This is a genomic window from Enorma timonensis (genome assembly GCF_000321165.1).
Lineage (GTDB): Bacteria > Actinomycetota > Coriobacteriia > Coriobacteriales > Coriobacteriaceae > Enorma.
The window spans coordinates 1-56,802 of sequence record NZ_CAPF01000050.1; the positions used below are offsets into that span (position 1 = coordinate 1).

51 protein-coding genes and 2 tRNA genes (1 of these 53 only partly in view) are annotated in these 56,802 nt (G+C 66.2%); 26 read left to right on the forward strand and 27 right to left on the reverse strand.

Going from position 1 to position 56,802, the window contains the following annotated elements; translation table 11 throughout:
* Positions 1–183: 183 nt before the first annotated feature.
* Positions 184–1,143 carry an undecaprenyl-diphosphate phosphatase gene (locus BN423_RS05570; RefSeq protein ID WP_019239278.1) on the reverse strand — a complete coding sequence of 320 codons (960 nt, stop codon included), beginning with the start codon at positions 1,141–1,143 and terminating at the stop codon, positions 184–186.
* Between the two features lie 219 nt (positions 1,144–1,362).
* On the opposite strand from BN423_RS05570, the gene BN423_RS05575 reads away from it, so the two are divergent.
* A complete protein-coding gene (locus BN423_RS05575) occupies positions 1,363–1,803 on the forward strand; it encodes a universal stress protein (RefSeq protein ID WP_019239279.1) in 441 nt (146 codons plus the stop codon).
* Positions 1,804–2,057: 254 nt separating this feature from the next.
* Here BN423_RS05575 and BN423_RS05580 read toward each other — a convergent pair whose 3' ends face one another.
* The 5 genes from BN423_RS05580 to BN423_RS05600 form a co-directional block, all read right to left on the reverse strand.
* Complete coding sequence (locus BN423_RS05580) at positions 2,058–3,134, reverse strand: sensor histidine kinase (protein ID WP_019239280.1); 1,077 nt, start codon at positions 3,132–3,134, stop codon at positions 2,058–2,060.
* Positions 3,135–3,143: 9 nt separating this feature from the next.
* Entirely contained in the window at positions 3,144–3,809 is a 666-nt protein-coding gene (locus BN423_RS05585; RefSeq protein ID WP_019239281.1) for a response regulator transcription factor, read from the reverse strand.
* A gap of 168 nt (positions 3,810–3,977) precedes the next feature.
* Positions 3,978–5,189: a M20 metallopeptidase family protein gene (locus BN423_RS05590; protein ID WP_019239282.1), complete on the reverse strand. Its 1,212-nt coding sequence runs from the start codon at positions 5,187–5,189 to the stop codon at positions 3,978–3,980.
* A 15-nt stretch (positions 5,190–5,204) separates the two neighbouring features.
* On the reverse strand, positions 5,205–6,335 hold the full coding sequence (locus BN423_RS05595) for an aminotransferase (RefSeq protein WP_019239283.1): 1,131 nt from the start codon (positions 6,333–6,335) through the stop codon (positions 5,205–5,207).
* 86 nt (positions 6,336–6,421) lie between these two features.
* Positions 6,422–7,453, reverse strand: a complete 1,032-nt coding sequence (locus BN423_RS05600) for an ornithine cyclodeaminase family protein (RefSeq protein ID WP_019239284.1) — start codon at positions 7,451–7,453, stop codon at positions 6,422–6,424.
* A 292-nt stretch (positions 7,454–7,745) separates the two neighbouring features.
* Between BN423_RS05600 and BN423_RS05605 the strand changes: the two genes are divergently transcribed.
* A complete protein-coding gene (locus BN423_RS05605) occupies positions 7,746–8,939 on the forward strand; it encodes a PucR family transcriptional regulator (RefSeq protein WP_019239285.1) in 1,194 nt (397 codons plus the stop codon).
* Between the two features lie 9 nt (positions 8,940–8,948).
* On the opposite strand, the gene BN423_RS05610 is transcribed toward BN423_RS05605, so the two are convergent.
* Positions 8,949–9,611: a hypothetical protein gene (locus tag BN423_RS05610; protein WP_019239286.1), complete on the reverse strand. Its 663-nt coding sequence runs from the start codon at positions 9,609–9,611 to the stop codon at positions 8,949–8,951.
* Positions 9,612–9,919: 308 nt separating this feature from the next.
* Complete coding sequence (purH, locus tag BN423_RS05615) at positions 9,920–11,554, reverse strand: bifunctional phosphoribosylaminoimidazolecarboxamide formyltransferase/IMP cyclohydrolase (protein ID WP_019239287.1); 1,635 nt, start codon at positions 11,552–11,554, stop codon at positions 9,920–9,922.
* A 280-nt stretch (positions 11,555–11,834) separates the two neighbouring features.
* Between purH and BN423_RS05620 the strand changes: the two genes are divergently transcribed.
* From BN423_RS05620 to BN423_RS05630, 3 genes are all read left to right on the forward strand, one after another.
* A complete protein-coding gene (locus tag BN423_RS05620; protein ID WP_019239288.1) occupies positions 11,835–12,353 on the forward strand; it encodes a ferritin in 519 nt (172 codons plus the stop codon).
* A 442-nt stretch (positions 12,354–12,795) separates the two neighbouring features.
* Entirely contained in the window at positions 12,796–13,803 is a 1,008-nt protein-coding gene (gene gluQRS / locus BN423_RS05625) for a tRNA glutamyl-Q(34) synthetase GluQRS (protein WP_019239289.1), read from the forward strand.
* Positions 13,804–13,868: 65 nt separating this feature from the next.
* Positions 13,869–13,959 (forward strand) — tRNA-Ser (locus BN423_RS05630).
* A gap of 115 nt (positions 13,960–14,074) precedes the next feature.
* Here BN423_RS05630 and BN423_RS05635 read toward each other — a convergent pair.
* The 4 genes from BN423_RS05635 to serS form a co-directional block, all read right to left on the reverse strand.
* Positions 14,075–16,195 (reverse strand): hypothetical protein, encoded by a 2,121-nt coding sequence (locus tag BN423_RS05635; protein ID WP_019239290.1) that lies wholly within the window; start codon positions 16,193–16,195, stop codon positions 14,075–14,077.
* A 253-nt stretch (positions 16,196–16,448) separates the two neighbouring features.
* A tRNA-Arg gene (locus tag BN423_RS05640) sits at positions 16,449–16,525 on the reverse strand.
* 37 nt (positions 16,526–16,562) lie between these two features.
* Positions 16,563–16,907, reverse strand: a complete 345-nt coding sequence (locus BN423_RS11010; protein ID WP_019239291.1) for a hypothetical protein — start codon at positions 16,905–16,907, stop codon at positions 16,563–16,565.
* Positions 16,908–17,244: 337 nt separating this feature from the next.
* Positions 17,245–18,528, reverse strand: a complete 1,284-nt coding sequence (gene serS / locus BN423_RS05650) for a serine--tRNA ligase (protein WP_019239292.1) — start codon at positions 18,526–18,528, stop codon at positions 17,245–17,247.
* A gap of 205 nt (positions 18,529–18,733) precedes the next feature.
* On the opposite strand from serS, the gene BN423_RS05655 reads away from it, so the two are divergent.
* Positions 18,734–18,916 (forward strand): DUF6724 family protein, encoded by a 183-nt coding sequence (locus BN423_RS05655; protein ID WP_019239293.1) that lies wholly within the window; start codon positions 18,734–18,736, stop codon positions 18,914–18,916.
* 106 nt (positions 18,917–19,022) lie between these two features.
* Positions 19,023–20,105 carry a hypothetical protein gene (locus tag BN423_RS05660; protein ID WP_019239294.1) on the forward strand — a complete coding sequence of 361 codons (1,083 nt, stop codon included), beginning with the start codon at positions 19,023–19,025 and terminating at the stop codon, positions 20,103–20,105.
* A gap of 91 nt (positions 20,106–20,196) precedes the next feature.
* Here BN423_RS05660 and BN423_RS05665 read toward each other — a convergent pair whose 3' ends face one another.
* The 4 genes from BN423_RS05665 to BN423_RS05680 form a co-directional block, all read right to left on the reverse strand.
* On the reverse strand, positions 20,197–21,129 hold the full coding sequence (locus BN423_RS05665; protein WP_019239295.1) for an SPFH domain-containing protein: 933 nt from the start codon (positions 21,127–21,129) through the stop codon (positions 20,197–20,199).
* 90 nt (positions 21,130–21,219) lie between these two features.
* On the reverse strand, positions 21,220–22,008 hold the full coding sequence (gene proC / locus BN423_RS05670; RefSeq protein WP_019239296.1) for a pyrroline-5-carboxylate reductase: 789 nt from the start codon (positions 22,006–22,008) through the stop codon (positions 21,220–21,222).
* Between the two features lie 94 nt (positions 22,009–22,102).
* Positions 22,103–22,438 (reverse strand): cysteine-rich small domain-containing protein, encoded by a 336-nt coding sequence (locus BN423_RS05675; RefSeq protein ID WP_019239297.1) that lies wholly within the window; start codon positions 22,436–22,438, stop codon positions 22,103–22,105.
* Entirely contained in the window at positions 22,438–23,016 is a 579-nt protein-coding gene (locus BN423_RS05680) for a xanthine phosphoribosyltransferase (protein WP_019239298.1), read from the reverse strand. Before BN423_RS05680 ends, BN423_RS05675 begins: the two co-directional genes overlap by 1 nt.
* A gap of 154 nt (positions 23,017–23,170) precedes the next feature.
* Here BN423_RS05680 and BN423_RS05685 point away from each other — a divergent pair, with 154 nt between their 5' ends.
* The 5 genes from BN423_RS05685 to BN423_RS05705 all read left to right on the forward strand — a co-directional run bounded on the left by BN423_RS05685 (position 23,171) and on the right by BN423_RS05705 (position 29,185).
* Positions 23,171–23,911, forward strand: a complete 741-nt coding sequence (locus BN423_RS05685; RefSeq protein ID WP_019239299.1) for a response regulator transcription factor — start codon at positions 23,171–23,173, stop codon at positions 23,909–23,911.
* Positions 23,912–24,124: 213 nt separating this feature from the next.
* Positions 24,125–25,153 carry an ABC transporter ATP-binding protein gene (locus BN423_RS05690; protein ID WP_019239300.1) on the forward strand — a complete coding sequence of 343 codons (1,029 nt, stop codon included), beginning with the start codon at positions 24,125–24,127 and terminating at the stop codon, positions 25,151–25,153.
* A 168-nt stretch (positions 25,154–25,321) separates the two neighbouring features.
* A complete protein-coding gene (locus BN423_RS05695) occupies positions 25,322–26,182 on the forward strand; it encodes a hypothetical protein (protein WP_019239301.1) in 861 nt (286 codons plus the stop codon).
* Positions 26,183–26,254: 72 nt separating this feature from the next.
* The gene (locus BN423_RS05700; protein ID WP_019239302.1) at positions 26,255–27,145 is read left to right on the forward strand and encodes a sensor histidine kinase; all 891 of its coding nucleotides are present in this window, start codon (positions 26,255–26,257) and stop codon (positions 27,143–27,145) included.
* Positions 27,146–27,406: 261 nt separating this feature from the next.
* Positions 27,407–29,185: a 1-deoxy-D-xylulose-5-phosphate synthase gene (locus BN423_RS05705; RefSeq protein ID WP_019239303.1), complete on the forward strand. Its 1,779-nt coding sequence runs from the start codon at positions 27,407–27,409 to the stop codon at positions 29,183–29,185.
* 165 nt (positions 29,186–29,350) lie between these two features.
* Here BN423_RS05705 and BN423_RS05710 read toward each other — a convergent pair whose 3' ends face one another.
* Together BN423_RS05710 and BN423_RS05715 are read right to left on the reverse strand one after the other, a co-directional pair.
* The gene (locus BN423_RS05710; RefSeq protein WP_019239304.1) at positions 29,351–30,469 is read right to left on the reverse strand and encodes an aminotransferase; all 1,119 of its coding nucleotides are present in this window, start codon (positions 30,467–30,469) and stop codon (positions 29,351–29,353) included.
* 15 nt (positions 30,470–30,484) lie between these two features.
* Positions 30,485–31,942: a basic amino acid/polyamine antiporter gene (locus BN423_RS05715; protein ID WP_019239305.1), complete on the reverse strand. Its 1,458-nt coding sequence runs from the start codon at positions 31,940–31,942 to the stop codon at positions 30,485–30,487.
* A gap of 491 nt (positions 31,943–32,433) precedes the next feature.
* Between BN423_RS05715 and BN423_RS05720 the strand changes: the two genes are divergently transcribed.
* Together BN423_RS05720 and BN423_RS05725 are read left to right on the forward strand one after the other, a co-directional pair.
* Positions 32,434–33,399, forward strand: a complete 966-nt coding sequence (locus BN423_RS05720; RefSeq protein ID WP_019239306.1) for a helix-turn-helix transcriptional regulator — start codon at positions 32,434–32,436, stop codon at positions 33,397–33,399.
* A 205-nt stretch (positions 33,400–33,604) separates the two neighbouring features.
* The gene (locus BN423_RS05725) at positions 33,605–34,684 is read left to right on the forward strand and encodes a 6-phosphofructokinase (RefSeq protein ID WP_019239307.1); all 1,080 of its coding nucleotides are present in this window, start codon (positions 33,605–33,607) and stop codon (positions 34,682–34,684) included.
* A 378-nt stretch (positions 34,685–35,062) separates the two neighbouring features.
* Here the strand turns inward: BN423_RS05725 and BN423_RS10765 are convergent, their stop codons facing one another.
* The gene (locus tag BN423_RS10765) at positions 35,063–35,623 is read right to left on the reverse strand and encodes a TetR/AcrR family transcriptional regulator (protein ID WP_019239308.1); all 561 of its coding nucleotides are present in this window, start codon (positions 35,621–35,623) and stop codon (positions 35,063–35,065) included.
* A 195-nt stretch (positions 35,624–35,818) separates the two neighbouring features.
* Here BN423_RS10765 and BN423_RS05735 point away from each other — a divergent pair, with 195 nt between their 5' ends.
* The 3 genes from BN423_RS05735 to BN423_RS05745 all read left to right on the forward strand — a co-directional run bounded on the left by BN423_RS05735 (position 35,819) and on the right by BN423_RS05745 (position 41,356).
* A complete protein-coding gene (locus tag BN423_RS05735; protein WP_019239309.1) occupies positions 35,819–36,520 on the forward strand; it encodes an ABC transporter ATP-binding protein in 702 nt (233 codons plus the stop codon).
* 10 nt (positions 36,521–36,530) lie between these two features.
* Entirely contained in the window at positions 36,531–40,382 is a 3,852-nt protein-coding gene (locus tag BN423_RS05740; RefSeq protein ID WP_019239310.1) for an FtsX-like permease family protein, read from the forward strand.
* 281 nt (positions 40,383–40,663) lie between these two features.
* A complete protein-coding gene (locus BN423_RS05745) occupies positions 40,664–41,356 on the forward strand; it encodes a helix-turn-helix domain-containing protein (protein WP_019239311.1) in 693 nt (230 codons plus the stop codon).
* Positions 41,357–41,419: 63 nt separating this feature from the next.
* Here BN423_RS05745 and BN423_RS05750 read toward each other — a convergent pair whose 3' ends face one another.
* Both BN423_RS05750 and BN423_RS05755 read right to left on the reverse strand, forming a co-directional pair.
* The gene (locus BN423_RS05750; protein WP_019239312.1) at positions 41,420–42,445 is read right to left on the reverse strand and encodes an aspartate-semialdehyde dehydrogenase; all 1,026 of its coding nucleotides are present in this window, start codon (positions 42,443–42,445) and stop codon (positions 41,420–41,422) included.
* A gap of 52 nt (positions 42,446–42,497) precedes the next feature.
* Complete coding sequence (locus tag BN423_RS05755) at positions 42,498–43,898, reverse strand: aspartate kinase (RefSeq protein ID WP_019239313.1); 1,401 nt, start codon at positions 43,896–43,898, stop codon at positions 42,498–42,500.
* Positions 43,899–43,996: 98 nt separating this feature from the next.
* On the opposite strand from BN423_RS05755, the gene thrC reads away from it, so the two are divergent.
* From thrC to BN423_RS05775, 4 genes are all read left to right on the forward strand, one after another.
* On the forward strand, positions 43,997–45,505 hold the full coding sequence (thrC, locus tag BN423_RS05760) for a threonine synthase (protein WP_019247015.1): 1,509 nt from the start codon (positions 43,997–43,999) through the stop codon (positions 45,503–45,505).
* 69 nt (positions 45,506–45,574) lie between these two features.
* Positions 45,575–46,456 (forward strand): homoserine kinase, encoded by an 882-nt coding sequence (gene thrB / locus BN423_RS05765; RefSeq protein WP_019239315.1) that lies wholly within the window; start codon positions 45,575–45,577, stop codon positions 46,454–46,456.
* A gap of 161 nt (positions 46,457–46,617) precedes the next feature.
* Positions 46,618–46,887, forward strand: coding sequence for a type II toxin-antitoxin system prevent-host-death family antitoxin (locus BN423_RS05770; RefSeq protein ID WP_019239316.1), 270 nt, complete (start codon positions 46,618–46,620; stop codon positions 46,885–46,887).
* A complete protein-coding gene (locus BN423_RS05775; protein ID WP_019239317.1) occupies positions 46,877–47,206 on the forward strand; it encodes a type II toxin-antitoxin system RelE/ParE family toxin in 330 nt (109 codons plus the stop codon). Before BN423_RS05770 ends, BN423_RS05775 begins: the two co-directional genes overlap by 11 nt.
* Before the next feature lie 384 nt (positions 47,207–47,590).
* Here BN423_RS05775 and BN423_RS05780 read toward each other — a convergent pair whose 3' ends face one another.
* On the reverse strand, positions 47,591–48,760 hold the full coding sequence (locus BN423_RS05780) for an NAD(P)-dependent malic enzyme (protein ID WP_019239318.1): 1,170 nt from the start codon (positions 48,758–48,760) through the stop codon (positions 47,591–47,593).
* A gap of 189 nt (positions 48,761–48,949) precedes the next feature.
* A complete protein-coding gene (locus BN423_RS05785) occupies positions 48,950–49,273 on the reverse strand; it encodes a DMT family transporter (RefSeq protein ID WP_019239319.1) in 324 nt (107 codons plus the stop codon).
* A gap of 289 nt (positions 49,274–49,562) precedes the next feature.
* Between BN423_RS05785 and abiEi the strand changes: the two genes are divergently transcribed.
* The 3 genes from abiEi to BN423_RS05800 all read left to right on the forward strand — a co-directional run bounded on the left by abiEi (position 49,563) and on the right by BN423_RS05800 (position 53,219).
* Positions 49,563–50,099, forward strand: coding sequence for a type IV toxin-antitoxin system AbiEi family antitoxin (gene abiEi / locus BN423_RS05790; protein ID WP_019239320.1), 537 nt, complete (start codon positions 49,563–49,565; stop codon positions 50,097–50,099).
* Positions 50,089–50,982 carry a nucleotidyl transferase AbiEii/AbiGii toxin family protein gene (locus tag BN423_RS05795; RefSeq protein WP_019239321.1) on the forward strand — a complete coding sequence of 298 codons (894 nt, stop codon included), beginning with the start codon at positions 50,089–50,091 and terminating at the stop codon, positions 50,980–50,982. The genes abiEi and BN423_RS05795 overlap by 11 nt, the downstream gene beginning before the upstream one ends.
* A 134-nt stretch (positions 50,983–51,116) precedes the next feature.
* Positions 51,117–53,219 (forward strand): YgiQ family radical SAM protein, encoded by a 2,103-nt coding sequence (locus BN423_RS05800; protein ID WP_019239322.1) that lies wholly within the window; start codon positions 51,117–51,119, stop codon positions 53,217–53,219.
* A 36-nt stretch (positions 53,220–53,255) separates the two neighbouring features.
* On the opposite strand, the gene BN423_RS05805 is transcribed toward BN423_RS05800, so the two are convergent.
* The gene (locus BN423_RS05805; protein WP_019239323.1) at positions 53,256–53,756 is read right to left on the reverse strand and encodes a type II toxin-antitoxin system VapC family toxin; all 501 of its coding nucleotides are present in this window, start codon (positions 53,754–53,756) and stop codon (positions 53,256–53,258) included.
* The gene (locus BN423_RS05810; protein WP_019239324.1) at positions 53,740–54,066 is read right to left on the reverse strand and encodes a type II toxin-antitoxin system RelB/DinJ family antitoxin; all 327 of its coding nucleotides are present in this window, start codon (positions 54,064–54,066) and stop codon (positions 53,740–53,742) included. The genes BN423_RS05805 and BN423_RS05810 overlap by 17 nt, the downstream gene beginning before the upstream one ends.
* 340 nt (positions 54,067–54,406) lie before the next feature.
* Here BN423_RS05810 and BN423_RS11935 point away from each other — a divergent pair, with 340 nt between their 5' ends.
* Positions 54,407–54,658: a hypothetical protein gene (locus tag BN423_RS11935; RefSeq protein WP_071784281.1), complete on the forward strand. Its 252-nt coding sequence runs from the start codon at positions 54,407–54,409 to the stop codon at positions 54,656–54,658.
* A complete protein-coding gene (locus BN423_RS05820) occupies positions 54,625–54,795 on the forward strand; it encodes a hypothetical protein (RefSeq protein ID WP_232385513.1) in 171 nt (56 codons plus the stop codon). The genes BN423_RS11935 and BN423_RS05820 overlap by 34 nt, the downstream gene beginning before the upstream one ends.
* A 124-nt stretch (positions 54,796–54,919) precedes the next feature.
* Here the strand turns inward: BN423_RS05820 and BN423_RS05825 are convergent, their stop codons facing one another.
* Together BN423_RS05825 and BN423_RS05830 are read right to left on the reverse strand one after the other, a co-directional pair.
* Positions 54,920–56,395 carry a family 1 glycosylhydrolase gene (locus tag BN423_RS05825; RefSeq protein ID WP_019239327.1) on the reverse strand — a complete coding sequence of 492 codons (1,476 nt, stop codon included), beginning with the start codon at positions 56,393–56,395 and terminating at the stop codon, positions 54,920–54,922.
* Positions 56,396–56,464: 69 nt separating this feature from the next.
* Positions 56,465–56,802: the 3' portion of a PTS sugar transporter subunit IIC gene (locus BN423_RS05830; RefSeq protein ID WP_019239328.1), read on the reverse strand. It continues 967 nt past the right edge of the window; only the last 338 of its 1,305 coding nucleotides appear in the window; the start codon falls outside the window, past its right edge — the gene reads right to left on this strand; it ends in the stop codon at positions 56,465–56,467.

Sequence of the window (56,802 nt, forward strand, 5' to 3'; positions counted from 1 at the left end):
CCGGAAGTAGCAAGGGGTTCTTCGCCAACAAAAGCGCAGGTAGCCGAGTTGCCCTTTTGGCGGCTACTCGGCTACCCCCTCATAAAACGCTCGTTTCGCGTCATCTGTGCTCCGCGTGCCCGGAATCGCGCGCCGGAACGCGCATCGAGCGCCGAATCCGCGCCGCCAAACCGGGCGAGACCGCTACGCCAGACCGAACGCCGGCTTGATCACGAAGAAATACGCGAGCACGAGCACGCCGAGCACGATGCGGTAGATGCCGAACACCGTGAACGTGTGCCGCCGCACGAAGCCCATGAGCCATTTGATGGCGAGCATCGACACCACGAAGGCAACCACGCAGCCCACCACCATGATGGAGATCTCGTTCACGCCGAACGTCCCCCCGTCGAGGAAGACGTACTTCACGAGCTTGAGCGCGCTCGCGCCGAACATGACGGGAATCGCCAGGAAGAACGTGAACTCCGCCGCGACGGAGCGCGTGGTCCCCAGCAGCAGCCCGCCGATGATCGTGGAACCCGAGCGCGACGTGCCCGGGATGAGCGAGAGCACCTGGAAGCAGCCGATGCCGAGCGCCGTGCTCCAGGGCAGGTCCTCGAGGCGCGTGATGGAACCGAAGTCCCCGCCGTCCGTGGGCTCGGAGGCTTGAGCGGGCTGCGCAAAGTGCGCGCCCGCCGGACGCGAGCCCGGCTGGCGCCCCTCGATGGCGACCCGGACGGCGAGGCGGTGCGCGCGCCAGCGCTCGATGACGATGAACGCGACGCCGTAGACGATGAGCGCGAGCGCCACCACGACCGCGTTATAGAAGTGCTCCTCCATGTAGTCGTCGAACAGGATGCCGATCACCGCGGCAGGGATGCACGCGACGATGATCTTCCCCCAGAGCACCCACGTGTTGCGGCGCTCCCGGGCGTCCTTGCGCGGCGAGAAGGGATTGAGCTGGTGGAAGAAGCAGACGCACACCGCCAGGATCGCGCCCAGCTGGATGACAACCTGGAACATGCTCCAGAACTCTTTGCTCACGTCCAGGCTGATGAACTGGTCCACCAGGATCATATGGCCGGTCGACGAGATGGGCAGCCATTCGGTGATGCCCTCGACGAGGCCGAGGAAAGCAGATTTGAGCAGTTCGACGATGTCCACGGTACCTCCCGGAGCATGCGTGACACGGCGCCGGATGCCATCGGGATCCGGCAAGATGCCATTATAGGTCCTGTCGGAGCGCGCACACGGAAAAAGCGGTGTCGTTCACGGAATACTTCCAAACGATGTGCGGCGGCGGGGTATAACGGACGCAAACCCGGTGCGCGGCGTCCATGCGGAGGCGCCGGCACCCGATGGGCTTGAATAGGGAGGCTCACGATGATCCAAGAAGGCTACTCCAAGGTTTTCGTCGCGCTCGACGGCACCGACCAGCAGGATTTCGTTCTCGCGCGCGCCATCAAGGTCGCTGCGAACAACGGGGCGAAGCTCTACATCGGGCACGTCATCGACTCGACGGCGCTCGAGTCGGCCGGCGCGTACCCGGTCGACCTCATCAACGGGCTCGAGTCGGCGTTCCGCGATTCCATCGCCGCGGCGGTCGAGGACGCGAAGGAGAACCCGGACATCCCCGACGTGGAGATCGTCATCCGCTCCGGGCGCATCCGCGAGACGCTCAAGGACGAGATGCTCGACGTCATCAAGCCCGACCTCGTGATGTGCGGCGCGCGCGGGCTCTCCTCCATCAAGTACGCGCTCCTAGGCTCGATCTCCACGTTCCTGCTCCGCAGCACCGACTGCGACATTTTGGTTGTGAAGTAGGGTCGCTCCTGGCGGGATTCGGGGGGTTCCCGCCGTGCTTCAGACAGTCCTGCGCAAGACGGAGGCGCCACTGGCGCCTCCTTTGCGTGCGGAACTCGCGCGGCGGGAACCCCCCGAATCCCTGCGCTCACCCACTTCAGCAAGCGGAACGGAGGGACGGTATGGGGGCGGGCCTTTCGCGCCCTGCGCTCGCCTACTTCAGCAAGCGGGGTGGGATTGAGGGGTAGCCGCTTCTGGCTCGGCGGCGGCATCGGCTACGGCGCTAGAGGGGCGCCCCCCCGGTCGACGTATTGGAACTTGTTGCGCGAGAAGGTGAGCGTGATCGCGAAGCCCTCGCCGGCGCGCGAGGCGGCGGAGACGCCGACGCCCATCTTGTCGCACAGGCGTTTCACCAGGTAGAGGCCGATGCCGGTCGAGCGCTTGCCCGTGCGGCCGTTGTCCCCGGTGAAGCCCTTGTCGAACACGCGCGGTAGGTCGGACGCGCTCACGCCGCAGCCGTTGTCGCTCACGGTGAGCTCCACGCGCTCCCGCGCGCCCCCCGCATCCAAAAGCTCCGCCGAGAACTCGATACGCGGCTGCTCGGCGCGGGCGTACTTCACCGAGTTCTGGATGATCTGGCCCAGGATGAACTCGAGCCATTTCTCGTCCGTGAAGATCTCGAAGTCGAGGTCGCCCAGGACGGGCGCCACATGCGCGCCAATGAGCGACGACGCGTTCGCGCGGAGCGCCCCAGCCACCACGCTCCCCAGGTTGTACGTGCGGATGAGATAGTCGCGGTCGAGCGCCTCGGAGCGGGCGTAGAAGAGCGCCTGGTCGATGTAGCCCTCGACGCGCCGCAGCTCGTCATCGAGGGAGCGCACCTTCGATGCCGCGCCGCCGGCGAGCGGCTCCGCACGCAGGTTGTCGATCATGAGGTGCGCGGCGGCGAGCGGCGACTTCGCCTCGTGCACCCACGTCTCGATGTACTCGCGGTAGTCCGCGACCTGCCGGCGGTACCCCGCCACGTCGTCGTTGGCGGCGTGGGCGATGGCGTCGAGCGCGTCGTAGGTGATCTGCCCCTCGAGGTAGTCCGGCCGGTCGACCATCTCCGTCATCCAGAGCGGATGGTCGACCTCGTGCGCGCAGGCGTCCAAATCGCTGAAGAAGCGCCGCTTGCGCGCCCAATCCGTCCAGAACGCCGCGAGCACGCCACCGACCTCGAGCAGCGCCACCACGACGATGACGCCTGCCCCCACACCGGCCGCGAACAGCATGAACGCCGCCAGGGCGATGATCGCCGTGAAGATCGCGAGCAAGGGCGCCTGCGAGGCGAGAAACCGGGTGAACTTCATGGCGCGCTCCTAGACCGAATAGCCCCGGCCGCGATGCGTGACGAGGTAATCGCTCACGCCGATCTTCGCGAGGGTCGACCGCAGCCGGTTGATGTTCACCGTGAGCGTGTTGTCGTCCACGAACGCGTCGGAATCCCACAGGTCGCGCATGATGTCCTCGCGCGAGACGATCGTGCCTGCGTGCGACATGAGCAGCGCGAGGATGCGCATCTCGTTCTTCGTGAGCTCGATCTGGCCACCCGGCGCCATCGCCACGGAGCGCGAGAGGTCGAGCGTGAGACCGTTGTGCTCGAGCACGCTGCGCTCCGAGCCGCCCGTCGCGCGGCGCAGCAGCGCCTGGATGCGCGCCACGAGCACGCGCGCGCTGTACGGCTTGGGAATGAAGTCGTCCGCGCCCATGGTCATGCTCATGACCTCGTCGATCTCGGTCACGCGCGAGGTGAGCACGATGATGGGCACCTCGGAGACCGCGCGCAGCTCGTGGCAGATGAGCTGGCCGTCCGTGCCGGGCAGCGTGAGGTCGAGGAGCACCAGGTCGGGGTGTGCGGCCTGCGCATCCTCGACCACACGGTCGAACACCTCGCAGCACGCGACCTCGAACCCGTTGCGCTCGAGCACCTGCACGAGCTCGCCGCGGATGGGCGCGTCGTCTTCCACCACATAGATGAGGGGCATGGAGGTACCTTTCCATCAGGTCGGGACACACGCCCCATTATCCCCCATTCGGCCGCGAACATGTAAATTTACCCCAGGGGTATTTTTACATCGGCAGCGAAAACCCGGCGGGCAGCCCTGTAAGGCCACCCGCCGGGTCACGCATGTAAAAATACCCCTGGGGTTATTTTACATGGCGGCGTCGCCGGCCTCGCGCGCACGGTCCTCCAGCCAGCCCATGGCCGCGGACACGAGCAGCGAGCAGCCGGTCGTGAGGATCCCCTCGTCGAACACGATGTAGGGGCTGTGCAGGGGGAACTCCTCGGATCCCTCGGGCGTGGAGCCCAGGAGGAAGTACGTCGAGGGGATGCGGTGCGACATGCAGCCGAAGTCGTCCGACCCCGAGAAGGGCTCTGAGAGGCGAAGCGCCCGCCGACCGGTGTAGCGCTCGTAGCAGCCTTCGAGCTCCTCGGTGAGCGCAGGATCGTTGTAGACGGTGGGCAGGCCGCGCAGGAAGGCCACGTGCGCCTCGCCGCCGAAGGCCGCGGCCGTGTGCTCCACGATGGCGGTGATGCGCTCGTGCAGGCGCTGGCGCGTCTCCTCGTTCGTGGTGCGCAGCGACCCGAGCATATGGGCGCGCTCGGGAATGATGTTCGCCGCCGTGCCGCCGCCCATGGTGCCGAACGTGAGCACGCAGGCCTCATACGGGTTCACCTCGCGCGCGAGCACCTCTTGGAGCGCGATATGGATGTGCGACATGATGTTGAGCGGGTCGACGCCCTTCTGCGGCTGGGCGCCGTGCGCGCCGGTGCCATGGATCTCGACCTCGACGTCGTCGACCGAAAAGAACGCCGTCCCGGTGATGCTCCCCACCGTGCCCACCGGCACGCCCACGGGGCAGAGGTGCATGCCCGCGGCAGCCCCCACCGTGGGGTTCTCGAGCACGCCGGCGTCGCAGAGCGCCTCGTTGCCCAAGGTCTCGCGCGGGTCGGTGGCCTCCTCGTCGGGCTGGAACACGATCTTCACGCAGCCGGGAAGCTCGGCCTCATGGCGCTTTAAAATCTGCGCGGCACCGAGCAGCATGGCCGTATGGAAATCGTGGCCGCATGCGTGCATGTTGCCGTTGGTTGCGGCGAACGGCAGCCCCGTCTGCTCCTCGAGCGGCAGCGCATCCATGTCCGCCCGCAGCAGGAAGCACGGGCCGGTCGTATCGCCCACGCAGCACACCAGACCGCTCTCGATGGGTTCCTCGACCTCGTAGCCCATCTGCTCCAGGCGGCCGCGCACGTAGGCGACCGTCTCAGGCAGGTCGTAGCCGGTCTCGGGGTGCTGATGGAGCCAGCGGCGGTCCGCGACGAGCTCGTCCCGGATGGATTCGATTTCAGAAAGCAGCGATTCCATACTGTTCGACCTCCCTTATTCCAGCGTGCGCAGGTACCGCGAGATGGCGTCGAGACCCTCCTGCAGGTCCGCGACGTTGTCCGAATAGGCGTAACCGATGCGCATGCTCTTCGGCTCCTCGAAGCAATCGCCCGGGGTCACGAGCGCGCCGGACTCCTTGATCATGTTCACGCAGAACGTGTACGAATCGATGTCGTAGTCGTAGTACACGAGCGCCGTGGTGCCCGCCTCGGGTTTGACGAACGAGAGGTGCGGCTCGGCGTCCACCCAGCGCTCGAGCGCCTCGAGGTTCTGGCGCACGATGGCGCGGCTGCGCTCGAGCAGCTTGTCGGCGTGGGAGAGCGCGAGCGCCGCCACCGCCTCGTCGAACATGCCGCACGAGATGAGGTTGTAGTCGCGGTGCGAGAGGAGCGCGCGGCGCAGCTCCGGGCTCTTGGTGACGCACCAGCCCAGGCGCAGGCCGGCGAGCGACCACACCTTCGACATCGACGAGGTCACGACGCCCTTGTCGTAGAGGTCCACGACCGACTCCTGGTACGAGCCGTCCTGTGTGAGCAGGCGGTACACCTCGTCGCACATGAGCCAGGCGTCGTGGTCGCGCGCGACCTCCACGATGGCCTCGAGCGTCTTGGTGTCGAGGAGCGCGCCCGTGGGGTTGTCGGGGTTGTTGATGCAGATGACCTTGGTGTCGTCGGTCACAAGCGAGCGCAGCTCGTCCACGTCGACGTGGTAGCCGTTCTCGCGCTTCAGGTGCATGATATCCACCTGCGCGCCGCACATCTCCGGGATGGAGTAGAGTTGCTGGTAGGTGGGCATGATTGAGACCACATGGTCGCCGGGGTCCACGAGCGTCTGCAGCACGAGGGCGTTCGCGCCGGCCGCGCCGTGGGTCGTCACGATGTGCTCGGGCTCGACGGTGCGGTAGAGCTTGCAGATGCCATCCAGGAAGCGGGGCTGGCCCTCGATGTCTCCGTAGGTGAGGCGGCGACTCGCGAACTCATCCATGAACGCGGCCTTATCGGTGCCCGTGATCTCGAAGAGCTGGTCGAGCGTGACGGAGTAGACGCACGTCTCGGCGACGTTGTAGGTGCACTTCGTCTCCCAGGCGTTCATCCACTGCTCGACGGCGAAGTCCTTGATCTGCATGATGGGTTCCTTTCTGTGAGGGTGCGGGACGGCGGAGCGGTTCACCGCGCGCCACAGGCACCCGACTGTTGGTGCGATGCGACCAGTTACAGCTCGACCGTCTGGCCGAGACCCGCCTCGACGGCACGGTCGTAGGCGATCTTCGACGACGCGAGGTCCTGCACGGCGATGCCCGAGGTGTCGAACACGGTGATCTGCTCGTCGTTCTCGCGGCCTGTCACCATGCCGGCGATCACCTCTCCCAGCTCGCCCGCGATGTCGTCGGGCGTGATCGCGCCCTCGCGCACCGGAATCTCGAACTCGCCCGAGCTCACAGCCTGCGCGCGGTCGTCCGCGAAGATGCGGGCGCGCGCCACGAGCACGGATGAGAGCTCCTGCTTGCCCGGCATATCCGCGCCGACGCTCGAGATGTGCGTGCCCGGCTGCACCCAGGCGTCCTGGATGATGGGCGTGGTCGCCGGCGTGACGGTGATGATGGCGTCTGCCCGGCGGGCGGCGGCCTCGCCATCGGCAACGGCGACGATCTCGTACGTGTCGGCTGGACGCGGCTCGGCGCACGCGGAGAGCACGTGGGCGACGGTCTCGCGGATCGCCTCCACGCGGGCCTCGGGAGCCTCCGAGCTCCGCGGCTCCCACACCTCGACGTGCGTGATGTTCGGGCAGGCTGCGAGCGTCGCGGCGACCTCGAAGGCACTCATGTGCCCCGCGCCCGCCACGAGCAGGTTCTTCGCATCGGCGCGGGCGAGCCACTTCACGCCCAGCGCGCCGGCCGCACCCGTGCGCAGACCCGTCACGGCCGAAGCGTTCAGCAGACAGAGCGGTTCGCCGGTGGTGTCGTCGCACAGCAGCGTCGTGCCATAGATGTCCGGCAGACCGCGCTCCGGATTCTTCGAGAACCAGGCCGTGAGCTTGAGCCCGAACAGGCCGGAAGCCGTGAGCTCACCCGAGCGGATGTCCATATCCGCTACGTCCGGCTCGAACTGCTCGTAGACCATCGGCCACGCGATGCCCTTCCCGAGCGCCTTCTGCTCGTAGGCGCCCTCGACCGCCTTGATCACGTCGTCGATCGCGAGCACGCGCTCGACCTCTTGTGCGGAGAGCACGACCATCTTGCCCATCTTCCCTGCTCCTTTCCTCGCCGCGACGCACGGCAGGCCTTTCACCCCGCGCCCGCAGCGCTGCCTGACGATTTCGCGCGTACGGGGCGCGCGTCACCGTCGGTACCCTACTCCGGACAGCCGTGGGAACCAAGGGCTATTTCTTAGAGTTTGCTCCAAATGCCATGCGTTCGATTACACATATTTGGGCGCAAATCCACGCAAATTCGAATTAGTTCAGCTATGAATTGTTACCATCTCTAGTATTCTTAGCTTAGTTTTATGTGAATTTCTATATCTAGCGGGTGATCGCATGCTCTATACCGTGTCCGATCTGCTCAACTCCTACGCCGAGAGCCTGCGCCTTATCGCAGGCGGGGGCGGCCTCGCGCGCAGCATCTCGGAGGTGTGCATCCTCGACTACGAGCTCATGCCCGGCCTCAAGAACAAATACCAGCGCGCCAATTTCAGCGCGAACGACCTCGTCCTGAGCACCTTCCTCTATGCCCGGGACAACCCCTACCTCATCACCGACGCCATCAAATACCTCGTCGCCAAGGGCACGAGCGGTCTCGTCATCAAGAACGTGCTGCATCTGACCATTCCCGAGCAGGCGATCCGCTATGCCAACGTCCGCAATTTCCCGGTCTTCCTCGTGACGTCTGACGACCTCTTCTTCGATACCGTCATCTATTCCGTGGACCAGCGCATCCAGGAGCTCTCGAGCTCGAGCTTCGCGCAATCCACGATCGATGCGCTCCTGCGCGACGCCGACGACCCGGATGCCGTGCGCCGCCATGCCCTCATGCTCAACCCGTCGTTCAAATCCGCCTTCGTCACCCTGTACGCCGAGCTCGACGATCCACTCACGCTCGACGAGTTCCAGCGTCTCGAGCATGAGTACCACAAGCAGGGGCTCGCCGCCTGCGAGCGCATGCTTGCCTGCTACGACGGCGGCGTCATCGGCGTGGTGAGCGCCGATCCCGAGCGCGTGCTCGACCTGGATGCCGTGGAGCGGCAATTCCGCAAGGCCGCCATCTTCGAGCGCTGCGGAATCGTTCCTGCAGGCATCGGCATCAGCGCACGGCACTTCACCCTGGAAGAGCTCGCGCAGTCCGTGACCGAGGCGATGCAAGCAGCCCGCTTCGCCCGCCACCGCGGCGGGGCGACGATTCGCTTCGACCACTTGGGCGTGTTCCGCGCGCTCTTGCCCTTCGTGGGCACCGACCCGCTCCGGCAGTACGCCGCGCGCATCCTGGATCCGCTGAGTGAGCACGATTCCGAGCATGGCAGCGCGCTCGAAGAGACGCTCCGCAGTTTCGTGGCCTGCGGGCGCTCCGTCGCCGAAACCGCGCGGGCGCTTGGCCAGCACGCGAACACGGTGCGCTACCGGCTCGAGAAGATCTCCGCGCTCACCGGCCTCGACTACCGGCGCGCGGACGATTCCGACCAGCTGGCGCTCGCCTGCCGTATCGCGCTCATGGATGAGCTGTTCCCCGACGCGTAAGGGCTGCCCCTAGCGGACGGAATCGCGCAGCTTATCGAACGAAGAGCTCAGGAAGGAGAGCAGCTCGTCGTCGGCCGCGGCGTCGGCCGCCTCCACCGCATCGCCCGGAGCCGCTTCCACCACGACGCCGTGCTCGTCCGAGATGAGGGCGAGCGTGCCCGCGACGCCGATGCGTGCGCGCTCGGGAAGCGCCGGATCGAAGGACACCGCATGTCCGCGCGTCTCGGCGAGTTGGCGGATAAAGGTCGCAGTGCCCGACCGCGCAGACGATTCGGGCGCGCCGAACACGAGCGCGCCATCCTGCACGCAGCACAGCAGCTCGGGCGCGATGCCCGTCGCATCCGCCTCCGCGCGCGCGGCGGCCGCCCGCTCGATGAGCGCTTCGGGCGATGCGTCCGCGAGCGGTTCATACGCCCCCGTACTCATAGCCGCCTGGCCGGCCTCGTCCACCACGAGCATGAGCACGCCGTCCGCCACAGCCGACGGATCCTCTGCGAGCGACCACTCGATATGCTGCTTCACCCAACCGAGCAGGTTCACGGTAAGCGGCTCGCCCTGCACGCGACGCTGGGAGAGCGCCCGCATATGACGGTTGAGCAGCGGCACGCTCCGCCCAGCCAGCCGCCAACGGCACACGAGCGCGGGCCTGCCCAGTTTGAACTCCTCAGCCATACATGCTCCCTTCGAAACCGCGACCATTGTACCCGGCGCGCGACGCAGTTCCACTCCCCCGGGATACAAACCGCGCGAAACGAGCGTTTTATAGGCACCCCCTCAAGTAGCAAGGGGTTGCGCTCCAGCAAAACCGCAGGTAACGAAGGTGCCCCTTTCCCGGCTACTCGGCCACCCCCGCATAAACCGCTCGTTTCGCGCCGTTTGGGTTCGCGCAGGGCATTCCGCCGCAAAAAAGCGGCCACCCGGCTACCGGATGGCCGCTCGATTCCAGAATCACGCGCGCCGACGCCGCTCGGCGACCCGCCCTAGTGGCGGAAATGGCGCGTGCCCGTGAAGATCATCGCGATGTCGTGGTCGTCGCACGCCTTGATGGACTCGTCGTCGCGCACCGAGCCGCCCGGCTGGATGATCGCGGTGACGCCATGCTCGGCGAGCACGTCCACGTTGTCGCGGAACGGGAAGAACGCATCGCTCGCGGCCACGAAACCGCCCGCCTCGACGCCCATGCGCTCGCAAGCGTCCTCGGCGCGCTCGCAGGCCAGGAGCGCGGAGTCCACACGGTTTGGCTGACCCGGTCCCATGCCGATGCCCGCCTGATCCTTGGCCACCAGGATGGCGTTCGACTTCACCGTCTTCACGACGTTCCACGCGAACACGAGGTCGCGCATCTCCTTGTCGGTGGGCTTGCGGATCGTGGGGCACGTGAACTCGGAGGGATCCTCCTCCACGGTGTCGACGCACTGCACGAGCATGCCGCCGTCGACCGAGCGCAGCTCGAGCGTGGCGTGGCCCTCGGCGCCGCCCGTGGCGAGCACGCGCAGGTTCTGGCGACGGCTCAGGCGCTCGAGCGCCTCGGGGGTGTAGCTCGGCGCGATGAGCACCTCGACGAACTGCTTGTTCTGGTCGGCGAAGTGCTCCACGAGCGAGAGCGGGACCTCGCGGTTCACGGCGATGATGCCGCCGAAGGCGCTCTTGGGGTCGCAGGCGAAGGCGCGGTCGTACGCCGTGGTCACGTCGGCGGCGACGGCGGAGCCGCACGGGTTCTGGTGCTTCAGGATCACGCATGCCGGCTCGTCGAACTCGCGCACCGCGTTCCAGGCGGCGTCGGCGTCGAGCAGGTTGTTGTACGAGAGCGGCTTACCCTGGATCTGCTCCGCGCCCACGAGCGGGTTCGCCGAGCTCACGAGGTTCGCAAGCTCACCATCGAGCTGGTACACCGCGGCGGCCTGGTGCGGGTTCTCGCCGTAGCGCAGGTCCTGGACCTTGGTGAGGTGCAGGTCGAGCAGCGCGGGGGGCTCGAAGGGGTCGTCGGGATCGATCGCGCGGCTCTGCAGCTCGAGATAGGAGCTGAACCACGTCGAGATGGCCGTGTCGTAGGCGGCGGTGCGGGCGAAGACCTTCGCGGCCAGGCGGCGGCGCGTCACCTTCGTGGTGGAGCCGCAGTGCACGCTCATCTCCTCCAGCACAGGGGTGTAGTCCGCCGGGTCGCAGATCACGGTCACGGCGTCGTTGTTCTTCGCCGTGGAGCGCAGCATGGAGGGACCGCCGATGTCGATGTGCTCGATGGCGTCCTCGAAGGTCACGTTCGGGTCGGAGACGGTCTTCTCGAACTCATACAGGTTCACGCAGACGAGGTCGATGAGCTTGATGTCGTGCTCGGCTGCCTCGGCCATGTGCTGCTCGGAGTCGCGGCGGGCGAGCAGCGCGCCGTGCACCTTGGGATGGAGCGTCTTCACGCGGCCGTCCATCATCTCCGGATACCCCGTGAACTGCTCGATCGGGGTGACGGGAACGCCCGCCTCCTCGAGAGTCCTCGCCGTGCCACCCGTCGAGATGATCTCGACGCCGAACTTCTCGACGAGCTCCTGCGCGAACTCGACGATGCCCGTCTTATCGGTCACCGATATGAGCGCGCGCTCGATTTTACGCTCAGATCCCATGCGGCCCTCCTTGCCCGCTGCGCCGCCGCGCTCCGGCGGCAGCTAATCCGACGCCCTCTAATGTAGCGCATTTGCTGGGTACATGCTCGCGACGCCGCGCATGGAACATCGACATGCGCCGCGGCCGGGCGTCCGGCTCGGGCGCGCGGGCAGGGTCCCCGCTTTGTGTACGAGTTGCGAGGACGACGATTGCCCGTTTGCGTTCCGACAAGTGGGTATAGATAGCGATGAACGGGGTGACAACCCGTCAAAACGACAAGGTTTGCGGAGGGAAACCAACATGGCAATGAACGAGCGCGTCGCACAGGTACTGAACGATCAGATCAATGCTGAGTTCTATTCGTCGTACCTCTATCTTACGTTTGCCGACTACTACGAGGATCGCGGCCTCAAGGGCTTCGCGAACTGGTACGTGATCCAGGCCAAGGAAGAGATGGACCACGCGCTCGCCATCCGTCGCTACCTCCTTGATAACGACTTCAAGCCCACGATGGAGGCCATCGCCAAGCCCGATAAGGTCTTCGAGAACGATCTCGAGCCGCTCGAGGCCGGCCTCGAGCACGAGGAGTACGTGACGGGCCTCATCCACAACTGCTACGAGGTCGCCAACGAGGTCCACGATGTGCGCGCGATGCGCTTCCTGGATTGGTTCGTGTCCGAGCAGGGCGAAGAGGAGACCAACGCCCGCGACATGATCACGAACATGAAGCTGTTCGGCTCCGATCCCAAGGGCCTGTACGATCTCGATCGCGAGTACCAGGCTCGCGTGTACACGCAGATGACGGCGCTACCGCTGTAGCCGCTCCCCTTCCGGGCGGCCGGTACGCGACTCGCCGGCCGCCCGTTCATCTCGCCCCCCCTTTTCCGAGGAGCCCCAGGTTGCACGCCTGGGGCTCCTTCGTTTTCGCGAACGGGCGCGCGTTTTGCTGCCGCGCACCCCTCGCTATGCGCCTCGGCATGCCCCGCGCTTCGGTTTTCGCACGAGAACCGCCGGATTGTGGTGATGAAATTCAGATATGCACGATTCAGCCGCGCGGAACGCGCGCAAGGACTCGGCCTGGGCGACAAAACCCCAGGATTCCATTGCGCGGACACGCGCCCGCAGCAGCAATCCGCCCTCCGAGGCTCCTGTATAGGCGTTCGAATCGTGCATATCTGAATTCCATCACCACATTGAGCCGGACGCTGTGATAAATCGCTCCGATGCACGGCCGGAATGGCGCTCCGCTATACTTTCGCTCATGGAAACGAACGGGAACACAGCAGCATCTGGAAGGGCCGGCAGCTCGGGCGGCGCGGCGACGGTCGTCGGCCGCTTCGCGCCCACGCCTTCCGGCCGCATGCACCTGGGAAACGTGTACGCATCGCTTATCGCCTGGCTCTCGGTGCGCAGCGCGGGAGGTCGCGTAGTGCTCCGCGTCGAGGACCTCGACCCCCGCACACAGTCCGGCCCATGGACGGACCTTTTGCTCGACGACCTGCGCTGGCTCGGCCTCGCTTGGGACGGCGAGCCCGTCTACCAGCACGACCGGCTCGAGCTGTACCGCGACGCCGCGCGTGAGCTCGATGCCACCGGCCTCACCTACCCCTGCTTCTGCACGCGCGCAGAGCTCCATGCCGCGAGCGCACCGCATGCAAGCGACGGCACACCCGTCTATGCAGGCACATGCCGCGACCTCTCACCCGAGGAAGTCGCCGCGCGCAGCCGCGTGCGCCCGCCCGCGCTGCGCCTGCGCGTGCCAGATGCCGCCGATCCCGCCGGCACCATCACGTTCACCGATCGCGTGTACGGGCCGCAGCACCAGGTGCTCGCATGCGAGTGCGGGGACTTCCTCGTGCGGCGCAGCGACGGCGTCTTCGCCTACCAGCTCGCTGTGGTGGTGGATGATGCCGAGATGGGCGTGACGGAGATCGTGCGCGGCTGCGACCTGCTGCCCTCGACGCCCCGCCAGATCTACCTGCAGCGGCTCCTCGGCCTCCCGCAACCAGCGTATGCGCACGTTCCGCTGTTGCTCGCACCCGACGGGAGACGGCTCGCCAAGCGCGACCACGACCTCGACATGGGCGAGCTCCGGGCGCGCTTCGATTCGGCTGCGGCGCTGCTCGGCTGGCTTGCCGGCCTGACCGGCCTCGAGCCCGACACCGCCCCGCGCACCGCCGACGAGCTCGCGGCATCGTTTTCCTGGGATGCGGTGCGCGCGCACCGGGAGAACCGCCCCGTCTCCGCTGAGACGCTTCCCATCGCTTGAGTATGCTTTTTCACTTCGCCCTTGTGCTGCGGCCGGCGGGTACGGTATCATTGTGAGCTGCTAACGGAGAGCTGACCGAGAGGCCGAAGGTGCTCGCCTGCTAAGCGAGTATTCCCCACAAGGGAATCTGGGGTTCGAATCCCCAGCTCTCCGCCAGCCGTGACTTACACGAACCCCTGCCCGGCGCACCCGGGTGGGGGTTCGCGCTTTTCGGGGCCACTCCACCAACTAAGACATCCGTCGCCCGAGCCTGCCGCCGCACACCCTGCAGCTACCCCAGCAGCGCGCGGCTCACGACGCCGAACTCGTCGCGGCCGAGCACGTGCCACATCGCATGTGCGCAGCGTCCCGCCAGGAAGAAGAAGCCGTGGTCGGCCAGGAGCACCGCCGCGTCCACGACGAGCTTGAACCCATCGCTCCACGGCGCGCACACGAGCCCCTGCGCGCGCACGCGGGCGATCGACTCATCGATGCCCGGCGCATCCTCCCTGCCCATCTCGCGCAGCAGCTCGCCAAGCTCCTCCTCCGCCAGGGCATCGCCGCGCCCGCCGCCACGGACGAGCCGATAGCAGGCGGCCGCCGTCTCGCGGTCGCCAAGCCTCCAGAAGGCGAATGCGACGCGGTACAGCAGGTAGGAGATGGCCTCGCGCTCGAATGCCACGCGCAGCCCCTGGCGCACGGCCTCGATGACCTCGGCGTACCGGTTGAGGCGCGCAAGGGCGTTCACGAGCATCACGTGCGCCTGCATGGACGTGGGCGCCAAATCGAGCAGGCAGCGCGCCTCGGCCAGCGCGCGGTCGTACGCCTCGGCCGCGAGGTACATCCGGCAGAGCGCGAGGCGCGCGAAGAACAGCGCGTCCGGCGCCCGCAGGATGCGCACCGACGCATCCTCCTCGAACACCGGCAGCTCGATGCGGCCCACGTAGCTCTCGCAGAACCGCGTGATGACCGGCACATCGGCGAGCAGCTCGCGCGTCGCGCACTGCGCCTCCAGCTCGTCCACCACCTCGAGGTACCCGCGCTCGGCGAAGCCCGGATCGGTCTCCTCGTGCTCACGCAGCTCGCGCAGGCGCGCCATGTACGGGTCGGCATCATCCTCCATGACCTCGAGCTCCGCGGCGGTATCTGCCAGCAGCAGCTCGCGAAGCTCGGGCGGGAGCGGACGCGCATCATGCGCGGGGGCGCGGAATTCGATCGAATCGGCCTCGGCCGGCGGCGCGCCGGGGGTCTTCTCCGCCGCCTCGGGCTCGGACGGATGCGGATCGTGCTGCTCCGAAGCATCCGCGTCGGCGCCGCGCGCTTCCGGCTCCACCTCGCAGACAGCGAGCATATCCAGGGCGAGCGCGTCCGACAGCGGGCAGCCGTCGAGGTCGCACCGCATCGCGGAGAGGTGTGCCATGAACCATCCCCGGTCGAGGACGACCGCATACGGCTGTCCACCCGCGCCGTCGTTCGCCGTGACCGTGCTGCGCTCGACCGCGAAGCCGGCCGCGAACCCCGCCGCCGCCAAAACGAGCGCCATGCGGGCGGCGTACTCGCGCGCCCATGCGGCCCGCTCGGCTTCCGGGCATGCGCGCCATGCGTCCGCTGAGAGGTCGTATACCGAGCGGGGCATGCTCGCAGCCCCCGGCGCGACGAACTCGATGCGCAGCTCGCTGCAATCGGTCGCGATGTGCACCCGGTAATCGAGCCGCGCGAGCAGGCCGACCTGCTCGCCGAGCGTCGCGAAGCGCGTGAGGACGTCCCAGATCCCTCCGGGGGCGCAGGCGACATTGCCGAGCGCAGCCCACGGGTTGTCCGCGGACACCTGCTCCATGAGCTCGCCCATGATGACCGTCGCGCCGGCATACGACGCCTGGTCGTACGCGGAGCACGCCTCCTCGGAGGGAGACGCGTCGACCTCGGCCAGGCCAAAGCCCAGCAGGTGCAGCACGCGGTAGATGCGGTTGATCGCCGTCTCCGCAGCATAGATGGCAGCACGCTCGGCGCTCGTGACGCCGTTTTGATCGAAGTTGAGGTAGAACGCGTCCATGCGCTCGATGAACGCGAGCGAGAGGCGGCGGGACGCGGCGAGGGCGCGCAGCTGCACCGTATCGAGCTCGGACAGGACGCGGTGCACGAAGCGCTCGATGCCGGATGCGTCGGCGGGTGCCTCGCAGGAGAGGCGGACGGCATCGATCGCGTCGACGAAGGGGAGCTCGAAGAACGGATCGAGCGGCCTGATGGCGTGCGGGAGCGGGAGCGGCGTGAGGTCGAGGGGCTCGTCGTCGGCCGGGGGCTCCGAGGGCTCCGGCATGGCCGATGCACCGTCGCGCTCGTCGTGCGTCTCCTGTGCACGGGGCGCCGGCTCTTCCGCGCGCTCGGTGTCCGTATGCGCCACATCGTCCAACATCGACCTTCACCTCCCCGCTACCGACGTGCATCCCCGCGCCCGTACGCGCGCGTCGGCTTCTGCCATGCGCCAGCCTGGTTGTATTGTGTCCGCTCGCGCAGCGTTCCGCCGGGACTATTTCGCACGCGGCGGGTACGCGCCGCCAGGCGTGCCGTGCGCGGTGGCGGCAGCCCGCTCTAAACGGAGGAGCTTCGAACCAGGAAGAGCAGATATACGAAAACGGGCGCTCCAAAGAGCGCCCGTACATCTCGACTGGTGCGGCGTATAGGATTCGAACCTATGACGTTCTGATTCGTAGTCAGACCCTCTATCCAGCTGAGGTAACGCCGCAACGCAAGACATATAATGGCATGCCCCCCGGGGTGAGTCAAGCAGTTTTTTCAAAAAAATGTTCCGGTTTATCCAATAGGGTCAATAACCTGCGCGTTTGCGTCAAACTATCGAATCCGGCGACCTCGATCTCCAGCGCTGCGGCAACCCCTCCCGCATCCCGCACGTGGAAGTGCCGCGCGAGCGCATGCACCTGCTGGGCATCGATATGCAAGATTGCTCGATGCGGCGACTCGCCGAAGCACCAGCGCGACACCTCCCCCGCGCTCTCCTGCACGAGCACGAGCCCGTCGCCACCCGATCGCCGACACACCACGCGCATGTGCTCGACGCCATCGCTCCCCTCGAAGAGGACGACCTCGTCTGGAACCGCGTTCCCCATATGCCCTCCTGCCATCCGCCTGTGAGGCCATTATACGGCAGAAAGAGAACGTATGTTCGTGTTTTGTTTGTAGAGGGTTTCCCCGACGTGTCCGGACGCGCTGGTATGGTGAGGTGGGATATGGCCGCACCCCGCCGTCATCCATCGACCATCGACCCACGCAAAACGGGCGGCGCGCATCTCCGCACCGCCCGCCAAGGCCAAAGCTCTGTCCAGCGCACCCTAGCGGCCGCGCCCCGTCACGCGCAGGGCACGCGCTCGCGAGCGCACCCGCCCGGCAGGGCAGCCCTGCACGAACGAAACACGCGCGGAGCACGCGCGCCGCCGCAGCCCGCTGCTACCCGATGCGCTCCATGCCGCCCATGTAGGGACGCAGCACCTCGGGCACCGTGATGGAGCCGTCGGGGTTCTGGTAGTTCTCCATGATGGCGGCCATGGTGCGGCCGGTGGGCAGGCCGGAGCCGTTGAGCGTGTGCAGCAGGCGCACGCCCTTGAAGTGCTCGGGGTCACGGTACTTGATGTTCGCGCGGCGCGCCTGGAAATCGCCGCAGTTGGAGCAGGACGAGATCTCCTTGTAGCTGTTGTAGCTCGGCAGCCACACCTCGATATCGTAGGTCTGGCGCGCGGAGAAGCCCAAATCGCCCGTGCAGAGGCTGATCACGCGGTACGGCAGCCCCAGCTGCTGCAGCAGGTACTCGGCCTCGGCGACCATGCTCTCGAGCTCGTCGTCGGACTGCTCGGGCGTGGCGAACTTCACCATCTCGACCTTCGTGAACTGGTGCTGGCGGATGATGCCGCGCGTGTCGCGACCGGCCGAGCCCGCCTCCTCGCGGAAGCACGGGGTGCCCGCGGTGTAGCGCAGCGGCAGGTCGGCGACATCGATCACCTCGCCGGCGTGGAGGTTGGTGAGCGCGACCTCGGCCGTGGGGATGAGGAACTGGTCCTCGCCCGTATGGTAGGCGTCGTCCTCGAACTTCGGCAGCTGGCCGGTGCCGTACATGATCTCGCGGTTCACGATCACCGGCGGGATGAACTCCTTGAACCCGCGCGCGATGTGCGTGTTGAGGAAGAAGTTCTGCAGCGCGCGGTCGAGCGCGGCGCCCGCCCCGGCGAGCACCGTGAAGCGCGCACCCGAGAGCTTCGCGCCGCGGTCGAAATCGAGGATGCCCAGGTCCGTGCCCAGGTCCCAGTGCGCCTTGGGATCGAAGCCCTCGGCCGCGAAGTCGCGCGGGGTGCCCCAGCGACGGCGCTCGGGGTTCTCGGTCTCGTCCTTGCCCACGGGCGTGGCGTCGCACGGGATGTTCGGCAGGTGCGCCATGAAGTCGTTGAGCTCGGCGTCGAGGGCGCTGCGGCGGTCCGCCAGCCCCTCGATCTGGTCGTTCACCTCGCGCACGGCCTCCTTGGCCGCCTCGGCCTCCTCGCGCTTGCCCTCGCGCATGAGCGCGCCGATCTTCTTCGACTCGGCGTTGCGCGCAGCCTGCAGCTTCTCGACCTCGGCGATGACCGCGCGGCGCTCCTCGTCGAGCGCGAAGAAGCGCTCGCGATCCCACGTGGTCTGACGGTTCGCCATCGCGGTATCGACCGCATCGGGGTTCTCGCGTACGAACTTGATATCGAGCATGGCTCCTCCGGTTCCCTATGGCACCGACGGCGGGGCACGATGCGCCAGCCGCCGCGTCTCGCTGTTCCCTGCGCGTAAGCAATTCGTCAGAACGGCCCGCGCGCGCTTTGGCAAGTATATACTTAATGCACGTCAGGCGTTTCGCGTGAAGGCCCGAAACGCCCGGATGCACAGCTTTTTAACCGATGAGCACGAAAGAGCACCCATGCAAGATATTATCTCGTTCCTCTTCGAATCGCGCGCCGGTCTCGCCGTCCTCTTCTTCGGCGGCCTGGCCGTCGCCGCCATCGCCGCGTTCATCCTCGAGCGCCGCACGCACAAGATGTACGTCGACCGCGGCCCCAAGCAGGATGGCGACGACGACGGGCTGTTCGGCGGGCTGCTCTAGCCCGGATACCGGCCGGACGGCTCCGGTTTTGCGGCAGCCTCGCCGAACGCGGCGCGCGGGCGGCGCGGCGTCCACCATTCGATTTCCCCGCAGGCAAGGAGGAACCATGGCTTTGAGGCGTTCCCATTCGGGCGATGAGAACATCGACCCCTTCAACGCGCCCGACCCCGTGATGCCGAGCGAGGAACCCGAGCGCGAGGACCCCGATCCAGACGACGGCATAGCGCGCATCAAGCGGCGCGACGAGCGCCGTCGTGGAAATATGTCGGGGGCAGCATCGAACAGCTACCAGCCACCCACCTACAACCACGACGACGCCTCTTCCGCGCACGGGAGCTCATGGCAGGGCGCAAGCACTGGCACGAACGCCGGTGCCGAAAATGCCTCCTCGCATCACCGCCATCGCAGCAAACGCGCGCCGCGGGCCCCGCGCACGCACCGCAGCGAGCGGAACACGAGCTCGCGCACGACCTCATGCGCCATCTACCTCATCATCTTCATCTTGCTATCCGGTGCCATCGCGAGCGGCGCGGGCATGCTCCTGAGCTCGTGCTCGGCGGCCGTCGGGGGCTTCTTCGAGGGGCTCTTCGAGGATGACAGCCCCCGCTACGAGGACATCGAACCCAGTGCGCCGCGCGAGGTGGAGGACGCGGTGGTGAGCGCCGTCCAGACCGAGACGAAGCTGCAGCTCGATGCCCTGATCGCGGGCGAGTCGGACGGGGTCTCCCGCTTCGAGCAGGGCGCCACCGACATCTTCCAGTCCTATTGCGGCGCCACGCCCGAAGAGCTCGGCCTGAGCGCGCACGAGATCGCCATCTGGCAGCTCTCGCACGCGAGCTACGACCTCTCGAGCGCGCATGCGTACCTCTCGCAGATCGGCGAGGGCTACGAGGGCACCGCGAACGTGTACTTCGACTTCACGGCCCCCGATATCACCGCGCTCGTCTTCGAGCTCTCCGCGCACCTGCCCAACGGCTACCTGGAGCCGGGCGAAGCCGACGAGCTCACGCCCGAGAGCCTGCAGGAGATCCGCGCGGCGTACGACGCATACACCGCCGGGGAGCCCGAGTACGAGGAGCGGTTCTCGGTCATGAATTTCGAGGCTGCGACCGACCTGGAGGGCGGCAACTGCGCCATCGCCCTCGACACGGAGGCTTGGAACACCGAGCTCGACTGGCTCGCAATGTAAAAAAACCCCTGGGGTTATTTTACGCAGGCCTGGTGCGCCGATGTAAAAAACCCCTGGGGTAATTTTACATCCCCAGGGGCTACGCTACGCGCTAGAGCGGCGGGAGGTCGCTCGTCTTGTCCGCGGCGAGCATCTGCTCGAACATGCTCGCGCTCGTCTTGAAATCGGCCGGGAGCACCACGGTGGAGGTCCTGCCGGTCTTGGCGAACTCGGTCATCATCTCGGTCCACTGCGTGTACATGAACAGCAGGTTGGCCTCCTGGTTCGACACGCCGGTCTCCTGGATGCTCTCGAGCGAGTCCTTGATGCCCACGGCGATGGCCTTGCGCTGGTTAGCGATGCCCTCGCCCGCTTTCTCCATGGCCTCGGCCTCGGCGCGCGCCTCGGTCACGCGGCGGATGCGGTCCGCCTCGGCCAGGTCCTGCGCCGCCGCCTTCGTGCGCTGCGCCGCGTTGATCTGGTTCATGGAATCCTCGACCTCGGCCGGCAGCGCGATGCGCGTGATGAGCGTCGAGACGAGCGTGAAGCCGTAGTCCGCCATCTGCTCGGACACGGTGGCGTTCACGTCCTGCGCGATGTCGTCCTTCTTGGCAAAGACCTCATCGAGCGTGTACACCGGGATGGAGCTGCGCAGCGCGTCGGTGATGAAGTCGCGCATCTGCGCCACGGGCTGCTGCAGCATGTAGTAGCTCTTGTAGACGCCGGAATCCGCCGGGGTGGCGCCCATCTCGTATCCCACGTGGTACTGCACGGAGACCTCGAGGCCGATGGTCACGTTGTCCTCGGTCTTGGCGTCGATGTCGAAGCCGTTCTTCATGGTGCGCAGGCTCACCGTCGCGGCCTTGCGGTCGATGACGGGGATCTTCACGTGCAGGCCGGAGCCCACGATGCGGTTGAAGCGGCCGAGCCGCTCGATGATCACGGCGTGCTGCTGCTTCACCACGAAGAGCGCGTTCACCAGAACCGCGATGATGACCACCACCAGGACGATGAGGACGATCAAGCCTCCGAGTGCATCCAACATTTGGGCCCTCCCTAATAAAGCTCCTCTGTTCGGACAAGCATACCAGCCGCGCTGCATCCGCGGCGTAAGGCTTTGGTAAACGCGCTCGCCTTAGCCCTCGATGGCATCGATGGCGCGGATGAAGGCCGAGCGCATGCCGGCGCGCTCGAGCTCGGCGACGCCGCGGATGGTGGTGCCGCCGGGCGAGCACACGGCGTCCTTCATCGCGCCGGGGTGCGCGCCCGTGGCCAGCTGCAGGCGCGCGGTCCCCGCGACGGCCTGGCTCACCATCGTGTACGCGGTCGCGCGCGGGATGCCGTACTTCACCGCGGCGTCGGCGAGCGCCTCGATCATCATGGCGATGAACGCCGGCGTGCACCCGCCGATGGTCCCGGCGACGGACATGAGGCGCGTCTCGACCTCGACGACCGTCCCAAGCGGCTCGAAGAGCGCCGTGATAAGCGCGTGCTCCTCAGGCGTGAGGGTGTTCGCCTGCTCGAACGCCACGAGCCCCTCGCAGACCGCGACCGGGGTGTTCGGCATCGTCGAGATGTGGTGCACGCCAGGAATGACGGCCTCGTAGCGCTCGCTCGTCCAGCCCGCCGCGACCGAGACGACCACCTTGCCCGCCAGGCGCTCCGCGAGCGGCGGCAGCACCGTCTCGATGAGGTAGGGCTTGATGGCCACGACTACGATGTCGACCGCGTCGACGAGCTCCTCGGCCGTCGCGCAGGCCTGCATGCCGCGCGTCCCGGTGCGCTCGCGCAGGGCGTCGTAGCGCTTGGCGCAGGCGTAGAGGTGCTCCGCGGGCACTGTGCCCGCCATGAGCCAGCCGTCCGCGATGGCGCTCGCCATGTTGCCGAACCCCAGGAACCCGATCTTCACCGTCGTTGCGTCCATGACCTGTCCTTTCCCTCGATGCATGCCCGGCACCGGGCATCGCCCTCTCTTCCTCAGGCGCGGCGCTGCCGATGCGGAGCCCCGCCGCGCCCCACTACCGCCTGCGTTCCGCCGCGACCTCCTGCACGCGCGCGAACTGCTCCATGATGTACCCGTAGTTCTCGCGCCGATGCGGCACGGTGCACGCGCTGCAATCCTTGATGTCGCCCGCCTCGCCCACGTACCGAAAGTTCCCGCCGCACTCGCTGCCCAGGCAGTAGAGCGGGCAGAAGCAGAAGAGGCAGTTGAGCTCCTCGGCCGGCATGTCGTGGCACGGGTAGAACTCGCAGGCGGTGTGGTTGAAGAACTTGAAGTGCTCGGTGGGAGCCCCCGCAGGGGCGTCCGCCGCGCGTCCGGCCGACCCGACCGTCCCGTCCTCGCCCGCGGCCATCAGCGGAACACCACCGATCCCGTCGCGGGGTCCATCGACTCCACGATGGCGAGCGACTGCAGGTCGTAGCCGCGCTCGCGCAGGCTGTCGCCGCCGCCCTGGAAGCCCTTCTCGATGGCGATGCCGATGCCCTCCACGACCACGCCGGCCGCCTCGCACAGCTCGATGAGGCCGTTCAGCGCGCAGCCGTTCGCCAGGAAATCGTCGATGATGAGCACGTGCTCGCCCTTGTTCAGGAACCGCTTGCCCACGATCACGTGGAAATCCTTCTGCTTGGTGAAGGAGTGGATCGAGGTTGCGTACTGCTCGCCGTCGAGGTTGATGGACTGGTACTTCTTCGCGAACACCACCGGCACGTTGTTGAAGTGCTGCGCCGCCACGCAGGCGATGCCGATGCCGGAGGCCTCGATGGTGAGGATCTTGTCGATCCGCTTGCCCGCGAACAGCCGCGCCCACTCGGCGCCCATGCGGTCGAACAGCCCCACGTCGCACTGGTGGTTCAGGAAGGCGTCGACCTTGAGGACGTTCCCCTCCTTGATGGTGCCTTCTTGGACGATACGCTGCTTCAGCTCTTCCATCGTGCGCTTTCCCCCTGATCGCGGTCGTGTCCCGGCGCGGCGCCGGGACGGATTTCACCCAGTATACTTGCTGCGCGGCGGGCTCGATGCGCGGCGCGCGACATCCGATGATAAAATGGTGTCAGTCACCTTTTTATCACCGAGGGGAATGCCGATGACGGACGAGCCGCGCATCCTGATCGTCGAGGACGACGCCGACATCAACCACATCGTCGCGACGCGCCTGGCGCGCGAGGGCTACGCTTGCACGCAGGCCTATTCCGGCACCGAGGCGCGCCTGCTCCTGCAGGCCGGCGCGGCCGGGGAGGCACCGGAGCCGCTCCCCTTCGACCTCGTGGTCTGCGACCTCATGCTGCCCGGCCTCACCGGCGAGGAGCTCACCGCGCTCGTGCGCGAGCGCACGGCCGACGTGCCCATCATCGTCATCTCCGCCCGCACCGCGACCGCCGACAAGGTCGACCTGCTCAGGCTCGGCGCGGACGACTACCTCACGAAGCCCTTCGACCTCGACGAGCTCACCGCCCGCGTCGCGGTGCAGCTGCGGCATCGGCGAGGTACCGCGCAGGCGTCGGGTGCCGGCAGCGACGACGGAGGCGGCCACGAGCTGCGCTTCCGCTCCTGGACGCTCGACCCGGACGCCCGCACGTTCTCCGCCGCCGGCGCGCCCGTCGAGCTCACGCGCACGGAGTTCAACATCGTCGAGATGCTCATGAGCCACCCCAAGCGGGTGTTCAGCAAGCGCGAGCTCTTCGAGGGCGCGTGGGGCGAGGCGTACGCCGCGGACGACAGCACCGTGACCGTGCACGTCTCGAACATCCGCGCCAAGCTCAAGGCGTCGGGCACGAGCGACTACATCAAGACCGTGTGGGGCATGGGCTTCAAGCTCGTGGAATAGCGCGGGCTGGCAGCGCGGCGCGCTGGGAACGCGGCACGCCGGAACCGCGGCGCGCTCAGCGCCGGGCACGCCACCGGCCGCGCCCTCTCTGCCTGCGCTTCAGCTGCCCCATCGTCCATCTTTAGGCTTTCTTTACCCTTACCCAAGGGTTGCTGAACCATCCGCCCGCATACTCATGGGCAAGGAACGGAAAGCGAGCGGGAGGGAACCGCCATGAACGTCATCGAGACCTATGCGCTCACGAAGGCATACGGCAGCGTGCGCGCCGTCGACGGCCTGGACATGCGCGTCGCCCAGGGCGACATCTACGGCTTCGTGGGCAAGAACGGCGCCGGCAAGTCCACGACCATGAAGATGATCGCCGGGCTCGACGCGCCCACCGGGGGCACCATCAAGCTCTTCGGGGCCGAGCGCGCGGGCAGCGCGTTCTCGAGCGCGTTCTCGCGCATCGGGGCGCTCGTGGAGCAGCCGGGTCTGCTGCCGAATTTCTCCGCGTACGAGAACCTCATGATGAAGGCGCTCTCCGTGGGCGTCGTGCGGCCGCGCGAGCAGTGCCGGGAGCTGCTGGAACTCGTCGGCCTCGAGGACGTGGGCCCGCGCAAGGCGAAGAAGTTCTCGCTCGGCATGAAGCAGCGGCTGGGCCTCGCGCTCGCGCTCGTGGGATCTCCCGACCTGCTGCTCCTCGACGAGCCCTTCAACGGCATCGACCCCGAGGAGACCCGCGCCCTGCGCACCATGCTCATGCGCCTCAACCACGAGCGCGGCGTGACGATCGTCATCTCGAGCCACGTGCTCGACCAGCTCAACCGCATGGCCACGCGCTTCGGCGTCATCAAGGCCGGCCACATGGTGCGCGAGTTCACCGAGGATGAGCTCCACGCCGCCTGCGGCAGCTCCGTGCGCGTGAAGACGGCAGACCCCGCGCGCAGCCTCGCCATCCTGGAGGAGCGGCTCGCGGGCGCGGCGTTCCGCGTGGAGCCGGACGGCGGCATCGTGATCTCCGGGGCGCAGGGTGCGCGCAACGCGGCGGCGCGGTTCGGCGGGGCGGCGGGCGACGCCGCGAACGCGGGCGTGCCGACGGCGGAGGACGTATCCCACGCGCTCGCGGCAGGCGGCCAGACGATCCTCGAGCTCAGCGTGCTCGAGCGCGACATCGAGGAGTACTTCGTCGAGCTCATGGGCGGCGCGGCGGACGAGGCGGCGAACGCTGAGCACGCCGGCGCCGGCCCGCGGGGGCGGTAGCCATGGGCGGCCTCATCCTGGACGCCGTCATCCTCGGCGCCATCGCCTACCTGCTCGCTTCGGGACGTCGGCGCTGAGCCGCGCGCATCTGAACGACGCCCGAACCGTCCCCAACCATCGAAACTCCCCCTGCGGGACTCCCCGCAGGCAGCTTGAGAGGAGCTCGCAATGCTCAACCTTCTGAAAGCCGACCTCTACCGCATCACCCGCCCGCGCGGCCTGCGCGGCAGCCTCTGGCAGTACCTCGCTGTGTGCGCGGTTTTCTACGTTCTCATCTACCTCGTCTTCTGGATGATCGCCGGCGGCTTCGACTTCTCGACCGGCGCGATCACCAGCCTCACGACGTTCTCCTCGCCGAGCGCCATGATCGGCGACATGATGAGCGGCATCTTCCCGCTCTTCGTCTGCTTCTTCGTGGTCGAGCACGTCCTCGCCGACTTCAAGGACGGCTTCGCGCGCACCCTCGTCTCCGCACGCGCGGGGCGCCTTTCGTATTTCGCCGAGCGCATCGTGTTCGCCGGCATCGTGACCGTCATCGTGTTCTGCTCGCTCAGCCTCCTGACGGTCGTGCTCGGACTTGCGGTGGACACGCGCTTCGCCGCGATGGACGCGCCGCTCGCGTTCCTCGGCTGGGCGGTCGCGATCTGCCTGAACGCCTGGGCGCTCGCCGTCATCTCGCTCATCGTCGCCTACGCCACGCGCATCGTGCCCCTGAGCTACATCGTCGCGTTCTGCATCGCCGGATCGCTCGTGCCCGATGGCCTCTCGCTCATCGCCGGCCTCATCCAGGGGTACGCGCCCGGCCTCATGGGCATCTCGGACGTCCTCCGCGAGTTCGCGTGCTGGATGCCGTCGAACCTCGAGACGTGGCTGTGCAACGGTGGCGCGCAGGCGATGGCCGCGGGCTGGGGCGAACTCGGCGCCGCACTGCCAGGCACGGGCCTCACGCAGGCCATCCTCGCACCCGCGCTGTGGATCGCCGCGGCCAGCGCGGTCGTGCTCGCCATCTGCCGCGCGCGCGACATCTAACCCGTCGCACCCCGGGGTGGTACCCTGATGCCGAAGGCCAGGTTGCCACCCCCCCGTTCGAGGAAGGTTTCCATGCTTGTCGCCGCCATGCTCGTGCTCGGGATCTGCCTGGGCGCCCTCATCGCCGTCGCCGCCTATGCGACCGAGCTCAAGCGCATCGCCCGATTCCTGCGCACGCGCGACGCCCACAGCAACGCACGCGTGACGTCCGGCACCCCGGCGCCCGGCCTGCGCGAGCTCGCTGAGGCGGTGAACGCGGGGCTCGACCAGGCATCGCGCGAGCGCATCGCGGCGCTCCGCAGCCAGGAGGAATTCCAGCGCGACCTCTCCGCCCTCTCGCACGACATCCGCACGCCGCTCACGGGCGCCAAGGGCTACCTGCAGCTCGCGCGCGACGAGCGCGATGCCACCGTGCGCGACCGGCACCTCGAGGCAGCCGCCGCCCGCATCGACAGCACCTCCGAGCTCCTCGACGAGCTCTTCGCGTACACGAAGTCGACCGATCCCGACCTCGCGCCCGCGCCCGAGCGGGTGGACGCGCGCTCCGCGATCGAGCAGGCGCTCCTCGCCCACTATCCCGAGCTCGAGGCGAAGGGCTGGGAGCCCGAGGTCGCCTGCCCGGATGCGGTGACCGTCCTCGCGAACGGCGACGCCCTCGCACGCGTCTTCGACAACCTCGTCACGAACGCCGTCCGCCACGGGACGGGCGCGCCGCGCATCCGCGTGCACGCGGAGGGCGAAACGGCGTGCATCGTGTTCGAAAATCCCGTCGATCCGGGTGCGCACATCGACGTCGATCGGCTCTTCGACCGCTTCTACCAGGCCGATTCCGCGCGCGGCGCCGCCGGCAGCGGCCTTGGGCTCGCCATCGCCGCGAACCTCGTCCGCGCCATGCACGGCGAGATACGCGCGCACCTCGACCCAGGAGCCCTCGCCATCGAGCTCACCTTCCCGACCGCCTAGCTGCCGAATGGGTTGGTTGGGGACGTGTTCCTTTCAACCCATTTTCAGACAGCTTAACCGCCGCGTCCTCCCCGATGGGTTGAAAATGGGTTGAAAGGAACACGTCCCCAACCAACCCCCCCCGACCAACCCATTCCGCGCCGCTCGCGGAACCGTTCGCCCGGCATCGCAGAGCATACACATTTCGGGCGCGGGAATATGAGAAACTGGTTGTTCAATCTGGGCGCACGGGGCGCCCGGGCGACGACACCCAGGAGCGACGTGCGCAGCAGGCTTCTCGAACATATCTCCTCGCCGCAGGACGTCAAGGCACTCGCTGCCTCCGACCTGCCCCTTCTCTGCGATGAGCTGCGTCAGGCCATCCTGGAGAACTCCGCGGCGGCCGGCGGGCACCTCGCCCCCAACCTCGGCGTCATCGAGCTCACCGTCGCCCTGCACCGCGTCTTCGACTCCCCCCGCGATAAGATCGTCCTCGACGTCTCGCACCAGTGCTACGCCCACAAAGCGCTCACCGGGCGCGCGGCGGCCTACCTCGACCCCGACCACTTCGGCGAGGTGTCCGGCTTCCTGAGCCCGCGCGAGTCCGAGCACGACCTCTTCTCCATCGGCCACACCTCGACCTCGCTCAGCCTCGCGTGCGGCCTCGCCACGGCGCGCGACCTCGCGGGCGGGCACCACGACGTGGTTGCCGTCATCGGCGACGGGTCGCTCTCCGGCGGCCTCGCCTTCGAGGGCCTCGACAACGCCGCCGACCTGAAGAGCGGCCTCATCATCGTCGTGAACGACAACGACCAGTCCATCGCCGAGAACCACGGCGGCATCTACGGCGCCCTCGCGGAGCTGCGCGCCACGCGCGGCGCCACCCCGTCGAACATCTTCCGCGCCATGGGCTTCGCCTACCGCTACCTCGAGGAGGGCAACGACGTCACCGCGCTCGTCGGCGCCCTCGAGGAGCTGCGCGGCACCGACCGCCCCGTGGTGCTCCACATCCACACCACGAAGGGCGCCGGGTACGGACCCGCCGAGCGCGCGCCCGAGCTCTGGCACCACGTGGGTCCCTTCGACCTTAAGACCGGCGAGAAGCGCAAGCTCATCAGCGGCGACGTGCCGCGCGACGGCTATGCCGACATCACGGCCCGCCACCTCCTCGAGCGCATGGCGCGCGACCCGCGCGTGGTGGCCATCACCGCCGGCATGCCCTACGTGCTCGGATTCACCCCCGAGCGCCGCGCGCAGGCCGGGGCGCAGTTCGTGGACGTCGGCATCGCCGAGGAGCACGCGGTCACCTTCTCCGCCGCGCTCGCCGCGGGCGGCGCCACCCCCGTCTTCGGTGCGTACGGCGCCTTCCTGCAGCGCGCCTACGACGAGCTCTGGCACGACCTCTGCCTCAACAGCGCGCCCGCCACGATCGTCGACATCGGCGCCTCCGTCTTCGGGGCGAACGCCGAGACGCACCTCAACTACTTCGACCTCGCGATGCTCGGCGCCCTGCCGAACCTCCGCGTGCTCACGCCCGTCTGCCTCGAGGAGTACCTCGCGATGCTCGATTGGTCGCTCGACCAGCGCGAGCGCCCCGTCGTGATCCGCATGCCGGTCGGCGCGCCCGCCTCGCGCCCCGACCTCGCGCCCGCGGCGCCGGCGACCTTCGACACGCCCGCCTACCAGGTCGTCCGCGAGGGCTCCGAGGTGGCCATCCTCGCGCTCGGCGGCTTCTTCACCCTGGGCGAGCAGGTGGCGGACGCCCTGGCCGAGCACGGCCTGTGCCCGACGCTCGTGAACCCGCGCTATGCCACGGAGCTCGACGAAGCGTTCCTGCGTGTCCTGCCCGAGCGGCACCGCACGGTCATCACGCTCGAGGACGGCGTGCTCGAGGGCGGCTGGGGCGAGAAGGTCGCGCGCTTCCTGGGGACGAGCGACGTGCGCACGCGCTGCTACGGCATCCCCAGGGGCTTCCCCGACCGCTTCGATCCGCAGGAGCTGCTGGCGAGCTGCGGCATCACCGTCGAGGGCATCGTCGCGGACATCCTGGGCATGCGGTAGCGCGCAAAGCCGCACGAACCGCGAGCCCCCGCCCGCCCCTTCCGAACGCAAACGCAAACGAGCCCGGCTCCCCTCCTGCACGCAGGGGAACCGGGCTCGCTTCATGCAAGCGTGCACCTTACGGGACGCAGCGCACCACCACGCCCCGCCGCACCCGACGTCCGCCTAGTCGAACTCGCGCAGCGCCTCGGAGAGCAGGCGCAGGCCCTCGCGCAGCGTCTCCTCCTGCGCGCAGTAGCCTAGCCGCGCGCCACACGGCAGCTCGAAGCGGCTGCCCGGCACGAGCAGCACGCCGCGCTCGCGCAGGAGCTTCAGGCAGAACTCTTCGTCATCCATGGGGATGTCGAGCTGGATGTACGAGGTCGACACACCCTTCGGCGGCACCCAGCGCACGCGCGGCTCGGCGTCGATCCACGCCTGGGCGATGGCGCGGTTCCCGAACACGATGGCACGGTTGCGCTCCAGGATGCGCTCGCGGTTCTTGAGCACATGCACGGCGAGCGCGTCGTTGAAGATGCCGCCGCAGATGAGCGTGTAGTCGCGGTACGTGCGGATGCGGTCGGCCACCTCGGCATTCGACACCGTCCACCCGATGCGCGCCGCCGGCACCGAATACGTCTTGGAGATGGAGTTCGTCACCACGGCGCGGTCGTAGAGGTCGGCCATGGACACGAAGCGGTCCGTGTCCTCGAGCGGCAGGTACACCTCGTCCGAGAGCACGTAGGCGCCCACGGAGCGCGCGATCTCCACGATCTGCTCGAGCGTCTCGCGCGGCAGCACGGTGCCGAGCGGGTTCGAGGCGTTGTTGATGCAGATGAGCTTCGTGTTCGGCCGCACGAGCCGCTCGAGCTCGGCGATGTCGGGCTGCCAGCCCAGCTCCTCCTGGATGTGCCAGTACTCGACCTCGGCGCCCAGCGTGCGCGGGATCTCGTAGAGCGGCTGGTAGGTGGGGTACTCGGCGATCACGTGGTCGCCGGGCTCCACGAGCGTCATGAGCGCGAGCAGGTTCGCGCCGGTGGCGCCGTTCGTCTGCAGGATGTTCTCGGGCTCCACGTTCTGGTAGAGCGAAGCCACCTCCTGCTTGAACTCGGGCGAGCCCTCGATCCAGCCGTAGTTCATCTTCTCGCGGCCGAGCTGCTCGTAGAAGCCCTGCCCGTCCGTGCCGTCGAGCTTCAGGATCTCGTCCATGGTGAGCGAGGCGATCGTGGACTGCGCGATATCCACCGTCGCGCTCTTCTCGTGCACGTTGAGCCAGTCCTCGACGCCGATGGTTGCGATGTTCATGTGTTCCTCCTCGTATTACAGCGTGATGATGCCCATGGCGAGCAGCACGAGCGCCAGCACGCCCAGCAAGGTGATGACCACGATGCCCGCCTTGTCCGCGCCTCCCAACGCGAGCCCCTCGGAACGGCGCCCCTGCACGTACACCACGAAGCCGGGGATGTAGCCCACGCAGGTGAGCAGCAGGTAGGACCAGCCGTTGAAGAGCACGCCCACCACCAGGAAGGCCGTGGCGATGGCACCGATGACGAGCTGCGCCGGCCGCTTGTTCTGGAGTGCCCACTTGACCTGGTAGGCGGCTGCGAGCGCCCAGGTGATGACGATGGCCACCGTGCACATGGAGTACGCGAAGTCGTAGGCGTCCTCGCTCACGAGCAGCACGATGAGGAAGGCCTGCGTGCACGCGCCCACCACGACGAGGCTCAGCTGCGGGGCGTTCTTGGCGTTGAGCTTGCCCCACGACGCGGGCAGGAGCTTCGCCTCCGCCATCTCCGAGGTGGTCTCGGCCGGCAGCATCGTGAACGAGAGCCACGAGCCCAGGATGGAGACGATGATGGCGACGGAGATGAACGCGCCGCCCCAGCCGGGCGCCATGTCCTCGAAGATGTAGACCATGGCGGGGTAGTCGAGCGTGGCGATCTCGGTGTAGCTCATGTAGCCGTAGGGCAAAACCGAGCAACCGATGTAGATGGCGAGCAGGCACGCGAGGCCGATGACCGTGGCCTTGCCCACGTCGCGCTTGCGGGCGGCGCGCGACGACATGACGGTGGCGCCCTCGATGCCCACGAACACCCAGAACATGATGATGAAGCAGTTCACGATCTGCTGGATCACGTCGCCGAGCGGCGCGGCGTCCGGGCCGGCGGTGCCGGCGGCGACGGCGTTGTTATACACGGCGCCCCAGAAGTCCGCAGTGAAGATGCCGGCGTTGAACAAGAAGAGGCTGAACAGGATGAAGACCGCGAGCGACACGACCTTGCACACCATGACAATGGCGTTCAAAAACGACGCGCTCTCCACGCCGCGGATGACGAAGATGGTGAGCAGCCACATCACCACCGACGCGATGGCGATGCACGGCACGGTGTTGCCCGGGAGGAACTCCGGGAAGAAGTAGCCCACCGTGGACATCATCATCGTGGCGAAGGCCACGTTGCCGAGCCACGCCGAGAGCCAGTAGCCCCAGCCCGAGACGAACCCCGCGAAGGGGCCGAAGCCCTCCTGCGCATAGGAGAAGATGCCCGGTAGGTCGGGGCGGTTCGCACCCAGATTGTTGAGCGAGAGCGCGAGCATGAGGAAGCCCAGGCCCACGATGAGCCAGGCCACAAGCGCGCTGCCCGGGGCGGCCACCTGCGCGAGCTGGCCCGAGATGGCGAAGGCGCCCGAGCCGATGCACGAGCTCACCACCATGCCGATGAGGCCGAAGAGGCCGATACCCTTCGTACCCTCCTGCCTCGTCTCCGTCGTTTCCGCCATATCGCAACTCCTTCCCGCGCCGCCGCGCATGTCGCCGCGCCCCCTTGGGCGGGCGCGCAGCCGGACGCAACCCGGATTTCACCAACGCGCTCAGAGGCGGATGGGCGCTCGGGGGAAGCGCGAGCCCCGATGAGCGGGCACGGTACCGCCGCCCTCCGCCTCTTGATGCCATATTCGGAGGGGCGCGAGGCGGCGGCTAGGGCTAAGCGGGGTGTACCGTGGGGCGTAACTTGGGTTTACCGATTGGAAACGGCGGCCTAAACCCGCAATAAACCGCAGGTAGCTGATGTAAAGCGAGCGGCTGCGCGCAGGACGGGCCGCGACCGTCCACCGGGAAGCACGGCGCGCCCGCGGCGCGGTCGAGTACCATGGAAGGCGTCGCATCGCGGGTGACGCGGGGACACCGGGGCTGCCGCGCGACGTCGGTGCGCGGCAAGGTGAGACGAGACGGCGCGAGGCAGCGCGCCCGGTACATCGATTTGGGGGCGTCCATGGACTTCATCGTGTTCCACTTCACGCTGTTCATGCTCCTCTCGTCGATCCTCACCTCGGCCACCTGCCTTTCGGCCTACCTCGTCTCGCGCAGGCAGCTCATGCTCATCGCCGCGGTGGGCTTCCTCTTCTACTTCTTCGACATCGCCTGGGTGTTCCAGGACAACATCCTCGCCGCGGGGCACGCCTGGCGCGATAACGGGACCTACCTCGCGCTGCGCTCCGTGGCCACGCTCGTCTCCGGCGTGGGGTTCATCTCGTCGTTCTGGCTGCTCGTCTGCGAGTACCTGGGCGGCGTGCCGCGCGCGGTGAAGCTCGTGCCCTGCGTCGTCTTCTGCCTCCTGAGCATCGCCGCGCTCGTCGCCGTGCCCGAGAACAACCTGGAGCGCTTCGTCTTCTACTCCATGCGGGCGCTCTTCCTGCTCTGGATGCTCATCTATGCGGGCGTGCGGTACCTCCTGCAGAAAAACGAGTCCGAGCGGGCGCGGCTCAAGCGCTCCGCCGGCCTGTACCTGCTGCTCTGGGTGCTCGGGGTGGGCGTGGTCGTGGAGGATGCCCTTTACTTCCTCGTGGCGGGCGCGGGCGGGTTCATCATGGACCTGCGCGCCGTGGCGCCCGAGCGCAACTACTGCGAGAACGCGCTCGTGCTGTGCTGCATGGTCACCGCGTGCCGCAGCGCGTTCAAGGCGCTCTCGCTGCGCTTCGAGAACCCGCCGGTGAAGAGCAGCGCGCCGCAGGAGGAGTTCATCGAGGCCAACCTCCCCTATTTCAGCCGCCGGCACCAGCTCTCGCCGCGCGAGCAGGAGATCATGCGCGAGGTGCTGCGCGGCAAGGACAACCAGAACATCGCCTCCGAGCTGCACCTTTCCCTGAGCACGGTGAAGGTGCACGTGCACAACATCCTGCAGAAGACCGGCCTCGAGAACCGCAAGGCGCTCATCCGGGAGTTCTGGAAGGACGCATAGGGCTGCACGGGCGGCGGGCGCGGCAGGCGCTTTTCCCTGGTCGGGATCGGTCTGCGCACCTCCCGCAGACCCCTCTTCGCCGCCGCGCGCACCGGCGCGCTCCGCATTACTTGGCGCATTTCATCCCGCATCACAAAACCGCGACGCGGCAAGAGCGGTACACTGGTGCCGCAAGTTCTGCATGGCGGCGAAAAGGGGGATACCCATGCTTCGAATCGGATTGCTCACGAGCGGCGGCGACTGCCAGGCGCTCAACGCGACCATGCGCGGCATCGTGAAGACGCTCTTCAACAAGAGCAAGGAATCACTGGAGATCTACGGGTTCGAGGACGGCTACCAGGGCCTCATCTACGGGCGCTACCGCAAGATGACCCCGCGCGACTTCAGCGGCATCCTCACGCGCGGCGGCACCATCCTGGGCACGAGCCGCACCCCGTTCAAGCTGCTCGACACGCCCGAGGCCGACGGCGTGGAGAAGGTCCCTGCCATGATCAAGACCTATAAGCAGCTGCATCTGGACTGCCTCTTCATGCTGGGCGGAAACGGCTCCACCAAGACCGCCAACCGCCTTTCGCAGGAGGGCCTGAACGTCATCGCCCTGCCCAAGACCATCGACAACGATACCTGGGGCACCGAGATGACGTTCGGCTTCACGAGCGCCGTCGAGATCGCCACGAAGTGCATCGATGACATCCACACCACCGCCTCGAGCCACGGCCGCGTATTCGTCATCGAGATCATGGGCCACAAGGTGGGCTGGATCCCCCTGTACGCGGGCGTCGCGGGCGGTGCGGACGTCATCCTCATCCCCGAGATCCCGTACAGCATGGACAACGTCATCGCGACGATCGACAAGCGCATGCAGACCGGCAGCCGCTTCACCATCCTCGCCGTCGCGGAGGGCGCCATCTCGAAGGAGGACGCCGCCCTCTCCAAGAAGGAGTACAAGAAGAAGGTCGCCGCGCGCACGAGCCCGTCCATCGTGTACGACATCGCCAAGGAGATCGAGGCGCGCACCGGGCGCGAGACGCGCGTGGCCATCCCCGGGCACACGCAGCGCGGCGGCATCCCCGACGCCCAGGACCGCATCTTCGCCACGCAGTGCGGCGTCGAGGCGGCGCTCGGCTGCCTTGAGGGCAAGTTCGGCTACATGATCGCCCAGGTGGACCGCAAGATGACGCGCGTGCCGCTCGCCGACGTCGCCGGCAAGCTCAAGTACGTCGACCCCAAGAGCGACCTCGTGCGCGAGGCAAAGGCGCTCGGCATCAGCTTCGGCGACGAGTGAGTCATTGGGGTCGGGTTCATTTGTCTCAGCGATCCCGCGCCCGTGCCCCGAAGCCTCACCTGCATTTTCGCGCTATTCAAACCGGTCGTGATCACCATGGCCGGTTTTTCGTTACCGGGCGCGACGAGGTGGCGCGCGGCGTGATATAGCGCGTGCAGACCCGCTTGCGAGCCCCGCTTTTCCGCCTCCGAAGCCCTCGCTGTGCCCGCGCTGGTCAAATGTTCCAGTTTTGTGACCGCTCATCTGGGAAATCAGGGGTGCGCTTCCTCCACCGCCCTGGTATCGGGCACGGTTATCCCACGTATGGGTGAATCGCACCCGTGTTTTCCCAGGATCGATGTCACAAAACGGGAATATTTGGCCACCCGTGCGCCCGCGCTACGCCCGCTCCGCCTGATGCGGCGCCACCGCCTGCATGATGAGCGCGATGAGCTCGTCGATGGGCATGCGATCGCGGCGCGGCATCCAGGTCGTTATGGCGCTCAGCAAGCCACTCGCATAGAAGTTGCGCAGGATATCGCGCTCGTCGTCCGTCAGCTCGTCCGCAGGGATGATGAACCGGTCGAGCAGCGGCGTGATGATGGCCTTCAAGCGCTCGGCGAACGAGGGGTCGCTCGCCAGGAGGCGCGGCATGAAGCGGTTGAAGCGCTCGGCGAGCTGCACGATGAAGCCCATGTGGTTTGAGAAGTCGAGCGTTTCCTCGCCGAGGAGCCGGTCGTTCACCAGCTGCCGGATCTGCGCGAGGATGCCGTCCTCGAGCTGCTCGAACAGGTCGTACACGTCGCGGTAGTGCAGGTAGAACGTCGCCCGGTTGTAGCCCGCGCGGTCGGTGATCTCGCGGATGGTGATCTTGTCGATGGGCTTCTCGAGGTACAGCTCCCAAAATGCCTGCATAAGATGGGCGCGCGTCTGTTCTGTGACCTGCGGCTGACGTTTCATGCATCCATCCCCTCGCTTCCGTGCGGCGACCGATCGCGCACCGCGCCCGCTCGTCCCATTCGACAATTCGTCAACAGGTGTCGAGCGCCTATCGAACATGGGTACAACCGTCTTTATACTACTAGACAACACGCTGTCGAGCGATTCCGCAGCGCGGCACTCGGCGCTCTCGGCTATCTAGAATCGGTGCATCGCATGGCATATATCGAGTTCAACGACGTTGTCAAGGCCTACGGATCCGGCGAGACGCTCATCCACGCGCTCGACGGCGCGAGCTTCGAGGTGGAGCGCGGCGAGCTGGCCGTGATCCTGGGCGCGTCGGGCGCGGGCAAGACCACGGCGCTCAACATCCTCGGCGGCATGGATTCCGCCACCTCAGGCGAGGTGCTCGTGGACGGCCGCGACATCACGCACGCCACCGAGCGCGAGCTCGTCGAGTACCGCCGCACCGACGTGGGCTTCGTGTTCCAGTTCTACAACCTCGTCCCCAACCTCACCGCGCTCGAGAACGTCGAGCTCGCGGCGCAGGTGTGCCCGGACGCCCTCGACGCGCGCGAATCGCTCGAGAAGGTCGGCCTCGCCGCGCGCCTCGCCAACTTCCCCGCGCAGCTCTCCGGCGGCGAGCAGCAGCGCGTCTCCATCGCCCGCGCCGTCGCGAAGAACCCGAAGCTCCTGCTCTGCGACGAGCCCACCGGCGCGCTCGACTACCAGACCGGCAAGCAGATCCTCCAGCTCCTGCAGGACACGTGCCGGCGCGACGGCATCACCGTCATCATCATCACGCACAACTCCGCGCTCGCGCCCATGGCCGACCGCCTCATCCGCTTCAAGAGCGGTCGCGTGACCGACATGTCGCTCAACCCGTCGCCGACGCCCATCGCCCAGATCGAATGGTAGGCGCAGCGCGATGAAGGCCTTCACGAAGGACATCGTCCGCACGATACGCGGAAGCATGAAGCGCTTCCTCTCCATCGTGGTCATCTGCGCGCTCGGCGCGACCATGCTCACCGGCCTCTCCATGGCCTGCATCGACCTGCGCGCGGCGGCGAGCGCCCTCTACAGCAGCCAGCACCTCTTCGACATCTCCGTGCAGTCGACCTACGGCCTCACGGACGAGGACATCGCCGAGCTCGCCGCGGTGGACGGCGTCGCGCAGGCGGAGGGCGGGTTCGAGGAGACGACGTACACCCTCGTCGACGGGCTGCGCGCCACCATCACCGTGAAGGCGCTGCTCGCGAGCGGCATGAACGAACCGTATGTGGTGGAGGGGCGCCTGCCCGAGTCCGCGGACGAGGTCGCGGTAACGGAGAAGTACCTCAAGGACTCCGGCAAGCAGATCGGGGACACGCTCGAGTTCGAAGATGCCGAGCAGGACGACCCCACCGGGCTTTCCGACGAGCCGTCCGTGGGCGCGATTCCCGGCGGCACGTACACCATCGTGGGCACCGTCGTGGACCCGGCGAACATCACGCAGCCGGACGGCCCCGTCGCGTTCCGCGCGAGCACGTCGAGCGACTACACGTTCTTCGTGAGCGACCGCGCCGTCCAGGACGACGCCACGTACACCATCGCCTACCTCGCTGTTTCCGGTACAGAGAACCTGTCGGCGTATTCCGAAGCGTATGACGCGCGCGTAGACGAGGTGCAGGCGCGCGTGGAGGACCTGGCGCCGCAGCGCGAGCGGGCGCGTGCGCAGGCCATTAAAGACGAGGCCATGGCCGAGATCGACGACCAGGAAGCGGACGCCCTCGCCGAGCTCGCCGACGCCGAATCCGCACTCGACGACGCGCAGGCGGAGATCGACGACGGCCTGGCAGAAGCCCAAGACGGCCAGCGTGAACTCGACGAGCAGCGTGCGAACGCCCTTGCCGAGCTCGGTGACGCGCAAGCACAGATCGACGATGGACGTACTGAAGCGCAGGCGGGTATCGAGCAGGCGCAGAGCGGTCTCGCAACGATCGCGGAGACGCGGGCAGTGCTTGAGGAGCAGCTGGACAAGATCGGCGCACTTGAATCGGGCATCGCTCAGGCGGAGAAGGCCGTCCAGCTTGCTCAAGCAGGTGTGAGTACGGCGCAAGCGCAAGGTGCGGAGCTCCTTGATGGTCTTGAACAGATTGCAAACACCGTTGGCATGGACTTCTCGCCGGTGCGCGACGCCTGGAACAACTTGTGTTCATATTCCGGACTGGAAGAACCCATCGAGCTCGAAGAAGCGTTCACGAGCGCCGTGAAGACCTTCCGTGACGGCGCCACGGGAAAATTGCAGCAACTACGCACCGACGCGCAGAGTTATCAAGATATGCTTGAGCAGCGTCTCGCCCCGCAGATTGAGCGTCGCACGCAGGTGGCCGAACGCCGAGAGGACATCGAGGAGCGCACGGGCGCAATCGATGCGCGCGTCGCCCAGATCGCAGTGCGGCTCACCCAGATCGATGATACCTTGGCCTCGCTCGAGGAAGACGATCCCGCACGCGCCGATCTCCTAACCGAACGCGGCGAACTCGCGGAAGAGCAGCGGGCACTCACCGAGGAGGAGAACCTGCTCGCCAGCGAGGAAAGCGCGCTCGCCGAGGAGCAGGACGTGCTCAACGCGCAGCTCGCCGCCTACGATCAACTCGCCGAGCAGCTGGATCAACTCAACCAAGCGCTCACATCGCTCGAAAACATCTCTGACGCTGCCATCGACCAGCTCGCGCAGGGCATGGGGCGCGCGGCCTCGGGCGCCGCGCAGGCTAACGCGGCTTTCGCCCAGCTCCAAGCCATCGCATCCCAACTCCCCGGCGGCATCGAGGGATCCCGTCAGAGCATCCGCGACGGCCTGGCGCAGCTCGCCGCCCAGGAAACACGAGCACAAGAGGGCCTCGATACGGCGCGCAGTGCTCTCGCCCAGCTCGATGCCGGCCAGCGCGAGCTCATCGCGCAGCGCGCCTCCGCGCTCGCCCAGCTCGCCGACGCGCAGGCACAGCTCGACGACGCCCTCGCCCAGCTCGCTGATGGCCAAGCCGAGCTCGACGACGGGCGCGCGACCTTCGAGGAGGAGCGCGACGACGCCCTCGCGCAGATCGCCGACGCCCGCGCGGATGTGGACGCCGTCGAGCCCGCCACCTGGTACGTGCAGAATCGCTCCGGCCTCGGCAGCTATTCGAGCGTCGACTCCGACGCCTCGTCCATCGAGACCATCGCGAACATCATCCCCGTCATCTTCTACATCGTCGCGATCCTCGTGAGCCTCACCACCGCCACCCGCATGGTCGAGGAGGAGCGCACGCTCATCGGCCTGTACAAGGCGCTCGGCTACTCGAAGGCGCGCATCCTGTCGAAATACCTCATCTACACCGCGACGGCCGCGCTCATCGGCGGCATCCTGGGCGACATCCTCGGGTTCGTGCTCATCCCCTACATCTTGTTCTACATCTTCCAGGCCATGTACCTGCTGCCGCTCTTCAGCCTGCAGTTCAACCTGTTCTACGCGGTGCTGGGCATCGCGGCGTTCGTGATCGGCATCGCCGGATCGACGTTCATCACCTGCCGTGCGGACCTGCGCGAGACGCCCGCCTCGCTCATGCGCCCGCGTGCCCCGCGCGCCGGTTCGCGCATCTTCCTGGAGCACATCCGCCCGCTCTGGCGACGCCTCGGGTTCCTCAACAAGGTCACGGCGCGCAACCTCTTCCGCTACAAGAAGCGCTTCGCCATGACGGTGTTCGGCATCATGGGCTGCACGGCGCTGCTCGTCTGCGGGTTCTCCATCAAGAACACCGTCGAGTCGCTCGCGCCGCGCCAGTACGAGAACATCTACCGCTACGACCTCATGGCGGTCACGCAGGCGGACGACTTCGAGACCTGCCAGGCGCTCCTCGAGGATTCGGGCGAGGTGCGCAACCTCCAGGCGCTCGGCATCGACAACATCACCGTCGAGTTCGACGGCGCGAAGGAGAGCATGCAGCTCTACGTGGTGCCGCGCGGTGCCTCGATCGACCCGTACGTGAGCCTCGAGACACTTTCCGGCGAGCCCATCGACCTCGACGAGGCGGGCGTGGTCATCACGAACAACGCCGCCACGGTGCTCGACCTCGCGCAGGGCGATACCGCGCAGCTCACCACGACCGCACTCGACGAGGCGGATGCGCCCGTCAACGCCATCACCCGCAACTACCTGGGCAATGCCGTCTACATGACCCAAGACGCCTACGAGGAGCTGTTCGGGAAGCCGCTCGAGCTCACCGGGTTCTTCGCGCACCTCGCGGGCGACAACGCCGAGCAGCTGGAGTTCGCCGACGAACTCGAGGCGAGCGAGGACTTCCTCTCCATCACGAGCACGGCAAAGATGCACCAGCAGTTCGAGAAGAGCTTCACCCTCATCAACGTGGTGGTCTACGTGATCATCGGGTTGGCCGCGGGGCTCGCGTTCGTGGTGCTCTTCACGCTCTCCACGGTGAACATCGGCGAGCGCGAGCGCGAGATCGCCACCATCAAGGTGCTCGGCTTCCGCGTGGGCGAGGTGCGCACGTACATCAACAAGGAGACGTTCGTGCTCACGCTCATCGGCATCCTCGTGGGGCTGCCCGCCGGCTGGGCGCTGTCCGAGAGCTTCACGTACATCCTGAAGATGCCGTCGATCTTCTTCGACGTCGAGGTGGCGCCGTGGTGCTATGCGCTCGCGGCGGCGTTCTCGGTGGTGTTCGCGCTCGTGGTGAGCCGCATCACGAACCGCATGCTCGACCGCGTGAACATGGTGGAGGCCCTCAAGAGCCCAGAGTGACGCGCTGAGGTCGGCGCCGGTGATAATTTGGTGTCAGTCACCATTTTATCACCAAGAGCCCAGAGCGACCCACCGGTGATAAAATGGTGTCAGTCACCTTTTTATCACCGACGGGCGCGGCGCGGGCGCAACCGGTGTCCGCAACCGCACGTTGCGCCAAAAGCTGCAGCTTCCCGAACCATTCCACCTAAAAGCGCTGGCGCAACCGTGTGCCGCCTCCTAGCATGAATGCAACCTTCCAACCCACGGCGCCGGCGTGGCACCAGATGAGGAGGCGTGCGATGCTCAGTCCCTTAGCGCAGCGATTGTCCGACCTCAGGTTCGAGCACGGCATGAGCCAAGATGCCGTCGCCGATGCGATCGGCGTGACCCGGCAGGCGGTGTCGAAATGGGAGCGCGGCGAGGCGGTTCCCGATACCGACAACCTCATCGCCCTCGCGAACCTCTACCACGTGACCCTGGATTCCCTGGTCTCGCCACCGGAGACCGAGACGGTCGAAACGGCTGGCCGCGACGAAGATGCCGAGGCGTGCGACGATGCCGGCCCCGACGACCGCCCGCCCTCGCTCGCCCAGCGCGCTATCCGTTGGGTACAAGGCTCGCGGCACACGGTGCTCATCTTCGCTGGGGGTCTGCTGCTCGGCATCGTCGTGTGCCTCGCTGTGCCGGGAATGGCGCGCACTGCCATGCGCAGCAGGCTCAATGTCACCGGAACCATCGTCTCAACGGCTCCGGCTTGGAGACAGGGCGTCGTCAAAAGCGATGCCCTGTGGTCGGGCGTCTCGAACGAGCGCGTGTTCTATGTCATTTACATCGATGACGACACGACGTTCAGAGACGCCGACGGGCAGGTTATGGAAGATCCACCCCTCGTGCTGCGGTCGGGCTGGAAGGTCAAGGTCACGTTTTGGGACGACGCGCCAGACATCCATTCCGAGCTCATGCACGCAGACGAGGTGCAGATCCTCGACTGATAATTTGGTGTCAGTCACCTTTTTATCACCGGCGCCGGGCGCGGGCGCACTCCACCCGCGGGCTTACGCGAGCAGCAGCTTCAGGATCTGCACGGCGTTCGTCGCAGCGCCCTTGCGAATCTGGTCGCCGCAGCACCAGAACGTGATGCCGCGCGCGGGCTCGGGGTTCGAGATGTCGCGGCGCAGGCGACCAACCCAGATGAGGTCCTGGTCGCTCGTGTCGAGCGGCATGGGGAAGCGATCGTGCGCGCTCACGGCGTCGCGATCGTCCACGAGCTTCACGCCGGGCGCGACAGCGAGGATCTCGCGCGCCTCCTCCACCGTGATGTCGCGCTCGAACTCGAGCGTGATGCTCTCGGAATGCGAGCGCATCACCGGCACGCGCACGCAGGTGCAGTTCACGCGCAGCTCGGGCAGGTGCATGATCTTGCGCCCCTCGTTCTGCAGCTTCATCTCCTCCGAGGTGTAGCCCTCGCCGTCGAAGCCGCCGATCTGCGGGATGAGGTTGCTCACGAGCTGCGCGGCAAACGCGTGCGGCTCAGGGATGTCCTCGCCGCGCCCCATCGCTTGGATCTGCGCCTCGAGCTCCGCCATGCCCGGCGCGCCCGTGCCGCTCGCGGCCTGGTACGTCGACACGATCATGCGCGTCACGCCCGCCGCCAGGTGCAGCGGCCACGTGGGCACGAGGCCGATGATCGTGGCGCAGTTGGGGTTGGCGATGATGCCGTGGTGCGCGAGGGCGTCCGCACCGTTGACCTCGGGCACCACGAGCGGCACATCGGGATCGAGGCGGAACGCATGGCTGTTGTCGATCACGACAGCGCCCGCTTCCACGGCCTTCGGCAGAAGCTCGCGCGCGATGGCGTCGTCCGCCGCCCCGAGCACGAAGTCGCAGCCCTGGAACGCCTCGGGTCGCGCCTCCTGGATGGCGATCTCCTCGCCCTTGAACGTCATGAGCTTGCCGGCGCTGCGCGCACTCGCGAGCAGGCGCAGCTCGCCCACGGGAACGTCCTGCTCCTCCAGGCACTGGAGCATCTGCGTGCCCACGGCCCCCGTCGCGCCCAGGATGGCGATGGTGTACTGCTTCATGGCTCCTCCTCAATGGGTTGAAACGAACACGTCCCCAAACAACCCCTCGGGGCTACTCGACCCGCTGCGCCAGACCCGCCGTCTCGATGCGCGCCTCTTCCTCGGCACGCTTCAGGTCGGAGAGCTCGAGCAGGTGGTCGCCGTCGGAAAACGCCCGGTAGATGGCGCGGATGGCACGCTCGAAATCGCTGTCGCGCACGCCCACGATGATGTTGATCTCGTCGGAGCCCTGCGACATCATGCGGATGGACACGCCCTCCTGGCCGAGTGCCGCGAAGAGCGATCCCGACACGCCGGGGCGCCCCACCACGTTGCGGCCGACGGTCGACACGAGCGCCAGGTCGTCCACGACCTTGATCTTATCCGGCTCGACCTCGCGCTTGATGTCCGCGACGATCGACCACAGCGAATCCTTCACGTCCTCGCCGCGCACGACCACGGCGAACGAGTCGATGCCCGAGGGGATGTGCTCCACGCTCACGCGGTAGCGCTCGAAGATCGAGAGCACGCGGCGGTAGTAGCCGATCTCGTTCGTGAGGTGGTCCTTCAGGATGTGCACGGCCACGAAGTCGCGCTTGCCCGTGACGCCGGTGATGATGGGCTCGTCCGAGACGTAGTCGTCGCGGTCGGAGATGATCGTGCCGGGGTCCTGCGGCCGGTTCGTGTTCTTGATGGCGATGGGGATGCCCGCCTCCATGACGGGGAGCACGGCCTCCTCGTGCAGCACCGACGCGCCCATGTACGAGAGCTCGCGCAGCTCGGAATAGGTGATGCGGCCGATGGGCTGCGGGTTGTCCACGATGCGCGGGTCCGCGGAGAGGAAGCCCGAGACGTCCGTCCAGTTCTCGTAGAGGTCCGCGCCGAGGCATTTCGCCAGAATGGAGCCGGAGATGTCGCCGCCGCCGCGATCGAGCAGCATGATGCGCCCCTCGCGCGTGGCGCCGTAGAAGCCGGGCATGAGGAAGCCGCCGGGGATGCCGCGCTCCTGGATGAGGGCCTCGGTGCGCTCCATGGCGAGCGTGCCGTCGTGGTGGAAGGCCACGACGTCGGCGGCGTCGAGGAAGGGCAGGTCGAGGTACTCGGCCATGAGGCGGCCGGTGAAGTACTCGCCGCGGCTCACGAGCTCCTCCTGCGTGAGCTCGCCGGCGTGCACGCGCTCGCAGAACGTCGCGTACTCCTCGCGGATGGGGTAGCTGAGCCCCAGCTCGTCGGCGATGGCGAAGAAGCGGCTGCCGATGTCCTCGAGCAGGTCGTCGCACGAGACGTGGTAGCGCATGTGGGCCGAGACGAGGTAGAGCAGGTCCGTGACCTTGGCGTCGCTCTTCCAGCGGCGGCCGCACGCCGAGACCACGATGAACCGGCGCGACGGGTCGGCCTCGACGATCCGCTTGATCTGCTTGAAGTGCTTGGCATCGGCGACCGACGAGCCGCCGAACTTGGCGATCTTAATCATATCGATGAGGTTACCTTTCCTGGCTCGCCTGCGCGCGTGCGATGCGCTCTGATACCATGGGTTTGGTTCGAACTCCGGCGCACACGAGGAGCTTCCACATGAGTTTGTATCATAGTACACGTTCGCGAGCCATTTCCCGCACCTCGAAGGAGGCGATTCGCGAAGGCCTCGCACCGGATGGCGGGCTCTTCGTCTGCGACGCCCTGGGAGCGGAGAAATTCGAGGTCAGCCGCCTTGCCGAGATGTCGTACAGCGAGATCGCCCAGGCTGTGCTGCAATTGTTACTACCTGATTACACATCGGACGAGATCGCCGCGTGCGTACGCGAGGCCTACGAGGGCACCTTCGCGAGCCCCGAGGTCACGCCCCTCGTCCCGCTTGAGTCATTGGGGACGGGTTCAATTGACTCACCCGTCTCCGTACTCGAGCTCTTCCATGGCCCCACGAGCGCCTTCAAGGACGTCGCCCTGCAGATGCTGCCGCGGCTCATGGCGCGCGCGGGCGACGCGGACGGCGACGGGCGCGTGATGATCGTCACCGCGACCTCGGGCGACACGGGCAAGGCGGCGCTCGCCGGCTTCGCCGACGCTCCCGGCTGCGGCATCACCGTCTTCTACCCCGCCGGCAAGGTGAGCCACGTGCAGGAGCTGCAGATGACCACGCAGGCGGGCGGCAACGTGGCCGTCTGCGCCGTGCGCGGAAACTTCGACGACACGCAGAGCGCCGTGAAGCGCATCTTCGCCGATAGCGCGCTCGCGGAGCGCCTCGGCGCGGCGGGCTGGACGCTTTCGAGCGCGAACTCCATCAACGTGGGGCGCCTCGTGCCGCAGGTGGTCTACTACTTCGCCGCCTACGCGCAACTGCTGCGCGCGGGCACGATCGAGGTGGGCGACGAGGTCGAGTTCTGCGTGCCCACCGGCAACTTCGGCGACGTGCTCGCCGGGTACTACGCCAAGCTCCTGGGGCTGCCCGTGGCGAAGCTCATCGTGGCGAGCGACGCGAACAACGTGCTCTACGACTTCCTCACCACGGGCGTCTATGACCGCAACCGCCCGTTCTTCACCACGACCTCGCCCAGCATGGACATCCTCATCTCGTCGAACCTCGAGCGCATGCTCTACTACCTGAGTGACGGCGACTGCGAGCTCGTGGCCGCGCTCATGGCAGAGCTCGCCGAGACCGGCCGCTACGAGGTGCCGGCAGACCTGCTCGCGCGCATCCAGGAGGTGTTCGGCTGCGGCTGGGCGAGCGAGGCCGAGGTGAGCGACGCCATCCGCTCCTGCTGGGAGGGCCATGGCTACCTCATCGACCCGCACACCGCCTGCGGCTACCACGTGCTCGAGCGCACGCCCGCCGCGCCCGGCGCCCGCGCCCGCGTGCTGCTCTCCACGGCGAGCCCGTACAAGTTCCCGCGCGCCGTGGCCGAGGCGCTCGACCTCGCGGTTCCCGAAGACGATTTCGCCTGCATGGAGACGCTCGCCCAGGCGACCGGCACCATGCCGCCCGCGCAGCTCGCCAGCCTGCAGAGCGCACCGATCCTGCACGGCGACGTGGTCGATGTCGACGACATGGGCGCGTTCGTGGAGCGGGCAGCACTCGACCTGTAGACCCGGCGGCGCCCGGCTCACAGCACCCGGCATGTTTTCATCACTCGCAGACAGGGAGGACGATCACGCATGATCAAGGTAACCGTTCCGGCGACGAGCGCGAACCTGGGCATCGGCTACGACACGCTCGGCATGGCGGTGTCGCTCTACGCGCACTTCACCTTCGACCATGCCGACACGCTCACCATCACCGGCTGCCCCGAGGAGTTCCAGAACGAAGACAACATGGTCTACCAGGCGTTTGTCCAAGCGCTCAAGGCGTGGGGCAGGGAGCCGTTCCCCATCTCCATCGACATCGACACGCAAATCCCCGTCGCGCGCGGCCTGGGCTCGAGCTCGACCTGCGTCGTCGCGGGCATCATGGGGGCCGCCGCCCTCACCCGCCGCGCCGTGACGCGCGACGAGCTCGTGGCGCTCGCCGCGCAGATGGAGGGGCACCCGGACAACGTCGCGCCTGCGCTGCTCGGCGCCGCCGTCTGCTCGTTCACCCCCACCGGCGAGCTGCCGCGCTGCCTGCGCTACGCCGTGAGCGACCGCCTGCGCTTCGTCACCATCATCCCGCCGTACGAGGTGCACACGAGCGAGGCGCGCAAGGTCGTGCCGCAGGAGGTGCCGCTCTCCACCGCCGTGTGGCAGATGGGGCGCGTCGCTGGGCTCACGCGCGGGCTCGAGACCGGGGACACCGACCTCATCGCCGCCGCGAACGACGACCGCCTGCAGGAGCCGTACCGCCGCGCGCTCATCCCCGACTACGATGCCATCCGCGCGACCTGCCTCGAGGGCGGGGCCAAGACGCTGTGGATCTCCGGCTCGGGCTCCACGCTCATGGCGGTGACCGACGACACCATCGTGGCGAAGTTTTTACAGGTGCGCCTGCGCGAGCAGTTCCCCGAGTGCGAGACGCATATCCTCACCTGCGACAACGCCGGAGCGCAGATCGAGTACCTGTAGCAGGTGCGCGAAGGCGGCGGACCGGGATCGTCTCGGGGCGAATCGCTTCGAGTCACATGGCGCAGTGGCGTAACTCATCGCGCCTCCAGGCGGACACGGCTGGGTTACGTTGCTGGTCGCTGCATGTATGGGTATAATTCACCCATAATAAGGAGGTAATTATGGCCACATGTGTTCCGATCAGCGAGCTCAAAGATAGCGCCGCATTTTCCAAAAAGGTTGCCCAAGCAGGCGAACCCGTCATCGTTACAAAAAACGGCTACGAGCAGTTCGTCGTCATCGACGCAAACCTATTTCGTGAGTTTCGCCGCGAAACGCCCGCGGAGCACCTCGAACGGCTCCTCCAAGAAGCGGATCGGGATATTCGCGCCGGCAGGATATCCGATATGAGTGCGGGCATTGAAGTGATTCGAGCAAAGTATGGCTTGTAGGGTCGTTTGGACAGACCGCGCTCGTCAGGACCTCGAGGATATCATCGAATATATCGCAGTGACCCTCGCGAGCCCGCAAGCCGCGCGCGAACATTTGACAGCGTTTGCGGAGGCAGTCGACCGCATCTCACACAATCCAAAGCTCTATGCCATCTCGAGCCAACTCTCATGCGCGGCGCGCAACCTGCGGACGTGCTTCATCAAACGGTACGTGCTGCTGTATTCCTTCCATGATGAAGAACTCGTCATCGTGAACCGCATCTTCTCCACCCTCCGAGACTATGCCTCGCTCATCGCGGCAGCGGGGTCTGAAGAATAGAACAGCTCGTCGCTTGGCGCGATGCGCTGTATTCGGGCGTCGCCGCGCCGCGGCCGAACGTAGCGCCTCCGTTTGCGTGGCATTGCGGCGCAAATTGCACCTCACTAGGATGCTGGCGGGTAATCGGTCGCGATTTTTAATCGCATGCGCGTCTTTTCTGGTGATGGAATTCAGATATGCGCGATTGGACGGCCCGTCGGTGCTTCCATTAGCGGCTACAACCGACCGCCGTGCGCGCCGAGAGCAACAAAACCGCAGGATTCGCTTCGCCAGATTCGAGGCGGCGCCATTTCGTTCGGCATAATTAGGCGCTCAGCGCCGCCGTATCGTGCATATCTGAATTTCACCACCAGAAATTGGCGGGCGCCATGCAAAAACCGCTTCCTATGCCCGCCCAAGGCCCTCCGCGCGCGCCTCCTCGGCCACGGCATCCGCCACGGCGGGCGCCACGCGCTCGTCGAAGGGCGACGGGATGATGTAGTCCGGCGCGAGGTCATCGCCCACGAGCCCCGCGATGGCATGCGCGGCAGCGAGCATCATACCCTCCGTGATGTCGCGCGCCCGCACGTCGAGCGCCCCGCGGAACACTCCGGGGAACACGAGCACGTTGTTGATCTGGTTCGGGTAGTCCGAGCGGCCAGACGCCGCGATGGCCGCGCCCGCGGCGAGCGCCTCATCGGGCATGATTTCCGGCACCGGGTTCGCCAGCGAGAAGACGACCGCCCCGGGCGCCATGGAGCGCACCATATCCTGCGATACCACGCCCGCCACGGAAACGCCCACGAACACATCCGCGCCCGCGAGCGCGTCGGCGAGGCTCCCCGTCACCCGCCGGGGGTTCGTGCGCGCAGCCATCTCCACCTGCGCGGGGTTCATCCCCGCCTTGCCCGGGTACAGCGCGCCGTCGATGTCGCACAGCACGATGTCGCGCACGCCCAGCCGCAGCATGAGGCGCGCGATGGAGATGCCGGCCGCGCCCGCGCCCGAGAACACCACGCGCACGTCCTCGATGCGCTTCCCCACCGCGCGGCATGCGTTGATGAGCGCGGCGCACACCGCGACCGCCGTGCCGTGCTGGTCGTCGTGGAACACGGGGATGTCGATGCGCTCCTTCAAGCGGCGCTCAACCTCGAAGCAGCGCGGCGCGGCGATGTCCTCGAGGTTGATGCCACCGAAGCTGCCGGCGATGTGCACGATGGTGTCCACGATGACGTCGACGTCGGTCGAGTCGATGCACAGCGGGAAGGCATCAACGTCGGCGAACGCCTTGAACAGCGCGCACTTCCCCTCCATGACGGGCATGCCCGCCACGCCGCCGATGTTGCCCAGGCCGAGCACCGCCGACCCGTCGGTGACGATCGCGACGAGGTTCCCCCGGCGCGTGTAGGTGTACGAGAGATCCGGGTCGCGCGCGATCTCGAGGCACGGCGCCGCGACCCCCGGCGTGTAGGCGACCGAGAGGTCTTCGCGCGTCTCGAGCGGAACGCGGTTCACGACCTCGATCTTGCCGCGCCACTCCGCGTGCTTCTGAAGTGCCAGCTCCTTGGTGTCCATCGCGTCCCAGCCTTTCCCTCGGGCAGCACGCGGCAGCGTGTGGCGTGCCGTGCCGAGCAACGGTTCTACGAGGAAAACTATACGCCGGAAGCGCGCCCGCGCGATGCGCGGAAGGGATAAAACACCACGATACATGCGTCCCTATCGGGCAGTGTTGCGGAGAACGGGCAAGCTCGCCCCGCGCCTCCCCTAATGCGCGTCACCGACCAGTTTGAGCCCGACCACGCAGGCGACGAGGCCCACGAGCAGTGCGATCTTAGCCGGAGATGCGGCCTCGGCGCCGGTGATCATGCTGTAGCCGACGGTGACCGCCGCACCGATGCCCACCCACACGGCATACGCCGTCCCAATGGGAATGCTCTTCACGGCATGGCTCAAGCCCAGCATGCTCACAGCGAGCGCAGCGAGGAAGATGATCGTCGGCAGCGGCTTCGTGAAACCCTCCGCCCGGTCGAGCGCGAGCGCCCACACGGCCTCCATCGCACCGGACGCAACCAGAACAAGCCAATCCATACGGACCCCTTTCCGCGCGCATGCCGCGCATCGATGCGCCGTCTTTGCGATCCTGGTACGGCTGCCATCGTCAGGGGCCTTTGGGCCGGAATCAGTATAGCAAACTCCCGTCGGGTGATTCGAGGCTCAGTCAGCGCGCAGGCATGCATCCACACCGTCAGGCCTCAATGTAAGCGGTCTTGCTCGCTCACCCGAGAACATGCCCGCAACGCGCCGATTCCGCTATTAGCCATACAGAAACAAGCCAAATATAGCCGATTACTGTATACTGCATGAGTAGGAGGACGAGATGAAGCTTTTAGAAGCACAGCAGCGTTTCAGCAAGCTCGAACAGGTCAAAAATGCGTATCGTTCTCGAGATATCGGATTGCTCCTCGATGAGCGGGGCGAGAAGCTCAGGAGCAGCATCAGGCGCCTGATAGACGCCCGTGTCATCGAACGCATTGCACGCGACCTGTACTGGCACCCCACGACCGCTCCAACCAGATACCAGCCGATTGAGGAAATTGCGGCGCTGCTGCGCTTCGGCTGCATCTGCTTCATCGGAATGGAAAGCGCCGCCTCGCGTTGGGGCATCATCTCACAGATTCCCGTCGACCGCCTTACGGTAGTGACCTCGGGCCGGGAAGGACTTTTCTGCACGCCGTTTGGCTCCATTGAGTATATTCACACGAAGGCAGATGCCTTCGAGATCACGGCGAATACAATCGAGGTTCCCGATAGCCCCCTGAAGCTGGCCACGAAACAATATACCGTCGCCGGCCTCAAACGAGCGCGCCGTTCACTCGACCTCATTATCTGGGAGGAGCTTGCGGATGAGCAGTAAAACCTTTTCAGAGTTCGCTCGCGCGGTCGCGCAGCGGCACCACCTTACGAGTCTCCTTCCCGTTGTGGAGAAGGAGCTCCTGCACTACGACATCCTCGCCGCACTCGACGCTTCCGAATGGCTGGGACGGCTCGTGTTCCAGGGGGGCACCTGCCTGAGGCTGTGCTACGGCAACGTGAGATACAGCGAAGACCTGGACTTCACCACCGCAGAAGAGCTTGATGCGGTTGACCTCGCGGGCTTTGCCAACGTGCTGTCGCGCGCCCTCGACGCGCAGTATCACCTCGGCATTCGCGTTAAAGAGCCTACGTCCATCAAGGCATTCGACGGAGGAGGCTCGCTGAAGCGCTGGCAGGTCATCGTCGACACCGCTCCCGAGCGTCCCGACCTTCCCTCTCAGCGCATCAAAATCGAGATTGCCCGGATCCCGTCCTACGATGCCGCCCCTCGCTTTCTATCAATCAACTACCCCGAACTGCCCCAATCGTTCGCAAACATGCTCGTACGCTGTCAAAGCACAGATGAGATTCTCGCCGACAAGCTCATCTCATTCGCCAACTCATCGCAAACGCCGCGCTATCGCGACCTCTGGGATATCCCGTGGATTATCGGAAACCGTAGTTGGCATGTTGACGAGGTCGCTCGCATGGTGAAGCTCAAACATAGCGATTACGGATGCGTGCAGCAGCTACCGGAGCTTTTAGCGTCCGGAGGGAAACGCGCTGCGGCGCTTGCGACATCACATGAATTCGCACAGCAGATGCAGCGGTTCATCCCTAGATCCTCGTACGATGCCACCCTCGGTCGCCCGAGATATGCGGAAGCGCTTGCGATTCGCATCAAAGAGACATACGGTGCCGTGATGCGCGAACTTCTCCTGTAATCGCACCGGCGCATTGGGTACGTCATGAGGGGTGAGGGCGTTTTGGACCACACAGTTCAAAACGGCACGCTCCCTGGACGAGTTGCTTATCATAAGACAGAACCAAGTATCACACGAAGATGGGATTGAGCCGCATGAGCGCACGACGTCATCCGCAGCGAACCGACCGTCACGAAAAGTCCGCCCCCGCCTCCCCGCGCCGCACCGCGCCCGCGCGCGCCCACCGCGACCCGGCGGGTCCCACGGCGCTCGGCCTCACGCGCGCGGATTTCCTGCCCACCACGCGCGCGGACATGGACGCCCGCGGTTGGGAGCAGTGCGACTTCGTCTACATCTGCGGCGACGCCTACGTGGACCATCCCTCCTTCGGCGCGGCGATCATCTGCCGGCTGCTCGAGTCGCATGGCTACAAGGTGGGCTTCATCGCCCAGCCCGACTGGCGCGACCCCGCGAGCATCGCCGCGCTCGGTGAGCCGCGGCTGGCCTTCCTCGTCTCGGCCGGCAACATGGACTCCATGGTGAACCACTACAGCGTGAGCAAGCACCGCCGCCGCACCGACGCCTACACGCCGGGCGGGCGCATGGGCGCGCGGCCCGACCACGCGACCATCGTCTACGGCAACCTCATCCGCCGCACGTTCAAGGACACACCCATCATCCTGGGCGGCATCGAGGCGAGCCTGCGCCGCCTCGCCCACTACGACTACTGGCAGGACAAGCTCAAGCGCTCCGTGCTGCTCGATTCCGGCGCGGACCTCATCATCTACGGCATGGGCGAGCGGCCGGTCGTGGAGCTCGCCGAGGCGCTCGACGCCGGCCTGCCCATCGACCAGGTCACCTACATCGACGGCACCGTGTACCGCACGCGCTCGATCGACGGCGTGTACGACGCCGTCACGCTGCCCAGCTGGGACGAGCTCGAAGTCGACCGCCTCACCTACGCGCGCAGCTTCAACGTGCAGTACGAGAACATGGACCCCTTCAGCGGGCATCGCCTGGTCGAGCCCTACCCGCACGGCGTCTACGTGGTGCAGAACCCGCCGGCGAAACCGCTCAGCCAAGCCGAGTTCGACGAGGCCTACGACCTCCCCTACACCCGCTGCTACCACCCGGATTACGAGGCCGACGGCGGCGTGCCCGCGCTCAAAGAGGTGAAGATGTCGCTCATCTCGAACCGCGGGTGCTTCGGCGAGTGCAGCTTCTGCGCGCTCACGTTCCACCAGGGGCGCATCGTGCAGGCGCGCAGCCACGAGAGCCTCATCGCCGAGGCGCGGCGCATCACCGAGGAACCGGACTTCAAGGGCTACATCAACGACGTGGGCGGCCCCACCGCGAACTTCCGCCAGCCTGCGTGCAAGAAGCAGCTCACGCGCGGCGCCTGCGTGCGCAAGCGCTGCCTCTGGCCGAGCGTGTGCCGGCAGATGGACGTGAGCCACGAGGATTACGTGCGGCTGCTGCGCGAGCTGCGCGCGCTTCCCGGCGTGAAGAAGGTCTTCGTGCGCAGCGGCATCCGCTTCGACTACCTGCTGGCCGACCCAGACCCCAAGCAGACGTTCCTGCGCGAGCTCTGCGAACACCACGTCTCCGGCCAGCTCAAGGTGGCGCCGGAGCACGTGAGCGACGCCGTGCTCTCCGTCATGGGCAAGCCGAGCCGCGCCGTGTACGACCGCTTCGTGGACGAGTACCGCCGCATGAACAAGCAGCTCGGCAAGAAGCAGTACCTCGTGCCCTACCTCATGTCGAGTCATCCCGGCAGCACGCTCAAGGAAGCCGTGGAACTTGCCGAATACGTGCGCGATATGGGCTACATGCCCGAGCAGGTGCAGGATTTCTACCCCACGCCGTCCACGATGTCGACCTGCATGTACTACACCGGCGTCGACCCGCGCACCATGAAGCCCGTCTACGTGCCGAAAACCGCGCACGAAAAGGCGCTCCAACGCGCGCTTATTCAGTATCGCAAACCCGAGAACTACGATCTGGTGCGCGAAGCTCTACAGAAGGCCGGACGCACCGATCTTATTGGCTTTGGTCCGAAGTGCCTCATCCGCCCCACGCGCCCGAACCCCGCGCGCAGTGGGACTCAGAGACCTGGTGCCAAAGTCTCACCGGGCAAGCGGAGCAGCGGGAACGGTGGCAAGCCCCAACGCGGTTCCGGCAAGCGCGGCGGCAACGCCCATGGCCGCAATCGCGCCGGCCAAGGCCGCGAAGCCAACCGCGGTGGCCACCGGAGCTAGTGGGACTTTGACACCAGGTCTCTGAGTCCCACTTAGCTAGCACATGCCCTCGTCGTCGAGCTGCGCGCAGGCTTTTTCGACCATCTCGCGCGTGATGGTTACTGAAGCGTATGCGCGGCGGCGCTCTCGGCACAACCAAGTACCTACCTCATCGGGCGTCATCGTAGAAATGCGCGACCGGGAGAAGCCACCCTTATCGCGCGTGACGACGCAGTCTGCACCGATCTTCTTCGCTGCCTGGTACACCAAGCAGTCCTCAAAATCGTCCCATGACGCTTGCGCAGCGTTAAGAATATCGTCTCCGTCTATCGAAACGACGTGCAGAAACGATGCTGCCGCGCAAAATGCCTGTTGGATATCGGCAGCCGGGATATGACGCGATAGCACGTAAAACACGTCGGTAAACGACTTCGCCGAAGCCCAGAGCTCGAACTCCCCGTACCATTCCGCGATGCGCAGCGAGTTGCATGCCTCAAAGAACGGTTCTCGGCGGCCGAAATAATCGATGAGCACGCAGGTATCAAGCAAGAGCTTCATAGTCCGCCTCTCGCGCCGCCGCGATATACGCCTTGTAGTCGCCGCCGTCGATCGCGTCCCACGCGGATGACGGCACGCCCACCGTCGACTGCGCGATGGAGGCCACAAGTGCGTCGAGCGATGCCGCGTCGGGCATGGCATCGCTTCGATTCTCTTCACCGGGCTCTACCTGCGGAAGCTGCCGTTTTGCTATAACGTATTCATACGCGCTGCGGATGAGCTCACTCGGCGTAGACCCCAACTGCGCAAGCACCTTGTTGCCCTGTCGGCGGATCTCCGGGGCGATGCGCGCGGAAACGAGATCGGACATGAGCGCCTCCTTCTCCTGGTAGTATTGGAGACAGCTCTAGTGTAATACGTATTACAGACTGTAACAAGGTCATTTGGGAACGCGTTTCGCACCCGTCCCCAAATGAGTCATTCTGGCGGAGCGGAAGCGGAGACGGTGCCCTGCCAGCTAGGACGGGCAACGTCTCCGCCGTATTTGGTATGCCTATTCGTTGTCGCCGGCGGTCAACTGCGTCGCGGAGAGCGCACCGTCTGTATCGCCCTGCTCCGCCGCCTCGGGCCACACCCAATCGGTGAATGCCGGGTGATCGAAGCCCAAGCGCACGTTTGCCGACCCGTCGCTTCCCGCATCGCTGCTCGGAATGAACCCCAATTGGTTGCTGCGCGAAACACAGGTCTTCGGTACGCTCTTCGAAGAGCCTTGCGTGCACGACGTTCGTATATATTGCACGGCTCTGGGGCTGATTCCCGAGCCATACGTGTACTACTACGGCGACGCGGATGGTTTGGAAGTCGATATCATCATCGAGCTGCCCGACGGCAGGTGGGGGCGTTCGAAGTCAAACTCAGCGAGGAAAAGGTGGCAGCGGCGGAAAAGAACCTGCTCCGGCTGAAAGACAAAATCGCGCGCAACCCCGCAGCGCGAAACGCCGAGCCCTCGTTTTTAGCCGTGCTGGTCGGAAAGGCCTCATACATGTGGAAGATGCCGAGCGGCGTGTACGTCATCCCCATCACGGAATTCGGGGCGTAGGGAGATAGATAATGCACGTTTGGGACGGGTATAAAACGTGCGCCAAGAAAGCGATGGCCGGCTGCATATCCGCCACCGACCACCGCTCAGTCAAGCGCTGTTTTTCTTCACGCAACTCCCAGCGCTAGTCCAAGTCCTCGCCATTTGACGCGATGACCTTCTTATACCAGTAGAAGCTGTCCTTGCGAATGCGATCGAACGTGCCGGTACCGTCATCATGACGATCAACGTAAATAAAGCCGTACCGTTTATGCATCTCGCCGGTCGACGCGCTCACCAGGTCAATGCAGCCCCACGGTGTGTAGGCGCGCAGATCGACACCGTCGGCAATAGCGGCCTTCAGCGCCTCGATATGCGCACGGAGATACTCGATGCGATACGGATCGTGGATGGATCCATCCGGCTCGACAATATCCGTCGTTCCCAACCCGTTCTCCACCACCATGATGGGAATCTGATAGCGCCCATAAATCTCGTTGAGCAGGTAGCGCAGGCCGATAGGATCCATCGACCAACCGTACTCGGAATACTCGAGATACGGGTTCTTCACACCGAGCGACATGTTCGCCGCCCCATCCTTCTCCACGCCCTCGTGCGTCGTAACGCACGAGGTCGAGTAATAGGAGAAGCTGAAGAAATCGACAGTTCCGAGCTTCAGATCTTCAACGTCTCCATCGCCCCATGCAAGCTCGATCCTATCGTCGTTCCAGATGCGCTGCGCGTACGGCGGATATGCCCCGCGCACCATAACGTCACCGCAGTACCAGAACATGTTCTGTGCCTTCTGCTGGCAGGCGAGGACGTCGTGTGGGTCACAGGTAAGAGGATAGTCGCAGAATGAGCAAATCATGCAGCCCACTTGGTAGTCCGGATCGATTCGATGGGCAGCGCGCACCGCTCGCGCACTCGCTACGAACTGGTTGTGCAGCGCTTGATAGCTCTTCTGCATCATGCCCGCCGCGTGCTCGGGCGCGAACGTCTTGGCGACAAGCTGGCTGTTGATCTCGTTGAAAGTGAGCCAATACTTCACCAAGCCGCGATACTCCGTGAAGATCGTCTGCACGAAGCGGTCGAAAAGTCCGATCACCTCGCGATTCGACCAGCCGCCAAGCTCCTCCTCGATATAGAGCGGGGTATCGTAATGGCATATCGTCACGAGCGGTTCGATGCAGTGCGCCTGGAGCTCTTGGAACACCGACCGATAGAATGCCAAGCCCGCCTGGTTAGGCGCGGACTCAATGCCCCTGGGAAAGATACGCGACCAGCTGATCGACATCCGAAGCATCTTGAAACCCATTTCGGCAAAGAGCGCTATATCCTCTTTGTATCGGTGATACGCATCGACAGCGTCATGGCTGGGATAGTACTCACCATCGACGACCACACGCTTCGCGCCCTCGGGTTCGGGGGCGAACGGTGCGACCTTGACTACGCGTCCATCCGACAGCTGCATCGTGGTAAAACGCGGCGTCACCTTGTTCCCGCTGAGCGTCATATCGAGCGGAATCGGCCCACGGCCATCCTCGTTCCAACCGCCCTCGCATTGGTTCGCCGCCGTAGCACCACCCCAGAAGAACCCTTTTGGAAATGACGTGCCCATATGCACCGTCCTTTCGCCGTTGTCCAAAAACGGCGCCGGAAAGCGAACACCGGCGCCGAGAAAATGAGCCTACTTGCCTGCGGATGCTGTCTCCGCCTGCTCGTTCTCCAAGCACTGCTTGTCGTAGATGCGCACGAACGGCGAATAGACCAGATAACCCACAACGAAGGCGACGATGGGAATGAAGATGTTCTGCCACGCCATGGAACCAAGGACTTCTTGCATGAACACCGGCAAGGCGGTCATGATCAGCACGTATCCCGGCTGGAGGAAGCCGACCATATAACCCAGATAAATAATCAGCATGGTAATGAGACCGTTAAGGATAAATGGAACGGCGAGGATGGGATTGTACATGATCGGGGCACCAAAGAGCATGGGCTCGGAGATATTGAAGACTGCCGGAA

Bases quoted from the DNA above. Each gene is read 5' to 3' on its own strand.
- abiEi (WP_019239320.1), top strand. From the start codon at position 49,563: ATGAAGCTTTTAGAAGCACAGCAGCGTTTCAGCAAGCTCGAACAGGTC.
- BN423_RS05655 (WP_019239293.1), top strand. From the start codon at position 18,734: ATGCAAGATATTATCTCGTTCCTCTTCGAATCGCGCGCCGGTCTCGCC.
- BN423_RS05810 (WP_019239324.1), bottom strand. From the start codon at position 54,066: ATGTCCGATCTCGTTTCCGCGCGCATCGCCCCGGAGATCCGCCGACAG.
- serS (WP_019239292.1), bottom strand. From the start codon at position 18,528: ATGCTCGATATCAAGTTCGTACGCGAGAACCCCGATGCGGTCGATACC.
- BN423_RS05580 (WP_019239280.1), bottom strand. From the start codon at position 3,134: ATGAAGTTCACCCGGTTTCTCGCCTCGCAGGCGCCCTTGCTCGCGATC.
- BN423_RS05595 (WP_019239283.1), bottom strand. From the start codon at position 6,335: ATGCAGATCAAGGACTTCGCCGTCGAGCAGTGGATGAACGCCTGGGAG.
- BN423_RS05690 (WP_019239300.1), top strand. From the start codon at position 24,125: ATGAACGTCATCGAGACCTATGCGCTCACGAAGGCATACGGCAGCGTG.
- BN423_RS10765 (WP_019239308.1), bottom strand. From the start codon at position 35,623: ATGAAACGTCAGCCGCAGGTCACAGAACAGACGCGCGCCCATCTTATG.
- BN423_RS05770 (WP_019239316.1), top strand. From the start codon at position 46,618: ATGGCCACATGTGTTCCGATCAGCGAGCTCAAAGATAGCGCCGCATTT.
- BN423_RS05745 (WP_019239311.1), top strand. From the start codon at position 40,664: ATGCTCAGTCCCTTAGCGCAGCGATTGTCCGACCTCAGGTTCGAGCAC.
- BN423_RS05700 (WP_019239302.1), top strand. From the start codon at position 26,255: ATGCTTGTCGCCGCCATGCTCGTGCTCGGGATCTGCCTGGGCGCCCTC.
- BN423_RS05755 (WP_019239313.1), bottom strand. From the start codon at position 43,898: ATGATTAAGATCGCCAAGTTCGGCGGCTCGTCGGTCGCCGATGCCAAG.
- gluQRS (WP_019239289.1), top strand. From the start codon at position 12,796: ATGGAAACGAACGGGAACACAGCAGCATCTGGAAGGGCCGGCAGCTCG.
- BN423_RS05750 (WP_019239312.1), bottom strand. From the start codon at position 42,445: ATGAAGCAGTACACCATCGCCATCCTGGGCGCGACGGGGGCCGTGGGC.
- BN423_RS05585 (WP_019239281.1), bottom strand. From the start codon at position 3,809: ATGCCCCTCATCTATGTGGTGGAAGACGACGCGCCCATCCGCGGCGAG.
- BN423_RS05725 (WP_019239307.1), top strand. From the start codon at position 33,605: ATGCTTCGAATCGGATTGCTCACGAGCGGCGGCGACTGCCAGGCGCTC.
- BN423_RS05610 (WP_019239286.1), bottom strand. From the start codon at position 9,611: ATGGCTGAGGAGTTCAAACTGGGCAGGCCCGCGCTCGTGTGCCGTTGG.
- BN423_RS05825 (WP_019239327.1), bottom strand. From the start codon at position 56,395: ATGGGCACGTCATTTCCAAAAGGGTTCTTCTGGGGTGGTGCTACGGCG.
- BN423_RS11935 (WP_071784281.1), top strand. From the start codon at position 54,407: ATGAACCCCAATTGGTTGCTGCGCGAAACACAGGTCTTCGGTACGCTC.
- BN423_RS05695 (WP_019239301.1), top strand. From the start codon at position 25,322: ATGCTCAACCTTCTGAAAGCCGACCTCTACCGCATCACCCGCCCGCGC.
- BN423_RS05775 (WP_019239317.1), top strand. From the start codon at position 46,877: ATGGCTTGTAGGGTCGTTTGGACAGACCGCGCTCGTCAGGACCTCGAG.
- BN423_RS05680 (WP_019239298.1), bottom strand. From the start codon at position 23,016: ATGGAAGAGCTGAAGCAGCGTATCGTCCAAGAAGGCACCATCAAGGAG.
- thrC (WP_019247015.1), top strand. From the start codon at position 43,997: ATGAGTTTGTATCATAGTACACGTTCGCGAGCCATTTCCCGCACCTCG.
- BN423_RS05735 (WP_019239309.1), top strand. From the start codon at position 35,819: ATGGCATATATCGAGTTCAACGACGTTGTCAAGGCCTACGGATCCGGC.
- purH (WP_019239287.1), bottom strand. From the start codon at position 11,554: ATGGGATCTGAGCGTAAAATCGAGCGCGCGCTCATATCGGTGACCGAT.
- BN423_RS05740 (WP_019239310.1), top strand. From the start codon at position 36,531: ATGAAGGCCTTCACGAAGGACATCGTCCGCACGATACGCGGAAGCATG.
- BN423_RS05660 (WP_019239294.1), top strand. From the start codon at position 19,023: ATGGCTTTGAGGCGTTCCCATTCGGGCGATGAGAACATCGACCCCTTC.
- BN423_RS05675 (WP_019239297.1), bottom strand. From the start codon at position 22,438: ATGGCCGCGGGCGAGGACGGGACGGTCGGGTCGGCCGGACGCGCGGCG.
- BN423_RS05795 (WP_019239321.1), top strand. From the start codon at position 50,089: ATGAGCAGTAAAACCTTTTCAGAGTTCGCTCGCGCGGTCGCGCAGCGG.
- BN423_RS05720 (WP_019239306.1), top strand. From the start codon at position 32,434: ATGGACTTCATCGTGTTCCACTTCACGCTGTTCATGCTCCTCTCGTCG.
- BN423_RS05600 (WP_019239284.1), bottom strand. From the start codon at position 7,453: ATGGGCAAGATGGTCGTGCTCTCCGCACAAGAGGTCGAGCGCGTGCTC.
- BN423_RS05780 (WP_019239318.1), bottom strand. From the start codon at position 48,760: ATGGACACCAAGGAGCTGGCACTTCAGAAGCACGCGGAGTGGCGCGGC.
- BN423_RS05710 (WP_019239304.1), bottom strand. From the start codon at position 30,469: ATGAACATCGCAACCATCGGCGTCGAGGACTGGCTCAACGTGCACGAG.
- BN423_RS05800 (WP_019239322.1), top strand. From the start codon at position 51,117: ATGAGCGCACGACGTCATCCGCAGCGAACCGACCGTCACGAAAAGTCC.
- BN423_RS05590 (WP_019239282.1), bottom strand. From the start codon at position 5,189: ATGGAATCGCTGCTTTCTGAAATCGAATCCATCCGGGACGAGCTCGTC.
- BN423_RS05785 (WP_019239319.1), bottom strand. From the start codon at position 49,273: ATGGATTGGCTTGTTCTGGTTGCGTCCGGTGCGATGGAGGCCGTGTGG.
- BN423_RS05635 (WP_019239290.1), bottom strand. From the start codon at position 16,195: ATGTTGGACGATGTGGCGCATACGGACACCGAGCGCGCGGAAGAGCCG.
- BN423_RS05605 (WP_019239285.1), top strand. From the start codon at position 7,746: ATGCTCTATACCGTGTCCGATCTGCTCAACTCCTACGCCGAGAGCCTG.
- BN423_RS05805 (WP_019239323.1), bottom strand. From the start codon at position 53,756: ATGAAGCTCTTGCTTGATACCTGCGTGCTCATCGATTATTTCGGCCGC.
- thrB (WP_019239315.1), top strand. From the start codon at position 45,575: ATGATCAAGGTAACCGTTCCGGCGACGAGCGCGAACCTGGGCATCGGC.
- BN423_RS05665 (WP_019239295.1), bottom strand. From the start codon at position 21,129: ATGTTGGATGCACTCGGAGGCTTGATCGTCCTCATCGTCCTGGTGGTG.
- BN423_RS05620 (WP_019239288.1), top strand. From the start codon at position 11,835: ATGGCAATGAACGAGCGCGTCGCACAGGTACTGAACGATCAGATCAAT.
- BN423_RS05715 (WP_019239305.1), bottom strand. From the start codon at position 31,942: ATGGCGGAAACGACGGAGACGAGGCAGGAGGGTACGAAGGGTATCGGC.
- BN423_RS11010 (WP_019239291.1), bottom strand. From the start codon at position 16,907: ATGGGGAACGCGGTTCCAGACGAGGTCGTCCTCTTCGAGGGGAGCGAT.
- BN423_RS05685 (WP_019239299.1), top strand. From the start codon at position 23,171: ATGACGGACGAGCCGCGCATCCTGATCGTCGAGGACGACGCCGACATC.
- proC (WP_019239296.1), bottom strand. From the start codon at position 22,008: ATGGACGCAACGACGGTGAAGATCGGGTTCCTGGGGTTCGGCAACATG.
- BN423_RS05575 (WP_019239279.1), top strand. From the start codon at position 1,363: ATGATCCAAGAAGGCTACTCCAAGGTTTTCGTCGCGCTCGACGGCACC.